This is a genomic window from Pseudomonas sp. B20, assembly GCF_020515755.1.
In the GTDB taxonomy this organism is placed as follows: domain Bacteria; phylum Pseudomonadota; class Gammaproteobacteria; order Pseudomonadales; family Pseudomonadaceae; genus Aquipseudomonas; species Aquipseudomonas syringae.
The window spans coordinates 1-57,671 of sequence record NZ_JAHPJG010000002.1; the positions used below are offsets into that span (position 1 = coordinate 1).

Consider the following 57,671-nt stretch of genomic DNA (forward strand, 5'->3'; position numbering starts at 1 on the left):
GCTCCCACGAGATGGGCGTATTGCGATGAACGCTTCGAGCATTGCAAAAAAGGCGCTATCCACGTCAGCAGATAGCGCCTTCCTTCTGAGCACCCATCACGCACTCAGCACGGCATCAACCCTTATTCAGCCAGGCTTTTGCTCACCACTTCATACACGTCCGCAGACAGTTTGCCGGAGGCGAGGATGCGTTCCAGCTCGGCTTTCATCAACGCCTGACGGGCGCTGTCGTATTTGCGCCAGCGGGTCAGTGGTGCCAATTGACGCGAAGCGATCTGCGGATTCAGCGCGTTCAGCTCGATGACCAGGTCCGCCAGGAAGCGATAGCCGGAGCCATCTGCCGCGTGGAAGTTGACCAGGTTCTGCCCGGCGAAAGCACCGATCAAGGCACGCACCTTGTTAGGGTTCTTGATGCTGAAGGCCGGGTGCTTCATCAGTTCCTGCACGCGCTGCAGGCCGCCCGGCAGGGTGCTTGCCGCCTGGACGCTGAACCACTGATCCATGACCAGTGCATTGCTCTTGAAGTTCTCGGCAAACACGGCGAGCGCCTTGTCGCGCTCGGCAGTGAACGGCGAATTGACCAGCACGGCCAGCGCAGTCAGGCGCTCGGTCATGTTGTCGCTGGTATCGAACTGATCAATGGTGGCTGCCAGCACCTCCGGCTTGCCGCTGAGCATCAGGTAAGACAGCGCGATGTTCTGCAGGGCACGACGGGCAAAGTGTGCGGCTTCGGCCACATAAGGCGTGACCTTCGACACTTCACGGTTGGCCTGATAGCGCGCCAGCAGCCCATCGAACAGCCCCTCTGCCAACTGCTGACGGGCAAAATCGCGAGCGGCGTGAATGGCATCGACATCGGCCACTTCGCTGATTTCTGCCAGATAAGCCTCGCCCGGCAACGAAAGCATTTCCGCGACCATCGCCTGATCCAGATGATCATCCGCCAGCACGGCGCCCAGTGCGGTAATCAGACGCTGATCCATGACCAGTGGCTGACCTTGCTGATGCTGGCCGATCAGTTCCTGCAATACCTGAACCGACAACTGCTGACCGGCATCCCAACGATTGAAACCATCGCTGTCGTGCTGCATCAGGAACATCAACTGGTCGCGGTCATACGGGAAGCTCAGCTTGACCGGCGCAGAGAAACCGCGCAGCAGCGAAGGCAGCGGCTTTTCGGCGACATCGACGAAGGTGAAGGTCTGCTCGGCGTCGATAACCGACAATACCCGCGTGGTGCCGGTCGCCGCCGTTTCGTTCGCCAGACGCAGGGCAATCTCGCTACCCTTGTTATCCAGCAGCCCCAGTTCGACGGGGATCACGAAGGGTTGCTTCTGGTCGCCAGGCTGGCCCGGTGTGGTCGGGCAGCTCTGGCGGAAGGTCAGACTGTAGGTCTTGGCCGCAGCGTCGTACGACTCGCTGACCGCCAGACGCGGCGTGCCCGCCTGGCTGTACCAGCGCTTGAACTGGGTCAGATCGACGCCATTGGCGTCTTCCATGGCCTTGATGAAGTCATCGCAGGTCACGGCCTGGCCGTCGTGGCGCGCGAAATACAGATCGCTGCCCTTGCGGAATCCTTCAGCCCCCAGCAGGGTGTGAAGCATGCCGACCACTTCCGAGCCCTTTTCGTACACGGTCAGGGTGTAGAAGTTGGAGATTTCGATAAAGCTGTCCGGGCGCACGGCGTGCGCCATCGGGCCTGCGTCTTCGGCGAACTGGTGGGTACGCAGGTAGGCAACGTCCTGAATACGCTTGACCGTGGCCGAGTTCATGTCGGCCGAGAAACCGGCGTCGCGGTACACGGTGAAGCCTTCCTTGAGCGACAGCTGGAACCAGTCACGGCAGGTCACGCGGTTGCCCGACCAGTTGTGGAAGTATTCGTGGGCGACGATCGCTTCGACACGCTGGTGTGCGGCGTCGGTCGCCGTCTCGGCGCGCGCCAGCACGGCGCTGGAGTTGAAGATGTTGAGGCCCTTGTTTTCCATCGCGCCCATGTTGAAGTCGTTGACCGCGACAATCATGAAGATGTCCAGGTCGTACTCGCGACCGTAGGTCTCTTCGTCCCAGCGCATGGACTTTTTCAGGCTGGTCATGGCGTGCTGGCACTTGTCGACGTTTTCTGGCTCGACGTAGATACGCAGGGTCACGTTCCGCTCATTCATGGTGGTGAATGTGTCTTCGATACACCACAGATCACCGGCCACCAGCGCAAACAGGTAGGCCGGTTTCATGAACGGATCTTCCCACGTCGCCCAGTGCCGGCCACCCTCTTCTTCGCCGCTGGCCACCGGGTTGCCGTTGGACAGCAGGATCGGGAAATCCTGCTTGGCGGCGCTGACGGTTGTGGTGAACTTGCTCATCACGTCAGGACGGTCGAGGTAATAGGTGATTTTGCGGAAGCCTTCGGCCTCGCACTGGGTGCAGAACATGCCGCTGGACTTGTACAGCCCTTCCAGTGCGGTGTTGGATTCCGGATGGATGCGCACGGTGCTGTCGACTGTAAAACTGTCAGCCTGTGGGTGCAGGGTCAGATGGTCGTCGGTCAGCTGATAATCCGCAGCGCTCAGCTCGACATCGCTCAGCTTGACCGAAACCAGTTCCAGATGCTGACCGTCGAGCACCAGCGGTGGCAGGCCTGCGCCACGCTCGGGGTTGCGGCGCATGACCAGCTGCGCGTGGACCAGCGAGTGGTCGTCGAACAGTTCGAAGGTCAGGTTCGTCTCATCAATGAGGTACTCGGGAGCCTGGTAATCCTTCAGGTAGATCATTTTCGGTTGTTCGGTGCGCATGCTGGAATCCTTCTACTGATGCACGGCCAGCTGATAGGCCGTGTACTTGCGAATATTGATCACGCCCGTGTCGAAAATCAGGTATTGGCCCTTGATCCCCAGCAGCGTGCCTTCAGCAATCGGGTTCTTGTCCAGATTGAAGCTGACAATCTTGGTCGGATACGCCTCGACCGGGTAACGAAACTCGACAGGCTCGGCGTCATGTAGCAATTGGATGGCCTGCAGCCCGAATCGTTCTTGCAATCCCAGCAGCCCTGCGCCGCAACTGTCGAACAGCTCCTGGCGAATGGCCTTGAGGTCGACAGGTTGAGCGTCGCCCTTGAGCAAGGCACGCCAGTTGGTGCGATCGGCCACCTGGCTGCGCAGCAGGTCTTCGACGAAGCCGGACTGTTGACGGGTTGCCACGCGCAGGATCGGCAGTGCCTGGCTTGCGCCCTGATCCAGCCAGCGGGTCGGCAACTGCGTTGAGCGGGTAATACCGACCTTCACGCCTGACGAATTGGCCAGGTAAACGATGTGATCGGTCATGCAGAACTGCTCGCCCCACGCCGGATCACGGCAAGTGCCTTGATCGTGATGGCATTTCTCCGGGCTCATGATGCACAGGTCGCACTGCGCCAGCTTGAGCATGCACGGGTAGCAGTAACCCTGGCTGTAGCTGGACTTGGTCTTGCGCCCGCAATGACTGCAATGAATGGCGCCGAGAAACTCCAGACGCAGCGTCTTGCCGATCAGCGGGTTGACCGCGATCTCGGTCTCACCGAGGCGAAAAGCGTATTGCACACACGACGTGTCATCCTGACGCGCCGACATTTTGTTGACTGCTCCGCGACCAATTTCGATCAATGAATAGCATCCGATTTGAACAGGATATTGGGCACTGGAGCCGATTTGGAGGCGCATTCCTGCGGCCCCATGTAGCCGGTGCGCTGGTCTTCCGGCAGGTTCTGCGCTTCCCAGGCGATCAGCGCCTGCAGGGACAGCTCACGTTGTTCCTGAGTGAGCTTGCGACCGTCGGACCATTTGCCGATTTCCACAGCCAGTTTCAGGCTCTCGTAGATATCCGGGGTGATGTTTTCGATCATTTCTATAAAAGACGACATGGCGCACTCCAGAAAATAGCGGGTAATTCTAGGCCTTGCGGCGCGCAATCGCACCACCCAGCAGCCCGGTGACACAACCGATGATCAGCCCGCCGACATGCGCACCGTTGGCGATTTCGCCGAAGCCGAGCATGCTCACCAGCCCGGACAGGCACAGCGCCAGCCAGACCAGCATCATTATCAACACGCCGCGCGGCAGACGGTAGACCGGGTTGGGTGCCAGCATCTGGAAAATCCAGCAATGCCCGAGCAGGCCATACAGCACCCCGGACAGTCCGCCAAACAGGCTTGGGCCGCTGAACAGGTATTGCACATAATTTGAAACCGCCGAAAACAGCAAGGTCAGCAACAGCAGCGACAGGCTGCCCTGACGAATTTCGATCCGCCGCCCCAGCTCCCAGAACCACATGCCGTTCATGGCCAGGTGCAGGATGCCGAAGTGGATCAGCATGGGCGAGATGATCCGCCACCACTGTCCGGACGCGAGGCTTTCGGACAACGGCAAAAACGTTGCGTACTCGCCATTGATGCGGAAATCCTGAAAGGTCAGCCAGCGGACGGCTTCGAGGTTATCGCCCAGCAGCGTCAGCCCCGCCACCAGCAAGGTGACCAGCAACACCAGGGCCGTCACCGGACTGCTGCGTAACTGCTCGATCAGGCCGGGTGGCTTGTAGGTGACGCTTCCGCTGTCTTGCGTCAGTTGCACGTGCTCGTCACCTTCGGGAAAGCGCGTGTACAACTCGCGTACTTCTTCGACCAGTCGCGGCGCGTCCGGCACCCACAGGACTTGCTCGCCAGCCTCTTCACTGACCCGGTGAGGAATCTGCAAGCGCAGCAACAGCCTGACAAAACCGCTCAGGTCGGTGGTCAGCGGCAAACGCAGGACAGCTACAGGACTCATTCTCAAACCTCGGGACGCTGCACGTCGACCCAGACGAATTTGTCCGGATCGATCTGTGTTTCCTGGTCCAGCCGATAGGCGACCAGTTTGCCGTAGAGCACGGCGCTGTAATCCAGGCAGGCCAGGTTCGGCCGGATAGGCGCAGGGATGCCGCTACGCCAGTAATGACCGACAAACAGCAGCGGCTCATTGATGCCATACCGCAGCAAGGCGTTTTTCTCCGACGTGGACAGCGGCGTCTTGGCGACCCCTTCGGGCAAGGCGTCCGGCTGAAAGACCACGTCGCCGTAGGTCTGCGGATCATCCTCCCAGAACTTGGTGCGGAAGAATTCGCGGGTCAGGCCATCACCGCCAGTCAGGGTCAGGCCATGCGGCAGGCGCATGTCGGTGCCACGCAGCAGACGGTTGAAGACATTACTGGCGAAACTGCCGGGCACTGCCGACGCCTGAACGAAATGCTTGTCGATACACCCCGTGCCATGCAGGCCCCGCAGCGGATCGATCAGGGTCGCATCCCAGCAGGCATGCACGACCCTGAAGCGACCGGCATCGAGGTACAGCGGTAGCTCGTAGAACCAGTTGACGAACTCGCTCCACTCATCTGCATACTGCTCGAACTGCGCCAGGGTCTCGCCGATCAACCGCGCATGACGCGGGGTGTGCTCACGCACGAACTGGTGACCGCTTTCGGACATGGCCGGTGTCACCCAGCCCAGCGCGTTGAACTCGTGGTTGCCCATGATGCACAACGCCTGACCGGCCTGAACCATGTCGCGGACGATGTGCAGCGATTCGCGAATACGCGGGCCGCGGTCGATGATGTCGCCGAGGAAAATGACGATGCGCTCGGGATGGCGCCACACGCCAGCCTGCAGACGGTAACCGAGAAGTTCCAGCAAGTGCTCGAGGGTATGGGCACACCCGTGCACGTCACCGATCAGATCATAGCCACGCGCCGGATCGAGCATTAATCGCCCCCGCCGCCGAGCTTGCTGCCCCAGCCGAGCTTGGTGCGGCAGACCTCGTAATAGTTGTGATCCAACGGATGGATCAGACGCAGTTTCTGCGGCTTCTTGCTGACCGTAATGGTGTCACCCGGCGCGCAGGTGAAATGATTCTGGCCGTCGCACGACACTTGCGGGTAAATGGTCATGTCCTTGGACACCACGATTTTCAGCTCGCTGTTGCCGTCGACCACGATGGGCCGCCCGGACAAGGTATGCGGGTACATCGGCACGATGACGATGGCGTCGAGCTTGGGGTGCATGATCGGCCCGCCTGCCGACAGCGCGTAGGCCGTCGAGCCGGTCGGCGTGGCGACGATCAGGCCGTCGGCCTTCTGACTGCACACGAACTGACCGTCGATGTAGATCTCGAACTCGATCATGCGCGTGGACTTGCCGGGGTGCAGCACCACGTCGTTGAGCGCATCGCCCTGACCGATGGCCTCGCCGTGGCGACGCACTTCGGCCTGGAGCAGGAAGCGGTTTTCCACCAGGTAATGCCCGTCGAGCACTTCGGCGCATTTGACCTCCAGCTCGTCGGGGCGGATGTCGGTCAGAAAGCCCAGGCTGCCACGGTTGATGCCCAGCACCGGAACGTTATGCCGGGCCAGTGCCCGCGCCGCGCCCAGCAGGCTGCCGTCGCCGCCGACCACAATGACCATGTCGCAGACCTCGCCGAGCATCTTGCGCGATGAGGTCTGCAGGCCATGACCGGGCAGGACCTCGGCGATCGTCTCTTCGAGAATGACGTGCAGGTGGCGGTCCAGCAGGAATCTCTTGAGTCGGCGAACGGTCTCGAGCACCTGAACACTGCCCAGGCGACCGATGATGCCGATATTGCGAAATTGCTCCATGAGGCTCCTGCTGCGGGTTCGAGACGACTTTAAAAACGTGATTATGGGCGAAAGGGCCTGATCGCAGCAAACCGGGGTTTAAAAAGGATTTCGCGGACCTTGCAACAGGGTACGGGCAGCGCGATAAAGTCCGATGCCCGCCTACCGTGTCAGGGCTCGGGTTTTATCGCATTCCATACTGATGCCGCCCGCCTGATGGCCGCCTATCTGCGCACCTCGCCAGAATGCCCGGTCCTTGCCGCCCCGCTTGGCCTGATACAAATTGATGTCGGCAGTCTTGAGCACTTCCGAGCTGTCCGCTGCCGCAGGGATGTCTGCCAGCCCGGCACTGCAGGTCAGCGGGCTGACAGCGAGGGCTTTTCTGATGCACTCCAGCAGGTTCAACACATAATCCCGAGCATCATCTTCGCTGCACATTGGCAGGATCACGCCGAACTCCTCTCCGCCCATTCGTCCGAAGGCGAGACTGCCCACGGTCTTTTGCAAGCAACCAGCCATCACGCGAAGTGCCTGATCACCGGCGTCGTGGCCGAATTGATCATTGATTGTTTTGAAGTCATCAATGTCGAGCATCAGAAAATAACCGGCCGAGTTATTCAGCACATGATTATCCAGTGCCTGCATCAGTGCCCGGCGATTCAATATAGCGGTCAGGTCATCGGTCAGCGACAGTTCGCGAAACTGATGTTCCAGACTCAATACCGTACGAAGTGTGCGCGTGTAAGTATGATTCATCACACTGCCCAGACTGACCGACGTGATAAAGAACAGCGTCATGAACAGAGTCGCGACACTGTCGGTATCGACCCCCTGCGCGGGAGAGAGAATACACCAGGCGAGTACCGCCACCAGCAGATAATCCCGGGTATACACCACTAACAATGTCGAACACAGGATAATCATCACGGCGACCGAGAGTGACCAGTTGATGTCCGTGCCGGTGCGCAAATGGCCCGCCCTTGAAAAGCACAGTGCCACAATGATCACGAATGCCATGCCCACACAGCGCCAGACCCGGAAGTCGGCTGCACGGTATTGCCAGGCGCACGCCCCCAGCAGGCCAAGGGTCAGCAGTATTTCCGGCAGACCGAATTGCAGATACGGCGTGAACGACAGAACAACCAGCCAGCAAACGATGGCAATACATTGCACGCGTGCAATGGCGGGTGAGAGCAGTTGTTTTATCCGGGTCTGCATGTCACCGTTCATAAAAAACTCCAGGCATCCGATTTGCCGAGTCGACTATCCGCCGCATGAAGACCACCTATAATTAAGCAGCCCAAGCGTCGACCGACTGATTGAATGACGTTCACCACAAGGTGACCACAATTGAGACAGACCGGCCAATGAACATGATTGAGCAGTGCCTGAATTGTTTGACGCAAACAATATACTGGATATGAATGACAGTTTGCACAAAGAGAAGGCCACTGATAGTTTTCGATAACCTTTCGTTATTCGATGAACATCCTGTCGCACGTCATACGTCATACGTTGTCTTCGAAGCAGAAACACCAGCGCGAATATGCCGTTTGCCGAACACCCTGTCTGTCAGCGGCGACTCAAGCTATCCTCAGCGCATGACTCTATTTCCCGGCCTGATCGATCTCCCCTGCCAATTGCGGCATTCCGAAGTGCGCGACCTTGCCTGGGTGATCCTCGCGCCACCCATGCTTGAAACTGCACCCTGGCCGCAGCGCCATCCACTGGCGGGCAGCGACTGGGTAAAAGCCCCACAGCAACTGGCGGATTTTCTCTGGCAACTGGACAGCGACAGCCGCCCGCTCGAAAACTGGCTGGCGCAGGCCAGCACGCGAAGACTGGGGCGCTATTACGAGCGGCTCTGGCAATTCGCCGTACAGCATGCGCCGGGGGTGGAAATAATCGCCGCCAACCTGCAGATCAAGCTTGGCAGCCAGACGCTGGGCGAGCTGGACATGCTGCTGCGTGATAATGAAGGCGTGCACCACGTCGAGCTGGCGATCAAGCTCTACCTGGGGCCGCAGGACGGTGATGGCAGCGATCCGGCGCACTGGCTGGGGCCTGGCTGTCAGGACCGGCTGGGCCGCAAGCTGACCCATCTGAGCCAGCATCAGTTGCCGATGTCGGCACGTCCGGAAAGCCGGGCGACGCTGGCAGCGCTGGGGGTCGAAACGTTCAGTGCGCGGTTGTGGCTGGGCGGCTACCTGTTGTATCCGTGGCCAGGCTCATGCCAATCCCCTGCCGGCGTTCATCCGCAGCATCTCAAGGGTCGCTGGCTGCATCAGCGTGACTGGAAGTCATTCCTGGCGCAGAGCCAACCGGGATGCTGGCAGCCCCTGCCTCGCCATGCCTGGCTGGCGCCGGCACTCTATAACGAGGCATGGAGCGATCAGCAGTTGCACGACTGGCTGAGTGAACTCGACCCGCTGGCCCCGGCGCAGCTATTGGTACGCCTCAGGGAAAATGCCGAGGGCCACTGGGAGGAAGCCGAGCGGCTGTTTCTGGTGTCGGACATGTGGCCGAACCTCGCCGATACCAGTCATCCGCTCAACTCAACCGCAATGCCAGCGCAGCCAGTGTGACCAGCAGGACAGGCACGGTCAGCACGATACCGACCTTGAAGTAGTAGCCCCAGCTGATAGTGATGCCCTTGCGCTCCAGGACATGCAGCCAGAGCAGCGTGGCCAGACTGCCGATGGGGGTGATTTTCGGGCCGAGGTCACTGCCGATCACGTTGGCGTAGACCATCGCTTCCTGGATGGCGCCGCTGGCATGACTTGCGTCGATGGACAGCAGCCCGATGAGTACCGTGGGCATGTTGTTCATGATCGAAGACAGGAACGCCGTCATCACACCGGTGCCCATCGCCGCGCCCCAGATGCCATAGCCGGCGAACCAGTCCAGCAGATTGGCCAGGTAATCGGTCAGCCCGGCGTTACGCAGGCCATAGACCACCAGGTACATGCCCAGCGAAAAGACCACGATGTGCCACGGTGCTTCTTTCATCACCTTGCGCGTCTTGATCGTATGCCCTTTGGCGGCGATGCCCAGCAGCAACACTGCGCACACCGACGAGATCGCACTGATCGGGATGCCCAGCGGCTCAAGGGCAAAACAGCCCACCAGCAGAATCACCAGCACTGCCCAACCGGCCAGAAACGTGGCGCGGTCATGGATGACCGTTTCCGGCTTGTCCAGCTGCTCGGGCTCGAACTCGGCGGGAATATCCCGACGGAAGTACCACATCAGCACGGCCAGGGTGGCGGCAACACTGGCCAGATTCACCGGCACCATGACCGCTGCGTAACGGTTGAAACCGATCTTGAAGTAATCCGCCGACACGATGTTCACAAGGTTCGATACCACCAGCGGCAGGCTGGCCGTATCGGCGATGAAACCGGCCGCCATGACGAACGCCAGCGTCGAGGCAGGCGAGAAGCGCAACGCCAGCATCATGGCAATGACTATCGGGGTGAGGATCAGCACGGCACCATCGTTGGCGAACAAGGCGGATACCAGCGCGCCGAACAGCACGAACAGGGCAAACAGACGGCGCCCGTTGCCCTTGCCCCAGCGCGCCACATGCAGCGCTGCCCAGGCGAAGAAACCGGCCTCATCGAGCAGCAGCGTGATGATGATCAGCGAAATGAACGTTGCCGTGGCATTCCAGATGATGCCCCACACCACAGCGATGTCACTGACGTGCACGACGCCTGTCAGCAGGGCCAGGATCGCCCCGAGTACGGCGCTCCAGCCTACGCCCAGCCCCTTGGGTTGCCAGATGACCAGCGTGATGGTGAACAGGAAAATCAGCGTCGCTATCAGCATTATTTGGTCCGAGGCAGAAGAATCGCGAGGAAGCCGAGCAGCGGCAGGTACGAGCACAGCGTGTAGACGAACAGGATGCCGTGGCTGTCAGCCAGATAGCCGAGCAAGGCAGCGCCGATGCCGCCGAAGCCGAACATCAGGCCGAAGAACAGCCCGGCGATCATGCCCACGTTGCCAGGCACCAGCTCCTGGGCGTAGACCACGATGGCGGAAAACGCCGAGGCCAGGACAAAGCCGATGATCACACTGAGTACGCTGGTCCAGAACAGATCGGCATAGGGCAGCGCCAGGGTGAACGGCGCAGCACCAAGAATCGAGAACCAGATCACCGCCTTGCGGCCAATGCGGTCACCGATCGGCCCGCCGAAAAAGGTCCCCGCCGCCACGGCGCCCAGAAACAGGAACAGGTGCAATTGCGAGCTGGCAACCGACAGGTCAAATTTCTCGATCAGGTAGAAGGTGAAATAGCTGGTCAGGCTGGTCATGTAGAAGAACTTGGAAAACACCAGAAACGCCAGCACTGCCAACGAGGCGATCACGCGCTTTCTGGACAGACCATGAGTGGCGGCCTGACCGGCCTTGAGCTTGAACAGGTTGAGGTGCGCGCGATACCAGCGGCTGATTGCATACAGCAGCCCCAGCGAGAACAACGCAAACAGGCCGATCCAGGCGACATTGCCCTGGCCGAACGGGATGATGATCGCCGCGGCCAGCAACGGTCCGAACGCAGTGCCTGTGTTGCCACCGACCTGAAAGGTCGATTGCGCGAGCCCGTAGCGACCACCGGAGGCCAGTCGCGCGATACGCGAGGCTTCCGGGTGGAACGTTGACGAGCCGATGCCGATCAACGCGGCGGCCAGCAGGATCAAGGGGAAGCTGCCGACCATCGACATCATCACGATGCCGATCAGCGTGCAGATCGATCCGACGGGCAGTACCAGCGGGTTGGGATGGCGGTCAGTGTAATAACCGACCCAGGGCTGCAGCAGCGAGGCTGTGATCTGAAATGTCAGGGTAATCAGGCCGATCTGGGTGAAGCTCAGGTCGTAGCTGGCCTTGAGCATGGGGTAGATCGACGGGAGGATGGCTTGGATCAGGTCGTTGACCAGGTGCGCGAGGGCAACGGCACCGATGATGCGCATCACCAGCGGGCTGGCTTGAGGGGTGGTCGAGGCCTTCGCCGTCGCGGGCGGAGCACTGGTCGCCATGGTATTTATCCGTAAAAGGGTTCGCGGTTCGCCCGGTACGGATGATTACAAGATGTGTCACGCGTACCGGGGCGCGCCAATGTGCCATTTTTCGGGGCGACTGTGCCACGTTTTGTTGCGTTTTTGCTGACGGGTCGGAAAGTGCTCTGCCGGGCATGGTTCTTTCCTGTGTCTGACTATAGTGCCGATGCTCCGCGCTCAGCGTTATACACACATCTGTTTTTGATTCTGGCCGAAGGCCGTGAGAGCGAACTTGTTCGCGAAAGCGCCGGCACATTCACTGAAAATACATCGTCTGAAATGACGCCTTCACGAACAAGCGAAGCCTCGCCCGGTCTGCTCCCATGCCCTGCGGGCAGGAGCCTGAAAGCGCCGTCCTCCCGGCTCTTCAGCACTTGTGTATAAAGATGAGCGCTGCGCGTGGTAATGCAGTTCGTGACGCTCTGCGTCACACAGCGTTCTGCGATGTGAGCGATGTTGTGGCCCTAGTCTTCAGGCAATTGACCCCACCACCGGCTCCTCGCCTGCAATAGGCACATCATGCAGCGAGATTTTCGAGGTTTCCGGCAGGGCCATGCCGCCGGCCATTGCCAGTGCTGCCACGGCGATGAGGTAGAACGCGGGCGACAGGTTGCTGCCGGTCATGCTGATCAGCCAGGTTGCCACCAGCGGCGCGGTGCCGCCGAACAGGGTGTAGGCCATGTTGTAGGTGATCGCCGAGGCGGTGTAGCGGGTACGGGTGGGAAAGGTTTCGGACAGCAGTGCAGCCGTTACCACACCGCATAGCACTGCACCCACGGCGAGCAGCATGACGCCGATGATAGAGGCGATGAACGAGCCGGAGCTGGCCATCAGGAATGACGGAATCACCACGACCATCAACAGAATGCAGGCCGTCGCCATGGTGACCCGGCGCCCTACCCGATCCGAATAGGCACCGGCCAGTGGGCAGAGGGCCGCGGCGAAGGCCAGCGCGATCAACGAGACCAGCAGCGCCGTTGCCCTGCTCAATCCACCGGCCACTTGCAGGTAGGTCGCGAAATAGGTGGTGAACATATAGAACGACAACGCCGTCAATGACACGAATGCGCCCAGACAGCACATCGCCGCCGCGTGATGGCGCAAGGTGTCCTTGAGTGGCGAGTGAGCAACGGCGTGCTCTTGAGCGACCGCCTGAAACGCCGGGGTCTCGTCGAGCTTCCAGCGCAGGTACAGCCCGACCAGCCCCAGCGGTGCAGCAATCAGAAACGGCAGACGCCAGCCCCAGTTACCCATGGCCTCGGTCGACAGAAACGACTCCAGCGCATAGGCCACCACTGCCGCGGCAGCGAACGCGGAGAACGTCGAGACCGGAACGAAACTGCCATACCAGGCACGCTGCGTGCGTGGTGCGTGCTCCATGAGGTAGGCGCAGGCGCCGGCATACTCCCCGCCAGCCGAGAAACCCTGGGCACAGCGAATGATGGTCAGCAGCACCGGCGCCATCACACCGATCGCGGCATAGGTCGGTAACAGGCCGATCAGCGTGGTGGCGCCGGCCATCAGCAGGATGGTCATCGCCAGGGTTTTCTTGCGCCCGATCCGGTCACCCAGCATGCCGAAGAAAATCCCGCCCAGCGGTCTGAATGCGAAGGCCACGGCGAACACGGCAAAGGTCTTCAGCAACGCCGCACTGCTGTCGCCGCTGGGGAAAAACTGCAGCGCGATCGTCGTCGCCAGAAAGCCATACACGGCAAAATCGAACCACTCGACGAAGTTGCCGATGGCCGCAGCAACGATGACTTTTTTCAGCGTGGCAGGATCGACTTGCTCTACGGTAGTAGTTGTCATGGCAGGCCTCGGCGTCTTGATCGGGAATGGATCGATTATCGAGACAGCGACCCGGATGCCCCTCTCCAGAAGTGTCATCCACGTAGTCAGGGCCGACGTCTCGCCATCGAACTGCGCAGAATTCATGCCAAAGGCTCTGCTACGTGGTTTACAGGCCCATCGCACGTCGCCCCTGAAGGCCCCCGGTGTGCACGAAGACCAGGCGCGTGCAGGGCGCGAAACGACCGGCCAGCACCTCATCCTGCAGGGCCAGCAACGCCTTGCCGGTGTACAGCGGCTCTAGAGGTACGCCGCTCTGCGCCTCGCTGGCGGCAATGAAGTCGAGCAGCGCCGCGTCGGTTCTGGCGAAAGCGCCGCGGCTGGCATCGAGCAGAACACAGCCAGGGGGCAGGCACGGTTTGACATCCGCGTGAGCGCCAGACGCCTCATTCAGCACCGCGATAATGTTTTGCGCGACCCCATGATCCTCGGGCACAGCCATCGCCCCATACACCGGACGAGCGCCCGCCTCGGCCAACAGCAAGCCGGCCAGTGTGGTTCCGGTGCCTGCCGCCAGCCACCATCCGTGGTAATCGTCCCAGCCCAGATGCGCGAGCTGCGCGTCGAGCATTGCCCGCAGCCGACCGCACCCCAACGCACCGGCAAGCCCGCCACCGCCTTCGGCAATCGGATAAAGACCTGGATAGCGGGCCTGCCACGGCAACCAGAAGCCCGTAGCATGCCGCTCGCGATAACCGGCGTAACCCAGCCAGTGCAGTTGCATGCCGAAAGCCTGCAGATCGAGCACCGTCGGCGTCTGCTGAGCATGACCGCGCAACAGGCCGACCGTCGGGAAACCGAAGCGTTTGCCTGTTGCGGCCAGAGCATGCAGATGATTGGAGTGAGCGCCGCCAAGGCTGATCAATCCCTCGGCACCCGAATCGACAGCCAGGCTCAGGTGCTCGCTGAGCTTGAACCATTTGTTGCCGCTGATCAGCGCGTCGATGAGGTCCAGGCGCAGAATCGCAACCTCGACCCCGGCTTTTTGCAGCCAGGGCAGGTTCAAGCGTTCCAGGGGAGCAGTGGTTGCCAGCCAAGGGCGTCGAGCATCATGCGCCGCAGTTTACAGCCAAGCCGTTTCCGGGTCTTCGCCGGTCAGCAGGCTGCGTTGCGAAACCCTTGATCAGGCGTTGTCTGTCACAGGGTGGCGGCCAGACGTGAGCCTTGGTCGATGGCCCGTTTGGCGTCCAGCTCTGCGGCAACATCCGCGCCGCCGATCAGGTGCACGCTTTGCCCGGCATTGAGCAGATCGTCATACAGTTCGCGTAACGGGTCCTGCCCGGCACAGATCACCACGTTATCCACCGCCAGCAGCTTTTCCTCGCCGTCTTCGCCGATGCGAATATGCAGCCCTGCATCGTCAATTTTCAGGTACTGCACGGCATTGAGCATCTGCACCTGTTTGTTCTTGAGCCCCGTGCGGTGAATCCAGCCGGTGGTCTTGCCCAGGCCGTCGCCGACCTTGGAGCTCTTGCGCTGCAAGAGAAACACCTGACGTGCCGGCGCGTGGACTTCGGGCTTGACCCCGGCGACACCGCCGCGGGCCTGCAAGGTCGTGTCGATGCCCCACTCTTTCCAGAAAGCCTCGCGATCCAGACTGGTGGCCACGCCCTGGTGCACGAGAAATTCCGACACATCGAAACCGATGCCACCTGCACCTATCACTGCCACGCGGCGCCCGACCGGCTTGCGCTGCAATATGACGTCCAGATAGCTCAACACCATGGGGTTATCGATGCCGGGGATGGCCGGCGTGCGTGGCGCGATGCCGGTCGCCAGAATCACCTCGTCAAAGCCTGCGCCCAGCAAGTCTGCGGCCTTTACCCGATTGCCGAGGCGCAACTGAACACCGGTCTCCTGCACTTTGTTGCGGAAGTAACGCAGGGTTTCGGCGAACTCCTCCTTGCCCGGCACGCGCTTGGCGATATTGAACTGGCCACCGATTTCGCTGGCCGAATCGAACAGCGTCACCTCATGCCCGCGCTGTGCGGCGACAGTTGCAGCGGCCAGACCGGCAGGACCGGCGCCCACCACGGCAATTTTCCTGACCTGCAGGGTGGGCAGGTAATTGAGCTCGGTCTCGTGGCAGGCACGCGGATTGACCAGACAGCTGGTCAGCTTGCCGCCGAAGGTATGGTCGAGGCAGGCCTGGTTGCAGCCGATGCAGGTGTTGATGCGTTCGGCATGGCCGGCAGCAGCCTTGTTAACGAACTCGGGATCGGCCAGAAACGGACGAGCCATCGAGACCATGTCTGCATCACCTTCGCTGAGAATGCGCTCGGCGACTTCCGGGGTATTGATGCGGTTGGTGGTAATCAGCGGGATGTTCACCGAGCCGCGCAGTTTGGCAGTGACCTTGCTGAACGCGGCGCGCGGCACCTTGGTGGCGATGGTCGGAATGCGCGCTTCATGCCAGCCGATGCCGGTGTTGATCAGCGTCGCACCGGCCTGTTCGACCGCCTTGGCCAGCTCGACGATTTCTTCCCAACTGCTGCCGCCTTCCACAAGGTCGAGCATCGACAGGCGAAAGATGATGATGAACTGCGCACCGACTGCCTCACGCACGCGCCTGACGATCTCGACCGCCAGACGCATGCGGTTTTCATAGCTGCCGCCCCAACGGTCGGTCCGGTGGTTGGTATGCGCGGCCAGGAACTGATTGATGAAGTAGCCTTCCGAGCCCATGATTTCGACACCGTCATAACCGGCGCTGCGGGCCAGTGTCGAACAGGTCACGAAATCGGCGATCTGCTTTTCGATGCCTTCTTCGTCCAGCTCTCGCGGCGTAAACGGGTTGATCGGCGCCTGAATGGCGCTCGGCGCGACCTGCTTGCGGCTGTAGGCGTAACGACCGGCGTGGAGAATCTGCAGGCAGATCTTGCCGCCAGCCTCGTGCACCGCACGCGTCACAATGCGATGGCGATCTGCTTCTTCGGCGTTGGTGAGTTTTGCCGCGCCATCATAGACACCGCCCTCTTCGTTGGGCGCGATGCCGCCGGTGACCATCAGCCCGACCCCGCCGCGGGCGCGCTCGGCAAAGTAGGTCGCCATGCGCTCGAAGCCGCCCGGCCGCTCTTCAAGACCGGTGTGCATCGAGCCCATCAGGGTGCGGTTGCGCAAGGTCGTGAAGCCCAAGTCCAGCGGGGCCAGCAGGTGCGGATAATGAGCAGCAGTCATGGCGAAGCTCCATCGAGTCAATCACGCAATAGCAAGGACCTCTGCGGGTCCTCTGGTTCATGGGCAACAGTAAAGACGCATCCCGCCACACACTCAATGACCGAAAGTGACAAGTTATTGATCCAAACGCGCAGTGGCACTTGGCAAGCGCCCGACGCCGCCCTACCCTAGTCGACAATTTCTCGATGGCCGTCATTCGATCTTTTTATGCGCAAATTCTTCGCCATCTGCCTGGTTCTGCTGAGCGTTGCCAGCCTCGTCAGCTACGCAATCTGGACCGATCAACGTCCGGCGGGTCACTACCTGTCCGATCTGCGCATTCGTCTGGCCATCAATGAAGGCCAGCCCGGTGAACGCGGCAACCTGCTGGGGATCGAGCCCGAACTGTTTCCGACTGATTACCAGAACACCGAGCGACTGCACCGCAAGCTCGCCGCTTATCTGCAACAGGCCCGTGACAAGGGGCTGATCAACCCACGCACGGTGGTGGTACTGCCGGAACATATCGGCACCTGGCTGTTCGCCAGTGGCGAGAAGGATCAGCTCTATCAGGCTGCCACGCTGGATGAAGCCATGGAGTGGCTGTCGTGGAGCAATCCGCTGCAATTCATCAAAGCGGTGCTGGGGGCCGAAGGCCGGGACCGTCTGGATGACGCCCACCTGCGGATCAAGGCCCGATCAATGGCGCGGGACTATCAGACACTGTTTGGCGGTCTGGCCAGAGAGTTCGGCGTCACACTGGTGGCCGGTTCAATTGTGCTGCCCGATCCCAGTGTTGAAGGCGGTCAGCTGAAAGTCGGTAGCGGCGCCCTGTATAACAGCAGCCTGACATTTGGCAGCGATGGCCTGCCACTGGGTCAGCCGCAACGTCAGTTGTACCCCGAGCGCTATCAGAAGCGTTATGTGCGCACGGCAAGCGATGCGCCGTTGAATGTGATCGACACCCCGGCCGGGCGTCTGGGTGTGCTGATTGGCAGCGACAGCTGGTACCCGGAGAATTACGCGCGCCTGAACCAGAGCGGTGCGCAACTGATTGCGGTGCCGGCCTTTGTGATCGGCAAGACAGCCTGGTCCGAAGCGTGGCGCAAGCCCCGGCATTCAGACATCGACGTACCGACCGACACGCCTAGCGAGGGCGAAGCCTGGCATCACCTGACATTGATCGGGCGTGCTCCGCAAAGCACTGCGCAGGCGGGGATCAGCGTGTTCATGCGCGGGCAGTTCTGGAATCAGGGCGTGGCCGGGCAAAGTTTTGCCAGCCACGCAGGACAAACGATCGCCGAGCCGCAGCCGGAAAATGCTGCCGCTGGCGGTGCGCGCCTGATCAACCTCTGGCTTTGACGATGCCGACCCTGACGCTGCGCCTCGGTGATCTGTCGGTGGGTTTCATCCAGAGCCTGACCGATGCGGTCAACAGTTTCGACAGGAACCCTGACGCGCTGCTGGAGCAATACGGTCTTGACCCGATTCGCCTGAGCCAGGCGCGGGCGCGGCTGTCGATCCCGCGCTACATGCGTCTGGGGCATGCAGCCATCCAGCTGACCGGCCAGCCCGGGCTGGGGTTGCGCATGGGCCAGCTCAGTCGTTTTGCGCAGGCAGGTCTGGCCGGTATCACTGCGGCCCAGGCACCCAACGTGCGCGAGGCGGCGCGCACGCTGATTCGCTTTGAACCCTTGTATGGCTCCAATTATCGCGGTCAGTCGAGCTTCCACGAGGACGCGGACGGTGCCTGGATGCGCTTCTATTCAATCAGCCCCTATAACGCTTACAACAGGTTTGTGGTGGACTCGATTTTAGCTGGCTGGCTGGCTCAGCTTTCGACGCTGGCAGGAACAGAACTGCGCGCACAGCGCGTCGAGATCGAATTCGAGGCGCCTGACTATGCCGCGCAATACGCCGTATTGAGTGATAACCCGGTGCTGTTTGGCGCGGCGACTAACCAACTGCGTCTGGACCAGACCAGCCTGGCATTGCGCAACCCGGACCATTGCCCAAGTACCTGGCGGCACCTGTTGCAGTTATGCGAAGGTGAACTGGAGCAACAGACCCGCACCCGCAGCCTGCGTGAACGCATCATTCAATTGCTGGGGCCGCTATTGAACGGCGGAAGTGAACCGGATCTGGAGGAAGTGGCGGCAAGGCTCAAACTGCCGACCTGGACGCTGCGTCGCAAGCTGGCCGAAGAAGGCACCTGCTTTCGCGCAGTGCTCAATGACACGCGGCGCGACCTGGCGATGACTTATATTCGCGACACTGAACTGGCGTTCGGGGAGATCGCCTACCTGCTGGGGTTCGCTTCTGCCGAAGCCTTTCAACGCGCCTTCAAACGCTGGAACGGGCAGACTCCGGGAGAGTTTCGCCGCAGCCAGCGTCAAAGCGCTTGAAGCCGTTCACAGCTCGGTAGCATCGTCGGCAGGCTCTACCGGGTCCAGTTCCGATGCACGGTATTCAAGTAGTTCTTCCTGGTATTCGTCCATTTCTTCGCCCTCTTGGCTGAGTGAGTGGGGTGATAATCAAAGCTGAAATAACTGACCGCAAGATCAACATTAAAGTGCCAATGTGAAATAAAAATGTTGATTCCTGTCAAACAGACGAAAAAGTCCGTGGCCGATTCAGTAGTCCTCTCACCTCTGTAGCGGACGGGCGCTATTGACTTGCATGCCAGTGTCGACCTAACCTCCTGCTCATGAACCTCATCAAGCACAACCTCGGCCAGATTATTATTACCGTCATTCCAGTCATGGCGGGTTAGCCGACGTTTGCAAAAAACCCGCCCTGGAGGCGGGTTTCTTCTGTCTCCCGGGCAACAATTGCCGAATCAGGAGTCAGACATGATCGCCATCCCTCGCTCTATCGCCCTTCTCGCCGCTCTGGACCTGATTATCGATCTGCCGCGCGCTTTCGCCGAGTACCCAGGCACGACGTATGAAGAGGCGATGCGATGAGCCAGGACCCGCACGCTCTGCTCAACTATTACGCGCGCAAAATCCTCACCTCCCGCGTCTACGACGTTGCCATCGAAACGCCGCTGCAAGGCGCTCGCCAGCTGTCCGAACGGCTGGGCAATCAGGTGCTGCTCAAGCGCGAAGATCTGCAGCCGGTGTTCTCGTTCAAGATTCGTGGCGCTTACAACAAGCTCGCGCAATTGCCCGCAGAGCAGACTGCACGGGGCGTGGTGACGGCATCGGCGGGTAATCATGCTCAGGGTCTGGCGCTGGCGGCACGTGAGCTGGGGATCAAGGCGACCATCGTCATGCCGCGCACCACGCCGGAGATCAAGGTCGAGGGCGTGCGCTCGCGGGGTGCCACCGTGGTGCTGCACGGCGATTCGTTCCCGGAAGCGCTGGCCTACTCGCTGAAGCTGGTCGACGAACAAGGTTTCGTCTACATCCATCCGTATGACGACCCCGACACCATCGCCGGGCAAGGCACGGTGGCGATGGAGATTCTTCGTCAGCAACCGGGCCAGCTGGATGCGATCTTTGTTCCGGTCGGCGGTGGCGGTCTGATTGCCGGCATCGCGGCGTATGTGAAATACCTGCGCCCGGAGATCAAGATCATCGGCGTCGAGCCGGACGACTCCAACTGCCTGCAGGCGGCGATGGCCGCCGGGGAGCGCGTGGTGCTGAGCCAGGTCGGGCTGTTTGCCGATGGCGTGGCGGTGGCGCAGATCGGCCATCACACCTTTGAAGTGTGCCGCCATTATGTCGATGAAGTGATCACCGTCAGCACCGACGAAATCTGCGCGGCGATCAAGGACATCTACGACGACACCCGTTCGATCACCGAGCCGTCCGGCGCGCTGGGCGTGGCCGGGATCAAGAAGTATGTCGAGCAGCGCGGCGTCAGCGGCCAGACGCTGGTGGCGATCGATTCAGGGGCCAACGTCAACTTCGACCGCTTACGGCACGTGGCCGAGCGCGCCGAACTGGGTGAGGGTCGCGAGGCGATCATTGCCGTGACCATCCCCGAGCAGCCGGGCAGCTTCAAGGCATTCTGCGAGGCCATCGGCAAGCGGCAGATCACCGAATTCAACTACCGCTATCACACCGATCGCGAGGCGCACATCTTCGTCGGCGTGCAGACCCATCCCGAGAACGACCCGCGCAGCGCCCTGATCGCCAGCCTGACCGGACAAGGCTTCCCGGTGCTGGACCTGACCGACAACGAACTGGCCAAACTGCACATCCGTCACATGGTTGGCGGGCATGCCGAGCGCGTCGACGATGAAGTGGTGCTGCGCTTCGAGTTCCCGGAACGACCGGGCGCACTGTTCAACTTCCTCAACCGCCTGGGCGGGCGCTGGACCATCTCCATGTTCCACTACCGCAACCATGGCGCAGCCGATGGCCGCGTGGTTGCTGGATTGGTAGTGCCGGAGGATGAGCGGCATCTGGTCGGCGCTGCGCTGGATGAGATTGGTTACCGGTACTGGGATGAAAGCGAGAACCCGGCGTACAGGCTGTTTCTGGGCTAAGGCCGTGGATATTTCTCGTTCCTCACGCTCCGCGTCACAAGAGGACGCAGAGCGTCCAGACCGGCATACCCACCGGAGCATGGGCACGATAGTGTTATCCCTGACGATTATCGTTCCTCACGCTCCAGCGTGGGAATGCAGTTCACGACGCTCCGCGCCACTCCTTACTGCGCCGGGGCGGGCTCGGCTGGCGTGGGCGCGGTGCTTTCTGCAGGTTCTGCGGCCGGTGTTTCGACCGTTTCTGCCTTGAATGAAGCAGGTTCGGACGGCGCAGGCACAGGTTCGCTTGCAGCAGGCGTGACCGGTTCGGCGGCATGCTCGGCCTTCGGCGTGTTTTCTGACGACGCAGGCGCCAATTTCGCAGGCTCGGCAGCCTTGGCGGGAGTCGCCGGGGCTGCGGGAACCGTGTCAGGCACACCGAGGTCGGCCTTGGGCTTCTCGACAATATGCGCAGCCTTTTTCACTTCGGGCGGCAGGAAGTTTTCCACCAGACCGAAAAAGCGCTCGTAGAACTTCGCTGACGAGACGGTCTCGCTGGCGACCTTGACCATCGAGTCGTCAGTCGAGCCTATCGGCATCGACACGGAGCCCAGCACGCCTACGCCGAGGCTGGCCGAGTTGTTGGTCTTCTTCAGCGCGTAACGGTCCTGCAGGGCGTTGGCGAACATGGTGGAATTGCCATCCTTCGCATCGGCGGCACACACCAGATTGAAGCTGATCTCGATATGCGTATCGCCGGTCTGCTGGAAGCTCTTGCGGCCGGCAATCATCTTCGGGTCGCTGCTGGTGATGATATAGCCCTGACTCAGCAAGGCACGCCGCCCTGCCTCGCAGTAAGCCATATCGGTCGCAGGGTAGCTTCGGGAGAAGGTCCCGGCGTCGTCGAAGTGTTCATGGTCATACACCGCCTGCTTGGGCGACGATGAGCAGCCGGCCGCCATCAGCACGGCGGAGATCCAGAAGGCGGTACGAACGTTCAGTAGCTTAAACATCGAAAATCCTGAGGAAGGAAAAGACTGCCAGCAAGACTGCGAACTGGGAAATGGCGGTAAGTCTGCAACAAGGCCGACGCTGGATCAACGTACAGTTCAAAAGGATTTGGATACAGTCCATGCTCAAGCGAACCAGATCTCCCCGCAGGCACACAAAAACGCAGACAACAAAAAAGCGACCCTAGGGCCGCTTTCTTGTTTGCTTCAAGGAGTTCAAGGGCCTTGAAGCGGTGTATGGCGCAGCGGACGGGACTCGAACCCGCGACCCCCGGCGTGACAGGCCGGTATTCTAACCGACTGAACTACCGCTGCGTATCGCTGTAAACCTGTTTGAAACAAACTTTCGGTAGTCTGCTTCCTGTACACGTGACTGAAAGACCCTTGGGCTTTTCAATCGCAGACCCGGCGAACCCGATCTGTACAAATATGGCGCAGCGGACGGGACTCGAACCCGCGACCCCCGGCGTGACAGGCCGGTATTCTAACCGACTGAACTACCGCTGCGCATTGTGGACTTGCGTCCGTATAAGCTTTGTAAAATCACTTTTGAAAGCCCTCGTACTTCAGCTTTCAAACTCAACGATGGTGGGTGATGACGGGATCGAACCGCCGACCCGCTGCTTGTAAGGCAGCTGCTCTCCCAGCTGAGCTAATCACCCTTTGCTTCGTTGAGGCCGCGAAATTTACGCACCTAACGAACCTAAGTCAATAGCCTGATTGAAGTTTTTTTAAAAACCACCTCAATCACAAAACCCCCACCACACACCAAAAGCACAAGCAATAGCTCAATTGAAGCTGGCCCGCACAAACTACTCGGCGTACACCATCTTGCGCGTCATGCCACCGTCGACCACGAACTCCTGCCCGGTGACGAAGCCGGCGTTTCTGGACAACAGCCAGGCAACCATCGCCGCAACATCCTCCACCGTCCCTACCCTGCCGGCCGGATGCTGAGCATGATCGGTCTCGGACAACGGCTCGGCTCTGCGCAACGAGGGGTCACGCGCGTCGATCCAGCCAGGGCTGACAGCGTTGACACGAATCTCCGGCCCCAGGCTGATCGCCAGCGCATGTGTCAGCGCCATCAGGCCACCTTTGCTGGCTGCATAAGCCTCGGTGTCGGCCTCCGACTGACGGGAGCGTGTGGAGGTCAGGTTGACGATGCTGCCGCAATGCGCACGCAGGTAAGGCGCGCAATGCTTGGCCAGCAGCATCGGACCGCCGAGGTTGACTGCCAGCACACGGTTCCAGTGCGACAGCTCAAGGCTTTCCAGCGTAGTGTTGTGCGGATCGGCGATCGCAGCGTTGCACACCAGCGCATCGAGACGACCGAACTGGCGAAGCACCTCGGCCACGCCCGCTGCGACCTGCTCTTCACTGGCAACGTCCATGGCAATGAACAGGGCATTTTCACCCAGCGCACCGGCCACTTTCGAACCACGCGCACGGTCCAGATCGGTCAGCACCACTTGCCAGCCTTCGGCAATCAGCCACGCTGCGATGCCGAGCCCGATACCCCGAGCGGCACCGGTCACCAGGGCGACACGACCATTGTGGACGCTGGCAAATTTCAACGCCCACTCCTCGCCCGGCTTGCCACTGGCCGGATTGCTGACCTCGCTACTCACAACGCCGCCAGACCACGGGCCAGGTCAGCCTGCAGATCAGCCACGTCTTCCAGCCCCACCGCAACCCGAATCAGGCTGTCGCGAATACCTGCGGCTTCACGCTCCTGAGGTGCCAGGCGACCGTGAGAGGTGGTACTCGGGTGAGTGATCGTGGTTTTGCTGTCACCCAGGTTGGCAGTGATCGAAATCAGTCGTGTGGCATCGATGAAGCGCCATGCACCATCCTTGCCACCCTTGACCTCGAAGCTCACCACCGCGCCAAAGCCCTTTTGCTGACGCTGGGCCAACTCGTGCTGCGGGTGACTCTTCAGCCCGGCGTAATGGACTTTTTCGATGCCGTCCTGCTGCTCGAGCCACTCGGCAAGCGCCTGAGCATTGGCACAGTGAGCGCGCATCCGCAGGTTCAGGGTTTCGAGGCCCTTGAGGAAGATCCACGCGTTGAACGGGCTGAGTGTCGGCCCGGCAGTACGCAGGAAACCGACCACTTCTTTCATCTGCTCGCTGCGCCCGGCAACCACGCCGCCCATGCAACGGCCCTGGCCGTCGATGAACTTGGTGGCCGAATGCACGACAATGTCAGCGCCCAGCAACAGCGGCTGCTGCAAGGCCGGCGTACAGAAACAGTTGTCGACGATCAGCATCGCGCCCTTGGCGTGGGCGATCTCGGCCAGCGCCGCGATGTCGACCAGTTCAGCCAGGGGATTGGACGGCGATTCGACGAAAAGCATTTTGGTGTTGGGCTTGATCGCCGCATCCCAGCCGCTCAGATCGGCGAGAGGAACGTAATCCACCTCGACACCAAAGCGCTTGAAGTACTTGTCGAACAGGCTGATGGTCGAGCCGAAAACGCTGCGTGACACCAGCACATGATCACCGGCGCTGCACAGGCTCATCACCACAGCCAGGGTTGCCGCCATGCCGGTCGCCGTAGCGACGGCCTGCTCGGCACCTTCCAGTGCGGCAATGCGCTCTTCGAACGAACGCACCGTCGGGTTGGTGTAACGCGAGTAGACGTTGCCCGGCACTTCACCGGAGAAACGCGCAGCCGCGTCGGCAGCTGTGCGAAATACGTAACTGGAGGTAAAGAACATGGGTTCGCCATGCTCTCCTTCCGGTGTGCGGTGATGCCCGGCACGTACGGCTAGGGTATCGAAACCTACGCCTTCAAGGTCGCTGTCCAGCCGACCTGCATCCCATTCCTGAGTCATGCCGCCCACTCCTTGCCCAATTAGTTGTTGTACAGATCGATGATCGCGCTCACTGCCTGAGTCTTGATCTTGGAGGCGTCATTACGCGCGCTCTCGATCCGGTTCAAATAATGCTCGTCGATGTCGCCGGTCACGTACTTGCCGTCGAAAACCGAGCAATCGAAGTTGTCGATCTTGATTTTCTTGCTGCCGCTGACCGCTTCGATCAGGTCATTCAGATCCTGATAGACCAGCCAGTCGGCACCGATGAGGTCGGCCACGTCCTGAGTGGTGCGGTTGTGGGCAATCAGTTCGTGAGCACTCGGCATGTCGATGCCGTAGACGTTGGGGTAGCGCACAGCCGGGGCTGCAGAACAGAAGTAGACATTCTTGGCACCGGCTTCGCGGGCCATCTGGATGATCTGCTTGCAGGTCGTGCCACGTACGATGGAGTCATCCACCAGCATCACGTTCTTGCCGCGGAACTCCAGCTCGATGGCGTTGAGCTTCTGGCGTACGGATTTCTTGCGCGCAGCCTGGCCCGGCATGATGAAGGTCCGGCCGATGTAACGGTTCTTGACGAAGCCTTCGCGGAACTTGACGCCCAGATGATTGGCCAGCTCCAGCGCCGCAGTACGGCTGGTGTCCGGAATCGGGATGACCACGTCGATATCGTGATCAGGACGCTCGCGCAGGATCTTGTCGGCCAGCTTCTCGCCCATGCGCAGGCGCGCCTTGTAGACCGAGATGCCGTCGATGATCGAATCCGGGCGCGCCAGATAGACGTGCTCGAAGATGCACGGTGCGTACTTGGGGTTGGCCGCGCACTGACGGGTGTGCAGCTTGCCGTCTTCAGTGATGTAGACCGCTTCGCCCGGCGCCAGGTCGCGAATCAGGGTAAAGCCCAGCACGTCCAGCGATACGCTTTCCGAGGCGATCATGTACTCGACGCCTTCGTCGGTGTGACGCTGGCCGAACACGATAGGACGAATGGCGTCCGGGTCACGGAAGCCGACGATGCCATAGCCGGTGATCATGGCCACGACCGCATAACCACCACGGCAGCGATTGTGCACGTCGGTCACTGCCGCGAAGATATCCTCTTCGGTCGGCTGCAACTTGCCACGCACGGCCAGCTCATGGGCGAACACGTTGAGCAGCACTTCCGAATCGGAATTGGTGTTCACATGGCGCAGGTCGGATTCGTAAATTTCCTTGGCCAACTGCTCGACGTTGGTGAGGTTGCCGTTGTGCGCCAGCGTGATGCCGTAAGGCGAGTTGACGTAGAACGGCTGAGCCTCGGCCGACGTCGAGCTGCCCGCGGTGGGGTAACGCACATGACCGATGCCCATATGCCCGACCAGACGCTGCATATGACGTTGATGAAACACATCGCGCACCAATCCGTTGTCCTTGCGCAGGAATAACCGGCCATCATGGCTGGTTACGATACCGGCAGCGTCCTGGCCGCGGTGCTGGAGGACGGTAAGCGCGTCATACAGCGCCTGATTGACGTTCGACTTGCCGACGATACCGACGATGCCACACATGCGACACAACCCCTACTTAGTGGAACTGGATTTACCGAGCACATCCTGCGGCATTGTAGACGGCAGGATCTGTTCCTTGAACGGCATGTCAGCGGGTACGCTGATGCCGCTGGCGAGCCACTTGCTGGACATCCCGAGAATCAGGTTTTTCGACCAGTCAGCGACCATGAGAAATTGCGGCACCAGCCTGGACTGCTGCCACCATTGATCCTGTTGCACCGGCCCCAGGCTCAACAGCCCTACCGCCACAACGACAAGCAGGCCTCCGCGCGCTGCGCCGAAGACCATGCCGAGAAAACGATCGGTCCCGGAAAGCCCGGTGACGCGAATCAGCTCGCCTATCAGAAAATTGACCATGGCGCCTACCAGCAGGGTGGCGACAAAAAGAATGGTACAGCTCGCGATCACGCGAGCCGAAGGTGTTTCTATGTAATTGACCAGATACTGCGACAGCCCTGCACCAAACATCCAGGCCACAACACCTGCAATGATCCACGTCGTCAACGACAGTGCTTCTTTTACGAAGCCGCGCTTCAGACTGATCAGGGCGGAGATGGCGACAATTCCGAGAATTGCCCAGTCAACCGGAGTAAATGGCACGTTGCAGCCTGCAGACGGATATGGCGGCGCATTTTAGCAGAGCGCCCGCCTGCCGGTAAGCAGCGATTACCGGCGCGAGGCATTTTCCTTTGTGCCAAGGGCACCAGGTGCCGAACGGTCAGCCGCGCTCGGGCTGAAAGCGCACCACAATGCCCTTGAGCTTTTGCTGTTTGTCGAGCTGATCGCGCAGGCGATCAGCCTCGGCGCGCTCGATGAGCGGGCCGACAAACACCCGGTTCACGCCATCAGCGGTGCGAATGTAGGCGTTGTAGCCCTGGGTGCGCAGCGTCTTTTGCAGATTGTCGGCATTCGCACGATTGGACATGCTCGCCAACTGCACCGACCAGCTGATCGACAGGCCGTTGGCGTCGACGCCAGCAGGTGCCGCAGGTTTGGCAGGCGCCGGTGCCGCTGCTGGTGCAGCAGCTGTCGCTGGCGCCGGAGCAGGTACCGGCTTGGCAGCAGGTTTGGAGGCCGGAGCAGCAGGTGTGGTCTGAGCGGTCGGCGCAGGCGCGATCGGCATGGCAGGCGGCTGGCTGCTGCTCATGTCATCATCACCCGGCACAGGCTCCTGAGGCAGAACCTGCGGCTCCGGAACAGGCACCGGATCGACCCGCACCTGCGCAGCTGCAGGCGCCTGAGGCGCGGCTGGCGCTTCGACCTGCACCTGACGTGTTTCATCTTCACGCGTGAAAAGCATGGGCAGGAAAATGACCGCCACGGCGATCAGCACCAGTGCTCCAACCATTCGCTGCTTGAATACGTTATCCAGCAAAGCCATTTGCAGCGTCCTCATCGGTGTACCGGGCCAACCATTCAAGGGCCTCGGCAACACAGTAAAATGAACCGAACAGCAGAATCTCGTCATCGGGCGTGGCATGCGCGCACTGAGCTTCCAGCGCCAACGCGATACTCTGATAGGACGTCACGCGGGCCCCAAGGTTCTGCAAGGCCGTCTGCAACTCCTCTGCCGGCCGGCTGCGCGAGGTCGGAAGCGGCGCAACGGCCCACTCTTCAATGACCGGCGCCAGGTGCGCGACCACACCGTCGAGATCCTTGTCGCTGAGCAGGCCAAATACCGCAAGACGCTTGCCGCCAACCGGCTGCCGCGCCAGGCGCTGCCCCAGAAACTGTGCCGCGTGGGGGTTATGGCCTACATCCAGCAGCAGGTTGAGCGACTTGCCGTGCCACTTGACGACCCTGCGATCGAGACGACCGGCGAGCCGGGTCTCGGCAAGTACCTTGCCTGTCGCATCCGGTTGCAATGGATACCCCAGCAGGGCGAAGGCCTGAAGCGCCAGCGCTGCATTCTGCATGGGCAGGTCGAGCAGCGGCAGACCGCGCAGCTCGATCTGTTCGCCGTGAGCGACACCGCGCCAGTCCCAGCTGTCGTCACCTATGGAAAGATCGAAATCCCGGCCACGCAACAACAACGGACAGCCCAGCTCGCGAGCTTTGGCCAGCAGCGGCTCAGGGGGCGCAGGGTCACCGCACAGCGCAGGACAGCCGGCGCGAAAGATCCCGGCTTTCTCGAAAGCGACCGACTCACGGGTGTCGCCCAGGTACTCGGCATGATCGACCCCGATACTGGTGACCAGCGCCAGGTCCGCATCCACGAGATTGACCGCGTCCAGACGACCGCCCAGACCGACTTCCAGCACCACCGCATCGAGCCGGGCCCGCTCGAACAGCCAGAACGCCGCCAGCGTGCCCATTTCGAAATAAGTCAGGGTGACGTCGCCGCGTGCCGCTTCGACCGCAGCGAAAGCATCGCACAGTTCCAGATCGGTTACCTCAACGCCCTGCACTTTCACGCGCTCGTTATAGCGAAGCAGATGCGGGGAGCTGTAGACACCGACCTTCAAGCCCTGAGCCTGCAACAAGGCGGCGACAAAGGCGCAGGTCGAGCCCTTGCCGTTGGTGCCCGTCACCGTGATCACCTGACGCGCCGGGCGTGTAAGCCCCAGTTGCAGCGCCACCTGTCGAGACCGGTCCAGGCCCATGTCGATGGCCGACGGATGCAGTTGCTCCAGATAGGCGAGCCAGTCGCTCAGGGACGTACAGGTCATATCGTCGCGGGTGCCGGCGGAACGACGATTGGCTCGATGACGGGTGCGACAAAGCGAGGGGTCGGCAGGTTCATCATCTGTGCCAGCAGGTTACCCAGGCGTGGACGAAGCTCACTGCGCGAGACGATCATGTCGATAGCACCGTGATCCAGCAGGAATTCGCTGCGCTGGAAGCCTTCAGGCAGCTTCTCGCGAACGGTTTGCTCGATGACCCGCGGACCGGCAAAACCGATCAGCGCCTTGGGCTCGGCGACGATAACGTCACCCAGCATGGCCAGGCTGGCGGAAACGCCACCGTAGACCGGGTCGGTCAACACCGAGATGAACGGCAGCCCTTCTTCGCGAAGGCGCGCCAGAACAGCCGAGGTCTTGGCCATCTGCATCAGCGAGATCAGCGCTTCCTGCATGCGCGCACCGCCGGAAGCGGCGAAGCAGACGAACGGGCAGCGATTTTCCAGCGCGTAGTTGGCGGCACGTACGAAACGCTCGCCGACAATGGCCCCCATCGAACCACCCATAAACGAGAATTCGAATGCCGAAGCCACCACCGGCATGCCCAGCAAGGTGCCGCTCATGGAAATCAGCGCGTCCTTCTCACCGGTCTGCTTCTGCGCAGCGGTCAGACGATCCTTGTACTTCTTGCCGTCGCGGAATTTCAGACGGTCGACCGGCTCAAGATCGGCACCCAGCTCTTCGCGCCCTTCGACGTCCAGAAAAATGTTCAGGCGTGCACGTGCGCCGATACGCATGTGATGGTTGCACTTGGGGCAGACGTCCAGGGTCTTTTCCAGCTCAGGGCGATACAGCACCGCCTCACAGGACGGGCATTTGTGCCAGAGGCCTTCGGGAACCGAGCTCTTCTTGACCTCGGAACGCATGATCGATGGGATCAGTTTGTCTACCAACCAGTTGCTCATGCTTTATATCTCCAGTACCGGTGTGGCTCGAACGACTGACAAATCAAACGCCAGTCGCATGCCCTCGGATAAATTCGTATATGGACGACGATGAAAGGATAGCGATCGACTCACGGCCGGACCTGCGCCCCCCTCACCCCGATTTTTCACAACGACGGCGTTGCTCAGTGGCACCACCGCTTACTCGATTCGACCCGCGTGCCTCTTGGCGCGGACAGGCTTATGGACGGCGGCCGATCAATAGCCGTCACATCAGGTGCCGTGCACCGCACTCATGAACGCCAGGATCTTCTCCCGATCCTTGATGCCCTTGCTCTTTTCAACGCCGCCACTGACATCCACGGCATAGGGCCGGACCTGAGCGATGGCCTGCGCCACATTGGCCGACGTCAGCCCGCCCGCCAGGATGACCGGCTTGTCCAGGTCGTCCGGAATCAATGCCCAATCGAACGTTTCTCCGGTACCGCCGGGCACACCTTCGACGTAGGTATCGAGCAGCACGCCGCGTGCATTGCGATAGGTCCGGCAGACCCCGGCAATGTCATCACCGGCCTTGACCCGCAGCGCCTTGATGTAAGGACGATGATACCCGTCGCACTCCTCGGGTGTTTCATCGCCATGAAACTGCAGCATGTCCAGCGCGACCGCATCCAGCGTCTCGTTGAGCTCGCAGCGACTGGCGTTGACGAACAGGCCCACCGTGGTGATGAACGGCGGCAGCGCAGCAATGATGGCACGCGCCTGCAATACCGTCACCGCACGCGGGCTTTTCGGATAGAACACCAGGCCTATCGCGTCGGCACCTGCCTCGGCGGCAGCCAGTGCATCCTCTATGCGGGTAATCCCGCAGATCTTGCTGCGAACGGCTGACATGTCGTGAGTAACCTCAGGCCTTTCGGAAAGTCCCGGATGTTAGCAAATGCGGCCAGGATCGTCAGCCGTCCAATTCCGCAAAGCCCGTAAGAAAATGAGGACCGATGTAGCGCTCGGGCAACGGGAATTCATCACGGTACTCGACGCCGACCAGGTACAACCCGTAGGGATGGGCCGTGACACCGCCGGTGCGCCGAATCCGGCTTTCCAGCACCTCGCGCGCCCACTCGACCGGACGCTCGCCGGTGCCGATGGTCATCAGCACCCCGGCGATATTGCGCACCATATGATGAAGAAAGGCATTGGCGCGCACATCGATCACGATCATCTTGCCGTGACGGGTCACGCGCAGATGGTGCAACTGCTTGACCGGCGATTTGGCCTGACACTGACCGGCGCGAAACGCGCTGAAATCGTGAGTACCTACCAGATATTCGGCAGCCTGCGCCATGCGCTCGACATCCAGCGGGCGGTGGTTCCAGGTAATTTCCTGGTTCAGGTGCGCCGGGCGGATCTGATCGTTGTAGATCACGTAACGATAACGCCGGGCAATGGCCTTGAAGCGCGCATGAAAGGTGGCCGGCATGACTCTGGCCCAGGTGACACTGACATCATGGGGCAGATTGATATTGGCGCCCATGACCCAGGCCTTCAGGGTGCGCTCGGCCTGGGTGTCGAAGTGCACCACCTGACCGCAGGCATGCACGCCCGCGTCCGTGCGACCGGCACACATCAGTGAAACCGGTGACGCGGCCACTTTTGACAGAGCGTCTTCAAGGGTTTCCTGCACGGTCAGCACGCCGGACGCCTGACGTTGCCAGCCGCAATAGCGCGAGCCCTTGTATTCAACGCCCAGCGCGATTCGGGAAAAGCCCTCGGCCGCCATCTCGGCGGCCGGGTTATCTATGTTCGCCAAAGTGGTACAGCCTGTCGGTTCGCGAAAAGTCGGCCATTATACGGCCGCAAAAAAAACACGCTACTCAAGCCGGACATCTGAAATGCAAACGGCCGCATAAGCGGCCGTGTGCAGGTTGCCGGGGTTGAATCAGGCCAGCCGAGAAAGCATCTCCCGCGCTTCACTTTTCTGACCGTCATCGCCCTCGGTGACGACCTCATCAAGAATATCCCGAGCGCCGTCCGCATCGCCCATGTCGATGTAGGCACGCGCCAGATCAAGCTTGGTCGCCGCTTCGTCAGTACCGGACATGAAGTCGAAGTCCGGCTCGTCATCCAGCGCGGCCGCATCCTCGGCGGTGAATCTCGGCTCATCGAGCGGCGGATGTTCGAGATTCTGCGAAAGACGCTCAAGCTCGGCATTGACGTCGTCGATTTCAGTCGCGAACGCCTGACTTGCCTGATCGGTTTCAATCTCGTCCGCCAGCGACAGGTCGAAATCCTCTGGAAGCTCCAGGTCATCACCGACCGGTGGTGCTGGCGAGGTTTCACCCAAATCCAGCGGATCTTCGCCAAGGCCGAGCAGGAAATCATCTTCGTTCTTGAGGGCCGGGTCTTCCTCGGACAAGTCCAGGTCGAAGTCGGCCAGGTCCTGCGGCGTTGTCGCTGCACGGGCCTCTTCCTGCTGCTGCATGACCGACTCGAAGCTCAGCTCTTCGTCATCCGCTACCGCCGATACCTTGGGCTCGTCGAGCATCAGGTCATCGAGATCGTTAACAGTAGAGACTTCAGGCACAGACGGTTCTTCGAACTCGTCCAGGCTCAAGTCAAAATCGTTATCGAACGGGTCTGCCTCTTCAACAGGCTCTGCGGCCAGCGGCGCGACTACTTCCGGCTCAGGTTCAGGTGTAGCAACAATTTCAGGCTCAGGCTCAGGCTCTGGCTCGGCCTCCTGCTCTGCCGCATCATCGGCCAGCAGCTCTTCAAGATATTTGGCATCGAGCTCTGCAACCAGCGCAGCTGTCGTGGCCGCTGCGGCGGCTGCAGCGACGGCAGGAGCAGCCGATGAGGTTTCAGAAGCCAGCGGCGCAGCAACAGGTGCCACCGGCTTCAGGGTCGAGTTAAGTTCTTCCCGCTGCTCGACCTCAGCTTCAAGCTTTCCCGCTGCCACCAGTTTACGTTCGTGGGCGGCATAGGCTTTGTTGTTACCCTGCTCGGCGTAGATTTCCATCAGTTTCAGACGGATATCGTCGCGCTTCGGGTCTTCGTTAACAGCTTCTTCCAGCAACTCGATCGCCTGATTCATACGACCGTAAGCGATATGGATCTCGGCCTGAACCAGCGGATCGGCAGGACGTTCACGACCGGCAGCGCCTGCTGCTGCGGCGCCTCCCATGCGCACATTGGGCGGCGGCACATCAAGCCCGTCGAAGCTGGCGGGGGGTGCATTCATGTCCATGTCCGAGACGAAATCCGACTCCTCGGCCAGCGCACGTGCCATGCGCTTGTGCTTCTCGGCCTCGGCCTTCGCCGCGCGACGACGCGCCAGGAACAACAGCAGCAAGGCCAGAATCAGCAATACCGCACCGCCGATCAGGCCAAGCAACACAGGGTTGTTGATGATTTTCTGCAGCGCGTCCTCGTCCTCTTCTGCTGCTGCAACCGGCTCCACCGCCAGCGGCTGCTCTGGCGCCGGGGTCGCAACTTCGGCAGCACCGGCAGGCAGCGCATCTTCAGGCGCGATCTCGCCAGCCGGTTTCACCGGAGCACCGTTGGCATCAACCAGCGAGGCAGGCACTGCCGCGTTGGCGGGTGTCGCCGCTTCCGGAGTGGCGGCAGGAGGCGGCACGGCTGCGCCAGCGGCCTGCATCTTGGCCAACTGACCGTTTTTCAACTCGACCAGACGCTGCAACTTGTCGAGCTGGCTTTGCAGGTCGTTCATGCGGCTTTTCAGCTCGGCATTGTCGCGACGCGTTGTATCCAGGGCTTCCTGAGCCACGGCCAGCTTGTTGCCAACATCGCTGTCGCCCGCCGCACCTTTCGCCGCAGGCTTGCCGCTTGCCGACACCAGACTGAGGTTGTCGGAGGTATCGACTTTGGAGGGCGCCGCGCCCGCACGGTCACGACGGGTAGCATCGACCTGACGTGTACCGGCTGGCAGACGGCGACCTTCACGCCAGGCGCTGTATTGCCGGGAAACTTCTGCCACTGCCTGTGATTGCGGCAGCGCGGTGGTCTGTTGCGGCGTCGGAAGGCGCAGCACCTGCCCTTTCTTCAGGCGGTTAATGTTGCCACCAATGAACGCATCCGGATTCAACGCCTGAATCGCCAGCATGGTTTGCTGGACAGTCCCGCCAGTACGCACCTTGGCAGCGATTTCCCACAAGGTGTCGTTATTGGCGGTGACGTACTGTGACTGCTTGTCGGCGGCTGGCGGCGGCACTGCGGCTGGGTTGGCAGCCGGTGCCGGTGCCTCGGCTGCCGGCGCTTCAGCCGACGGGGCTACCGTTGCCAGTTGCGCGGGCGCCGCGGGCGCTGCAGCGGGGGCCGGGGCAGCCGCCGCAGCGGCTGCCTCGGGAGAGAATTTCGGCGGATCGAGCAGAAGGCTGTATTCACGCAGCAACCGGCCATTGGGCCAGAGCACCTGAACCAGGAACTTCACATAAGGCTCGCGCACCGGCTTGCTGGATGTAATGCGCAGGACACTTTTACCGCTGGCATTGATAACCGGGGTAAAGGTGAGATCGTTGAGAAATGCCTGACGGGTTACACCCGCCTGCGCGAAGTCGGCCGTGGTGGCCAGGCTGGGCACAACTTGCGTTGCGTTGAGTCCCTGAGCCTCGGTCAACTCGATTTCCGCTACCAATGGCTGATTCAGGGTCGACTTGACCGACAATTCCCCGAGCCCCAGCGCCTGCGCCATACCCGATGACAGCGCTGATGCCGCAGCGATTGCTAATACCAGTTTACGAACCTGAACCATAGCCCATCCCTTGTTTAAAGATTCCCCGAGATCCGGGGAGGTAGTCCTGCATTTGGGTGTAAGGCGTATCGCCGCTAAAACAATTATTCAAATTGTTGCCAAGTATCTTTTACACATAGTCTTTTATCAACAATTCGCCAACCTGCACAGCGTTGAGCGCCGCGCCTTTACGCACATTATCCGAGGTCAGCCACAGATTGAGCTGCTCGGAATCGTCGGTTCCCGCCCTGACGCGTCCCACATAAACCACATCCTGACCCACCGCATCGCCCACCGGTGTAGGGTAATCACCCGCATCGACCAGCTCGATCCCCTCTGCAGACTCGAGTGCAGCATTGACCGCTGCCACGTCGACCGCCCCGGCCGTGCGCAGCGCGACAGTGAAGCTGTCACCAAAGAACACCGGTACCTGAATGCAAGTCGCAGACACTTTGAGCGATGGCAGCGCCAGCAGTTCGCGCAATTCTTCGACCAGACGCCTTTCCAGCGGCAGGTGCCCCGACGCGTCTGGTGTACCCACTTGCGCCAGCAGGTTGAACGCCATCTGGCGATCAAAAAACCGCGTTTCCAGCGGGCGGACATTCAACAGTTCGGTGGTCTGACGTGCCAGCTCGCTGACGCCTTCACGCCCCAGTGCCGATACCGCCAGACACGCCGTTACCGTCACCGACTGAATATCGATCAGGCCGCGCAACGGCGCCAGAGCCAGGGCAACCGCAGTGGCAGAAGCGCTGGGGCTGGCAACCAGACAAGGCGCGATACCACGGCTGTGCAAAAGCGTAGCATTTATTTCCGGCACGACATTCGGCGCCTGGGCTGAGGTAAATGCGCCCGACAAGTCGATGACCGTGCACCCCGCTGCTACCGCCTTTTCGGCGTGACTGCGACTGACCCCAGGCCCCGCTGCGAAAAACGCCATGCGCACCGTGCTGAAATCGAATTCGTCGACTTCGCGTACGCGCACATTCTTGCCTCGAAACGGCACCGAGTGGCCTGCGGACTCGATGCTGGCCAGCAGGTACAGATTGCCCACCGGAAAATTGCGCTCCTCCAGAACCTGCACAACGGTTTCGCCGACAGTACCGGTTGCGCCGACTACGGCGATATCAAAGGACTGGCTCATGCAAAAACCTCAGGAAAATCAGGGAGCGGCACTTTAACCGCCGCATTGCCGACAGGCAATTCAAGCCGGCAATCAGGTGTGTATTTCAAGGCTCGAGCCCTATCGGGAAAAACACGCCATGGCTCCAGACGCCCAGCCAGCGCTGTCCGTCTATATCGCGGGAAACGGCCAGCTCGACCAACTGATAGAAAACATTGCGGTGAATCAGCGCCTCCAGATTGCTTCGCACGTGAATGTACGGCGCCGGTTCCTGGGTATCAGGGTCGGTGACAACCCGCAAAGGGTGTTCCGGTCCCGCTTCGCTCTGATCCTCTACATTGGTCAGAAAGCGCAACACCTGGCCCTCGCCCTCCCCCAGCACCTCGAGGCTGACGGCGACAAAAGGCGCGTCATCAACCGTGATGCCGACCTTTTCGACGGGCGTGATCAGGAAATAGTCATCGCCATCGCGGCGCATGATGGTCGAGAACAACCGAACCATCGGTTTGCGGCCGATCGGCGTGCCCAGGTAATACCAGGTACCGTCGCGAGCGATACGCATATCGATATCGCCGCAGAAATCCGGATTCCACAAATGAACAGGCGGCAACCCTTTGGTTTTGGGGATCTGCGCGAACAGATCACCCGCCTTGTTTGAATCGGTCACTCCATTCTCCTGATGCGAGCTTTAGGCTCTAGCGTTCGACACCCAATAAGGTACGAGCGTAGTCCTCAAGAGGCGGACCCAGCAAATCCTCGGGGCTTTTGTCGTAAAGCGTCAGCAATCCGCCACGGCTGCGAATGCGTGCGCTGTCGATGAGGTAGCGGGTGCCGGTCTCGATCAGCATCAGCTGAATGACACCGCTGTCGACGCCCAGACGATCCACCGCTTCCTGATCAGCCCATTGATCGCCATTGCCGATGCGGTCATCAGCCTTGGCGAAACGCGCATAGAGCAAATAATGTGCGCCCGCAGCACGCGCCTCGACCATGGCTTCATCCAGCCCCAGCGGGCCGCGGGCGCGACGGACCATCGGGAAATACTCGATAAACCCCTTGAAGGCCTCTTCAGCCACCACGTTGGGGCGCGGATAGGCGTTGCCTGGCGGCACGAAGGCGCCCTGAGCGATGTAAATGAACGAGTCAGGCTGCACGCGCCAGTTGGCAGTACGACGGGTTTCGCTATGGTCGAGCAGACCTGCGTCGCTGAATTGCTCGCGAACACCTTCGCCCATGTCACTGACTTTCATGCAGCCACTCAACGCCAGAAGCGCGAGCAGCATAACCAGGCTACGCATTATCCCCTCCCAAATACCGGTGACGGAAAACCGGCGAATGGTCGTCGGATGCAGCTTCCGCGCCATCTCTGACACGGCCGGCGCCAAAGCCTTGAAGCTGATGCTCAGGGCCGGGCCGGCGTGTTATTCGGCGGCAGGATCTGGCGTGGGTTCGACGCTGACGTCGCCGTCGCGCTTGCGCTTGTTGCCCATGCGTACGCCGATGTCCATGAGGAAGTGGAAGAAGCCTTCCTGGTCTTCCAGCACGTTGCTCCAGAACGGCGAGTGATACAGCGCAACAGCGCCATGCACCAGCGCCCAGGCGGCGCAGTAATGGTAGTAAGGCGGGACATCTTCGAGCTTGCCTTCGCTGATGCGGCCTTTGATCAGCAGCGTCAGGTGTTCGAAGTTGGAAGCGCGAATCTTGTGCAGCTCTTCGACCAGCTCAGGCACCTGATTGCCCTTGACCACCTTCTCTTCCAGGCGGTCGAACAGGCGATAGCGCTGCGGGTCACGCATGCGGAATTCGAAGTAGGCGCGCGAGAGCGATTCCTTGTCCTTGTCGACATCGGCCGAATGCAGCAGCTCGTTCAGGTCCCGCTCGTAGTCGAGCATCAGGCGCAGGTAGATTTCCGCCTTGGACTTGAAGTGCTTGTAGATGGTGCCTTTGCCAATGCCGACGGCGTCCGCGATCATCTCGACAGTGACGCTGTCTTCGCCTTGCTCGAGAAACAGCTTTAGTGCGGTGTCGAGAATTTCCTGCTCACGGCGGCGAAATTCACGGACCTTACGAGGTTCTTTCTGCATAGAGAGGTCTGTCAGGATCGAAATCGAAGCCGGGTATTATGCCCAATCGGCGCTAAATTGCACGGTTCATCCATATTTGTCGACCCGCACGAATGATTCGGACGGGAAATCCGCACCGGTCATCCCGAGCGCTCGATCCCACTCCAGTGCGCTGGCAACCTAGTGCGCTGGCAACGCGGGAGCAGCGACGACAAACTCCAGATAACCCGTGATCACCACATACAACGTGAAGTAGGCAAAGATCAGCGCCGAGGCAATGTATGACCAGCGCAACACTCGTTCGCCCATGAAACGCCCACCCTGATGAGCCAGCGCACACAGCGAGATCGACCAGACCACGCCCGCAGCGACGAACCCGGCGAGAAAGGTCGAAGCGCTGACAAGATCAGAGCCTTGCCGGGCAATCAGCGCTCCGCCGACTGCGGCAAACCAGAGGATGGCGCTGGGTGAGGACATCGCCAGAAAGATCCCGCGCAGGAACAGCGCCAGGCTGGATTTTTCCGATTCAGCCGCCTGACTGTCGAGACCGGCGCTGACAGTGGTGGCACTCATGATCATCCTGAAGCAGAACCAGGCCAGCACCGCAGTGCCGCCAATCCAGAGCACGTAGCGCACGACTTCATATTGCAGCAGCACGGCCATGCCGAGCATCGCCAGGATTGCGTAGGCCAGATCACCGACGCAGGTTCCCAATCCTAGCCACAGCCCTCTGGAAAAACCGCGCTGCATGGACAGCGTGATCATGGCGATGTTTGCCAGACCAATGTCCAGACACAAGGACAGACTCAGCAGAAAACCGTTGGAAAACTCCACCCCACCACTCCACTACTGCAGCGCACCCGCATTTCGCCCGATACAAAGTGTTCATCGAGCACTCAAGGAGCGCTTTAGTATTCCAAAACTGTTTAAAAAACGATCAAAAGACACTGGACGCTACGCTGTCCTGAACAATACTTAAGCTGCTGCCGCGTCATCATTCCCCAAATGACTCGGCAGTAGAGGCGCCAAAGGACTAGCGCGCCTTTGTTTTACTCCTAATGGTCTTAACCCGGCTTCACCCCCCAGAATCCGGGTTTTTTTTGCCTGCGATTTGTCTACCCGTGAACGTGCGCATCCGTCAACGCTGAACGTGCGCCAGCGGAAACAGGCGAGCGAAATTGGCCGTAGTCTGCTCGGCAAAGCGCTCGTAGGACTCGCCTCGCAGCATTGCCAGAAACTCGGCAACCTCACGTACGTACTGGGGCAGATTCGGCTTGCCCCGATACGGGATGGGCGCGAGGTACGGGGAGTCGGTCTCGACCAGCAGACGATCGGCGGGCACCTGCCTTGCAACGTCGCGCAGGGCATCGGCGTTGCGAAACGTCACGATACCGGACAGCGAAATGTAGTAACCCAGGTCCAGCGCGGCCTTGGCCATCTCCCAGTCCTCGGTGAAACAGTGCAGGACACCGGCGTGGGGCAAGGCCGCTTCACGCAGCAGGCTGAGGGTATCGGCACGTGCGCCTCGAGTGTGGATGACCACTGGTTTTTCAGTGATTCTGGCCGCCTCGAGGTGAACCCGGAAAGACGCCTGTTGCAGCTCGGCTGCTTCAGGTTCGTAGTGGTAGTCCAGACCGGTCTCGCCAATCGCTACCACCCGCGGGTGATCCAGCTCCTTGAGCAACCAGTCCAGGGGCGGCATTTCGCCGGGCTTCACGTCCAGCGGATGAATGCCCACCGAGCAGTCGACATCCGCGTAGCGTTCGGCGAGTGCCTTGACCGCACCCGCATTGTCGGCGCTGACACCGATGCAGAGAAAATGCCCGACCCCTCTGCCGCGGGCGGCGTCGAGTGCGGCATCCAGAGAGCCGTCGTGCTGGGCAAGGTCAAGGCGATCGAGGTGACAATGGGAATCTACAAGCATGGGTTAAAACACAACTACATCGTATGGGTTGGACGATCGGACTTGAGAGCGCCGACCAGGTGAGTTTCGATCAGATTGCGGGCGGTGTTGTCGCCGTCATTGAACTGCACGCCGACGCCGGCAGTGCGATTGCCCTGCGCGCCTTTCGGCGTGATCCAGGCAACACGACCAGCCACCGGAACCTTCTCCGGTTCGTCCATCAGATTGAGAAGCATGAACACTTCATCGCCCAGCTTGTAGCTTTTGCTGGTCGGAATGAACAGCCCGCCGTTTCTGATGAACGGCATATAAGCAGCGTAAAGAACGGACTTGTCCTTGATGGTCAGGGACAGGATGCCATTACGTGGACCTGTGCTCGGCGGCAGATTCATGACAACACCTCAACGGTTCCGGATAACGCAGAGTCTACGCCTGTCCCGGCAGGCCTGCCCACTGCACCAACAACGCTTCAAGCAGCAAAACCCGATTGAGGTTGGCCTTGGACATGACTTTCTGGCGCTGCGCCAGAATCCAGTCCTGAATATCCAGCACTTTGGCGCGAGAAGACTTCTGCGCCAGGTATTGAATCACCTTGCGCATGTCACCCAGGCCAAGGCCCTCCTCGTCCTGCGTCATCTGATAGCGCAGGATCAGGTGCGACCAGTCACAGAACCAGTCGAACAGCAATAACAGCGGAATATCCTTCCAGCCCTCGGCCAGCTGGGTAGCCGACTGTTGTTGCTTGAGCAGCTTCTTGACGCCGTCGACCACCAGCGCGCGCTGTTCGCGAACACCCTGCGCGTGCAGCGCCACCGCAGCCAGCGGCGACCCGGCGGCCAGCGTCAGCAACTCGAAGCGCTCGTCCTGCGTGCAATCGGGCAATGCGCCGCTCAGCCAGTCGAGACTCATCTGTTCGCTGGGTAACGGGCAGGCCTGCTGTACACAGCGGCTCTTGACCGTTGGCAGCAAGCGGCTCGGTTGATGGCTGACCAACAACAGAACGGTATTGCCTGAAGGCTCTTCCAGACTTTTCAGCAAGGCATTGGCCGCGTTGGTATTCATCGCTTCCACCGGCTCGACAAGCACCACCTTGCGCCCGCCCATCTGGGCGGTCTGCACCACGAAACTGACCAGATCACGCACCTGATCGACCTTGATCGGCTTGTCCGCCTCTTCCGGCTCGAGCACGTAATTGTCGGGATGGCTGCCAGCCGCCAACAGCAGACAGGACTTGCAGTGCCCGCAGGCATCAAGCCCGTCAGGCGTCTTGCACAACAAGCTGGCCATCAGCCGTTCAGCCAGGGCGCGCTTACCGATACCTGCCGGCCCGTGCAGCAGATAGGCGTGAGCGTGCTGGGCGCGACCGGCCATCTGCTGCCAGAGCGAAGCCTGCCAGGGATAGGCTTCAGCCACGTTGCAGCTCCAGCAACTGAGGTAGCAAGGTGTCGAGGGAAGCCTGCACATCGGCCAGGGGCTGTGCAGCGTCTACCAGGCGATAGCGCGCAGGTTCAGCCTTGGCGCGCTCCAGATAGGTGCTGCGCACGGCGTCGAAGAAAGTCCGGCCTTCCTGCTCGAACCGATCCAGCCGACCGCGTGCAGCGGCGCGTGACAGGCCGATCTCAACCGGCAGGTCGAACACCAGCGTCAGGTCAGGGCGCAGGTCGCCTTGAACGAATTGCTCCAGCGCTGCAATACGCTCATGGGACAGGCCGCGACCGCCGCCCTGATAGGCGTAGGTGGCATCGGTAAACCGATCACAGAGCACCACCTCGCCACGCGCCAGCGCGGGACGAATGACTTCGGCCAGATGCTGGGCACGCGCGGCAAACACCAGCAGCAGTTCGGTGTCGGCGCTCATGGCCTCGTCGCTGGGCGCCAGCAACAGCTCGCGAATACGCTCGGCCAGCGGAGTACCACCCGGTTCGCGGGTCAGCAGTACCTGAACACCCTGCGCACGCAATTGCGCCGCCAGGTAGTCGCGGTTGGTGCTTTTGCCTGCACCTTCCGGGCCTTCAAGAGTGATAAACAAGCCAGTCACAGGTCATCCTTAATCGTCATCATTGCGCATTCGGCTCGGACTGCGGGGTGTCCGGAGCATCCGCGGGTACGGCTTCCGAAGAGGGAGAGTCAGCTGCCGGTGCCGGTGTGGCAGGTGCAGCAGGTGCCGGGCTGGAACGATAATCCGCGCGGCGCTTGAGCTGATAATCACGCACGGCCGCGTTATGGGCATCCAGATCGTCCGAGAACACATGGCTGCCGTCGCCCTTGGCCACGAAATACAGGCTGCTGCCGTCCACCGGATTGAGCGCAGCGTGAATCGCTTCGCGCCCCACCAGCGAAATGGGCGTCGGCGGCAGGCCGGCGATCATATAGGTGTTGTAGGGTGTGGCTTCCTTGAGGTTGGCGCGGGTCAGTTTGCCGTTGTAGCGCTCGCCCATGCCGTAGATCACGGTCGGGTCGGTCTGCAACTGCATGCCCAGCTTCAGGCGACGCACGAACACACCGGCTATCTGGCCGCGCTCCTGAGGCACGCCGGTCTCTTTCTCGACCAGCGACGCCATGATCAGCGCCTGATAAGAATTTGAGTAGGGAGCCTCTGACGAACGCGCATTCCATTCCTCGTCGAGTACTTCTTCCAGGCGGCTGTAGGCCTGCTTGAGCAATTCGGCATCGGTCATGCCGCGCACGTAGCGGTAAGTGTCCGGAAAGAAACGGCCCTCAGGAAACACGTCGGGGTGGCCGATTTTCGCCATCAGCTCGCTGTCGGACAGACCTGACAGCGTTTGATCGAGCTTGGCCTGTTTGGCCAGCGCAGCACGTACCTGGCGGAAATTCCAGCCTTCGACCAGCGTCAGGCTGTATTGCACGACTTCCTTGCGCTTCCAGACGTCGAACAGGCCCTTGACGTTCATGCCCGGCACCATACGGTATTCACCGCTGTGCAGCGCCTGTCCGGACAGGTTGAAACGCCAGTAAAGACGCAGCCAGAAAGCGTCCTTGATCACGCCATCGGCCTGCAATCGGTTGAGTACGCCGGTCGGCGTCGAACCGGCCGGTACGTCCAGCAGTTGCTCCTGAGCCACCTCAAGTGGCTGGTTCAGCGCCTGATACTGCTGCCAGAACGCAAAACCGAGCAGCAAACCTGCCAGGACAACCGCTGTTTCCAGCAACACCAATATTTTTCGGATCAAAATCAGATATCCAGAAGGGTGCGAGCAATACCTTGCAGTTTACGGGTCAGCGGCCCGACCGGCCAGTTCAACGCTGCAAAGCTGCAAACCGGCCATACGCCGTACACGCTATTGCATAGAAACACTTCGTCTGCCGATTCCAGGTCAGACATGTGCAGGTCACGGATATCGACAGCCACTCCCAGCTTTGGTGCCTGATCCAGCAACTCGGCACGCATCGCACCTGCAACCCCGCAGCGGCTGAGATCAGCAGTCAGCAGACGGCCCTGACTGACCAGAAACAGGTTGCTGTAAACACCCTCTATCAGTCGCCCGGACGTGTCACGCATCAAGCCCTCGGCGTGCTCACTGTCACTCCACTCGGAACGGGCCAGTACCTGCTCCAGACGATTGAGGTGCTTGAGTCCGGCCAGAAGCGGCTGTTCCGCCAGTCGCGTCTGGCAGGCAAACAGGCGCACGCCCTGCTCGGCATGCGCACCGGGATAGGCTGGCGCAGGGCCGCCCTGCAGGATTCGACGCGATTGGGCATTGGGGGCCGGAGCGTAGCCGCGCTGGCTGTCGCCACGGGTCAGGATGAGCTTCATGACCCCATCGCCAAGTGCTGCAGCGAAGCGGGTCATTTCTGCGCGAATCAGCGCGTGATCGGTTGCGATCGACAAGCGTGCGCAGCCGCTCTCGAGACGCTGCAGATGGCGCTCCAGGAGCAATGGCTGCCCGGCCTTGACGACGATGGTTTCAAACAGTCCATCGCCGTAGGCCAGCCCTCGGTCCTTGAGGGACAAGGCGTCTGCGGGGCAGCCATCGACCCAGTCGGGCATTACTCGGCGAACCGACGGAATACCAGCGAGCCGTTGGTGCCACCGAAGCCGAAGGAGTTCGACAGAACGACGTCGATCGGCATGCGGCGCGCTTCGTGAGGCACGAAGTCCAGATCGCAGCCTTCGCTTGGCTCATCCAGGTTGATGGTCGGCGGAGCCACCTGATCAACCATTGCCAGGACGCTGAAGATCGCTTCGACAGCACCGGCGGCGCCCAGCAGGTGGCCGGTCATCGACTTGGTCGAACTGACTGCCAGCTTGTAGGCGTGATCACCGAATACCGACTTGATCGCAGAAGCCTCGGCCAGATCGCCTGCAGGCGTCGACGTACCGTGTGCGTTGATGTACTGCACCTGATCGGGATTGACCTTGGCATCACGCAACGCATTGACGATGCAGCGTGCAGCACCGGCGCCGTCATCAGGTGGCGAGGTCATGTGATAAGCGTCGCCGCTCATGCCGAACCCGACCAGCTCTGCATAAATGGTCGCGCCACGCGCCTTGGCGTGCTCGAGCTCTTCGAGCACCATGGCACCGGCACCGTCGGACAGGACGAAGCCATCACGGCCCTTGTCCCAGGGGCGACTGGCGCGGGTCGGGTCATCGTTGCGGGTCGACAGTGCACGCGCTGCACCGAAGCCACCCAGACCGAGCCCACAGGCGGCCATTTCAGCGCCGCCGGCGATCATCACGTCCGCTTCGTCATAGGCGATGTTGCGAGCCGCCATGCCGATGCAGTGGGTTGCAGTCGTGCAAGCCGTCGCGATGGAGTAATTGGGTCCCTGTGCGCCCAGATGGATCGACAGGAAACCGGAAATCATATTGATGATCGAGCCAGGAACGAAGAACGGTGATATCCGCCCCGGACCTTGCTCGTGCAGCAGGCGACTGCTGTTTTCGATATTGGTCAGACCACCGATGCCCGAACCCATGGCAACGCCGATGCGCTCACGGTTTGCATCAGTGACTTCAAGGCCTGCATTACGCACGGCCTGAAAGCTGGCCGCGAGGCCATACTGAATAAAGAGATCGAGGCGGCGCGCTTCTTTGGGCGCGAGGTATTCTTCGACGTTGAAACCCTTGACCGAGCCGCCGAAGCGGGTGGTGAAGGCTGACAAGTCCGTGTGCTCGATAAGGCCAATGCCACTGCGGCCCGCCAGAATGCCTTGCCAACTGCTGGGCACGTCATTGCCCAGTGGCGAAAGCATGCCCATCCCGGTGACCACGACGCGTCTACGCGACACAGGACTCTCCTTCTCTCTTGTTTACGGAACAATCACAGCGTTTTTTAAAGAAAAAACCGCACGCCGGTTAAAGCAGTGCGGTTTTCCCGTGACAGCAGTCAGCGATTACAAATCTTAAGCCTGATGGCTAGTGACGTAGTCGATTGCTGCTTGAACGGTAGTGATCTTTTCCGCTTCTTCGTCAGGGATTTCGGTCTCGAATTCCTCTTCCAGAGCCATTACCAGCTCGACGGTGTCCAGGGAGTCAGCGCCCAGGTCCTCAACGAAAGAAGCAGTGTTGACAACCTCTTCTTGTTTGACGCCAAGTTGCTCTGCAACGATTTTCTTGACGCGCTCTTCGATGGTGCTCATACCTAGTTTTAACTCCTAGTGGAAATGTTCAGGCATCTGGCCAGTGGGTAAGTGTATAGAAGAGGTTTTGCGAATTTCAAGCTTAACGCTCTCCCCTTATGCCCAACCGTACCTTTGCCCATTCATAGATTGCAGCTTTATAACGGATTTTAGACAGCTCGTATGACATTTTTTTGAAACAGGTCGTCACATTAGCTCATGTACATGCCGCCGTTAACAGGGATTGTGGCCCCGGTAACGTAGCCTGCGCCTTCGGACGCAAGAAAAGCGACTACGTGCGCAATCTCTTCGGCTTGCCCCAAACGGCCCAGGGGTATCTGGGTAATCAGTGACTCACGCTGAGCCTCAGGCAGCTCACGCGTCATGTCGGTATCGATAAAACCCGGTGCCACCGAATTCACGGTGACCGCCCGCGAGCCCACTTCACGGGCCAGAGCCCGACTGAAGCCTTCCAGACCGGCCTTCGCGGAAGCATAGTTTACTTGACCGGCGTTGCCCATGGCACCCACAACCGAACCAATGCTGATAATACGCCCCCAACGCGCTTTGGTCATGCCACGCAGAACGCCCTTGGAAAGACGGAAAAGGCTGTTCAGATTGGTGTTGACGACGTCATACCATTCGTCATCTTTCATGCGCATCATCAGGTTATCACGGGTGATACCGGCGTTATTGACCAGAATCAACGGTGCGCCAACGCGTTCCTGAATGGTGGACAGAACCGAATTCACAGACTCGGCATCGCAGACATCCAGCATCAGGCCAAAGCCTTCGATGCCGTTTTCCTTGAACGTCGCGCTGATGCGCTCGGCACCGGACTCTGACGTCGCGGTCCCCACGACAACAGCACCGTTGCGTCCCAATTCCAGAGCAATGGCTTGACCAATGCCGCGACTTGCACCGGTTACCAGTGCCACTTTACCTTGAAGGCTCATGCAGGCTTCTCCTAATCAGGCCAGTGCCGCGCGCGCGGCGGCAAAGGCGTCCGGGGTATCAAGGTTGTAGGTCATCACGCCGTCGGCGCAACGCTTGTTCAGACCGGCCAGCACTTTGCCCGGACCGCACTCCACAAGCTGGGTCGCACCGCGACTGGCCAGGCATTGAATGGATTCGACCCAGCGTACCGGCTTGTACAACTGCTCCAGCAAATCACGCTTGAGCGTCGCCAGATCACTGACGGCACTGGCGCTGACGTTCTGTACCAGCGCAATTTCCGGCGCTTGCCATTCGATGGCTTCAACGGCCTCGGCGAAGCGCTCGGCGGCCGGGCGCATCAGTTCGCAGTGCGATGGCACGCTGACCGGCAATGGCAAAGCGCGCTTGGCGCCACGGGCCTTGCACAGCTCCATGGCACGCTTGACAGCCTCGGCGGAACCGGCAATCACCACCTGGCCCGGCGAGTTGAAATTCACGGCACTGACGACCTCACCCTGTGCCGCTTCGGCGCAGGCTGCGATAACGTCGGCATCATCGAGCCCCAGAATGGCGGCCATGCCACCCTGACCCGCTGGTACCGCTTCCTGCATCAACTGGCCGCGACGCTCGACAAGCTTCACGGCGTCGGCCAGGCTCAGGCTTTGCGCGGCTACCAGTGCACTGTATTCACCCAGACTGTGACCGGCGACGAACGCAGGAACCGCACCGCCCTCGGCCAGCCACACATGCCACAAGGCAACCGAAGCGGTCAAAATGGCCGGCTGGGTCTTGTCGGTCTGGTTGAGCAGCTCGGCAGGACCGTTCTGAGTCAATGCCCACAGGTCATAGCCGAGGGCTTCGGAAGCCTGCTCGAAAGTGTCGAGGATCAGCGGATGTTGCGCGCCTTGCTCGGCGAGCATACCGAGCGATTGCGATCCTTGACCCGGAAAGACGAATGCGAGGGATGCAGACATTTGACAAGCCTCTGAATTATTGTCGCCAAAATGGGCGTCCGGACAGGCCGAACGCGGGAATTCTAATGTATATGACTGATCGGTTGGATGACTGACCAGTCTGATGCGTCACATTTTCAGCTTCGGTCGTCCTGGAACATCGTTTCAAGCCGCCCCTTCAAACGCTGTGGCAGGTTTTCACGGGACTCGACGAGCGCTCGATGAATCGCACTCTGAAAGCCTGAAACACTGGCAGAGCCATGGCTTTTCACCACGACCCCCTGCAACCCGAGCAGGCTCGCGCCATTATGACGGGCGGGCGCCAGGTCGGTCTGCAAGCGCTTCAGCAAGGGCAACGCCAGCGCGCCGACCGCCCTGCTGAGCAGATTGCGCTGGAACAGCGTCTCGATTCTGGCAGCAATCATGGTCGCCAGCCCCTCACTCGACTTGAGCAATACATTGCCGACGAAACCATCACACACCACCACGTCAGCCTCTCCCCTGTACAACCCGTCGCCTTCGACATAGCCAATGTAGTTAAGCCCCGAGGCAGACTGCAAAAGACCGGCAGCACGCTTGACCTGCTGATTGCCCTTGATGTCTTCAGTGCCCACATTGAGCAAGGCCACTCTGGGCGTTGCGACACCGAGGATCTCGGCAAGCACCGAGCCCATCACTGCAAACTGATAAAGCGCCTCGGCGCTGCAATCGACGTTCGCCCCCAGGTCCAGCAGCTGGCAATGACCGGAGCGAGTGGGAATGGCTGCGATCATTGCCGGGCGATCAATCCCTGGCAAGGTTTTGAGCACGAACCGGGAAAGCGCCATCAGCGCCCCGGTATTGCCGGCACTGACACATGCCTGGGCCTGACCGCTGGCCACCAGCTCGAGAGCAACGCGCATGGAAGAGTCAGGCTTGCCACGCAACGCCTGAGACGGACGCTCGTCCATCGCAATCGCTTCACTGGCATGAATGACACGCAGGCGCGAACGATCCACGGCTTCATGAGCAGAGACGAGTTCTTCAATAAGGGAGGCTTGGCCGACAAGGACCAGGTGAAGCGAGGGAGTAGCTGTCAGGCACGCGAGGCTTGCCTGAACAATGTTGCGGGGACCGAAGTCCCCGCCCATTGCGTCGATCGCGATGATCGGAGCGGACAAGAAATTACTCGTCAGCGCCCTTGTCGATCACTTTACGACCACGGTATACGCCTTCTGGCGATACGTGGTGACGCAGGTGAATTTCACCAGTGGTCTTTTCTACCGACAGAGTGCTTGCCTCAAGAGCGTCGTGCGAACGACGCATGTCACGGGCAGAGCGGGATTTTTTGTTCTGCTGAACAGCCATAATTGATTAACTCCTAAACGTTTGGGTCACGCTTTAACTGCGCCAATACACTGAACGGGTTGGACCGCGTTACCTCGTCCACGCTCGGTTCGGGCTCATCGAGACCCGCCGGTTGCTGGCATTCTTCAGGATGATGAGCAGGCACAATGGGCAAGGCGAGCAATAGCTCCTCCTCGATCAATGCCAGCAGATCCAAAGGATCTTCGCCCAGTTCCAGCACGTCATAACCTTTCGGTAACGACTGGGTATTCGCACCCTCCTTCACCACAACGTAACTGCATTCGCTGTGGATCGGCAGGGTCACCAGCTCAAGACAACGCTGGCAAACCATCTTGACCGGGACGTCTATCGAACTGTGGATAACCACAGAACGGCGTTCGTCACGCTCAAAAACGAATTTCGCCTGCACCGTACCGACAGTGTCGGCAAGCGGGTCGCAGAGTCTCTTCAGATCGCCCAGCAGCACTTCACCCTGAAGGGTAGTGCCGCGATCGGACAATTTGCGCGGGTCAACGTGAGATGGAATCGGGTCATTCAACATAGGCGCAGCATTCTAGGGATGCCCCCCGGGCATGTCAAAGGAAATTCAGGCCTGTTCGTCACTCCGGCCACTCTTTAGAATCAACGCTCAGCCTACGGAGAACCGCATGCCATCCCTGCTCCTCGCTTCCAGCTCCTCATACCGCCGCGAACTGCTCGCCCGCCTGCGCCTGCCATTCACCTGCAGGTCTCCGGATATCGATGAAAGCCGGCGACCGAACGAGGCCGCATTCGACCTCGTACAGCGCCTTGCCCGAGAGAAAGCCCAAGCGCTCGCCGCCGAGCATCCACAGCACCTGATCATCGGCTCCGACCAGGTCGCCGTCCTTGACGAACAGGTCCTGGGCAAACCACACAGCTTCGAGCGCGCACTGGAACAGCTGACGGCAGCGAGCGGCAAAAGCGTGACCTTCCTGACCGGCCTGGCCCTGCTCAATAGCTCGACTGGCGAGTGCCAGGTCGACTGCGTGCCTTTTACTGTGCACATGCGCGAACTCGACCGGGCCAGCATCGAACGCTATCTGCATGCCGAACAGCCCTATGACTGCGCTGGCAGCTTCAAGGCAGAAGGCCTTGGCGTCAGCCTGTTTCGCAGCACCGAAGGCAGCGACGCGACCAGCCTGATCGGCCTGCCGCTGATACGCCTGGTGGACATGCTTATAAAGGAAGGCGTCCGCGTACCCTGACCCTTACATATAAAGAACCCGGCCATTGGCCGGGTTCTTTATGCCTACATCAAGCCATCAACGCAGGCTTGGGCCGTTGAAACCGACCAGCATGGCAATTCGCTCGGCGATACTGGTGCCCAGCTTTTTCGAAAAGCGATCGAAAGGCGACTCTTCGACGGTGTACTCGACGATGTCCTTTTCCTTGATCACATCCCGCGCAACATAACTTGCACTGCCCAGACCATCCACCAGACCCAGCGCAACAGCCTGCTCGCCGGTCCAGATCAGCCCGGAGAACAGTTCCGGGTGATCCTTGTCCTTCAGCCGGTCGCCACGACCCTGTTTGACACTGGCAATGAACTGGCGATGAGTCGTGTCCAGCACACCCTGCCAGAACTGCGTTTCATCAGCCTTCTGCGGCTGGAACGGGTCAAGGAAGGCCTTGTGCTCGCCGGAGGTATAGGTACGACGGTCAACACCGAGCTTGTCCATGGCACCGACAAAACCGAAACCTGCTGCCGTCACACCGATCGACCCCACCAGACTGGCCTTGTCGGCATAGATCTGATCAGCGGCACTGGCGATGTAATAAGCCCCCGAAGCACCAAGATCAGTAATAACCGCATACACCTTGATGTCAGGCTTCGCCGCGCGCAAACGCCGGATTTCGTCGTAGACATAGCCCGACTGCACCGGACTGCCGCCCGGGCTGTTGATACGCAGAATGACACCCTTGGTCTTTTCATCCTCGAAGGCCTTCTGCAGCGCAGTGACAATGTTCTCGGCACTGGCCGCTTCCTTGTCGGCAATCACACCCTGCACATCGATCAGCGCAGTGTGGCTGGAACGGCGCGAAGTACCGCCCTCGAAATCCAGCATCGGGACGATCACTGCAACAAACAGGAACGCGAACGCCAGCAGCTTGAAAAAGATCCCCCAGCGACGCGCCCGGCGCTGCTCCTGAACACTGGCCAGTAGCGTCTTTTCAAGAAGCTTCCAGCTTTTTGCCTCTTCCCTGCCATTGCTGCCCTCGTCCGCGCTTTGCGAAACGGGTGCCTTCCATTCGTCAGACATGTTCCAATCACTCCAACCCGAAAACTAGACGCTGCGCCCGTTCAACCAGGTGCGCAGCTCGGAAAAATGCTCGATAGCCAGCCGCGGTTCGAACTGACGCAGCGACTCCAGTGGCTGAGCGCCATAGCCCACCGCAACCGAATCCATACCCGCATTGCGAGCCATCAGCAGATCGAACGAAGCATCGCCAATCATCAGCGAACGCTGCGGCGCAACACCACAGTGCGCCATGATCTCGTACAACATCAGCGGATCAGGCTTGCTGGCGGTCTCGTCGGCCGCCCGGGTAGCATCGAAGTAATCCTGCCAGCCATTGGCCTTCAGCACACGATCAAGCCCGCGACGCGCCTTGCCGGTAGCGACCGCCAGACGATAGCCGTCCTCGCGAAACGCCTGTATCGATTCCACCACACCGTCGAACAGCGGCGACGGCACGTTATCCATCGCCATGTAACTGTCCGCGTAGTGCTGCCGAAAATCGATCAGTTGATTGCCGCTGATCTGCGGATACAGGGTTCGAATCGCCTCGGGCAACCCCAGGCCGATAATCCCCTTGATCGCCGTATCGTCGCGAACTTCGAGGTCGGTCTCGATGGCCGCTGTGCGCATGGACAGGACGATGCGCCCGACCGAGTCGGCCAATGTGCCGTCCCAGTCGAAAATCAACAGATCGTAATCACGGCGCACACAGACGCTCCACTGTTTTGGCCCACATGTCATCGACAGGCGCCTGCACATTAAGTTTGCTGCCATCGGGCATCGGCACCGTCAGCATGTAGGCGTGCAGAAACAGACGCTTGCCGCCCAGATCGCGAATTTCGCGACTGAAATTCTCGTCACCGTACTTGGTGTCACCTGCAATGGCATGACCCGCATGCAAGGTGTGCACACGAATCTGGTGAGTACGCCCGGTGACCGGCTTGGCTTCGACCATGGTGGCAAAGTCGCCGAAACGACGCAGCACCTTGAAAATCGTCAGGGCTTCCTTGCCCTCTTCATTCACTTCGACCATGCGCTCGCCGGAGCGCAGGTTGCTTTTCATCAGCGGTGCACGCACCTGCTTCAACGCCGCTGCCCAGTTACCGCGGACCAGCGCCATGTAGCGCTTGTCGACGCCGTCGCCGCGCAGGGCTTCGTGCAGATGACGCAGCATGCTGCGCTTCTTGGCGATCATCAGCAGACCGGACGTGTCGCGATCGAGACGGTGCACCAGCTCGAGCTCCTTGGCATCCGGGCGCAGCTGGCGGAACGCTTCGATCACGCCAAAGCTCAGGCCGCTGCCGCCATGCACGGCGATACCTGCCGGCTTGTTGAGCACGATAAGCGCCTTGTCTTCATAGACGATCGCAGCTTCGAGACGCTGCAACAGTGCCTGCGCGACCGGCACAGGCTCGTCGCGCTCAGGCACGCGCACAGGAGGAATGCGCACGATATCGCCTGCCTGCAACTTGTACTCCGGCTTGATCCGCCCCTTGTTCACACGCACTTCGCCTTTGCGCAAAATGCGGTAAATCAAGGTTTTGGGCACACCCTTGAGATAAGTGATCAGAAAGTTATCGATGCGTTGACCGGCAAGTTCCGGGGCAACCTCAACCAGCTGGACGCCGGGGGTTGGAGGGGCAATATTCGTCATGCCGCAAATGATAACAATTTTTTATGGATTTGAAGCACTTAATGATTGCTGCTATAGTCGCGAACGCCGCCAAAAGCGGCCGGACAGCGGACCAACGGTTGACAACCGGCCCTGACCAACGCAATTCACAAGGACGGGAGGCCGTCCTACGCAGTGTTCGGTGACAACGGAGCACGCTGAAAACGTAACAAGCGCAGGTGACATGAGGCCGGAAACACGCCTGACAGCAGAGCAGACAGCTCGCGGCCAGTGCGGACAGTTCATGGCCAGTTCACAAAGTGCAGTCGCTTTCAGACGCTACGAGCGAATGCTTCGGGAACAACGCCTCAAGCCATGATGCGCGACCTTCCCTATCGAAGGTCGCGGTAAATGCCAACCCGCTGCGGATTCTGCGCGCGGCAGCACCCGAATTATCAGGGATACGTGTAGGGTGGAGACGCACAACCATCGGACTGTGTAGCACAAGGCTTGTTCTAGACGCTTCATCTCGTCCGCTACCGATGGTCGATTCCTCCTCCTGACAAAGCTTTTGCTGAAAGGGGTGTCTTATGCCACCACAGCAAGCAGGAAACGTCGTCGCGACCCTCCGCCCCCTCTGGGCGAGGACCTCGCTAGACACTGGAGTGTCCAACCACTCCTGACGTGCCCTGACACCGACCGTGAGAAGTCGTGTGTGCCGAACGCCGTTTCCGGCAGCCCGGAAACCGACGGTACTACATGAAAAGAATGCTGATTAACGCAACTCAACCCGAAGAGTTGCGTGTTGCACTGGTAGACGGCCAGCGCCTCTACGACCTGGACATCGAGTCAGGTGCACGCGAGCAGAAGAAGGCCAACATCTATAAAGGCCGAATCACTCGCATCGAACCCAGCCTCGAGGCTGCCTTTGTCGATTTCGGCTCTGAGCGCCATGGCTTCCTGCCCCTCAAGGAAATCTCCCGCGAGTACTTCAAGAAAGCCCCTGAAGGCCGCGTCAACATCAAGGACGTCCTGAGCGAAGGCCAGGAAGTCATCGTTCAGGTCGAGAAAGAGGAACGTGGCAACAAGGGCGCAGCCCTGACCACTTTCATCAGCCTCGCAGGCCGCTATCTCGTTCTGATGCCGAACAACCCTCGTGCCGGCGGCATCTCGCGTCGTATCGAAGGCGAAGAGCGCAACGAACTGCGTGAAGCCCTCAACGGCCTGATCGCACCCGCCGACATGGGTCTGATCGTTCGTACTGCCGGCCTGGGCCGCAGCAGCGAAGAGATGCAGTGGGACCTCGATTACCTGCTGCAACTGTGGACCGCCATCAAGGAAGCGTCCCTCGATCGCTCCGCTCCTTTCCTGATCTACCAGGAAAGCAACGTCATCATCCGCGCCATCCGTGACTACCTGCGTCAGGATATCGGTGAAGTCCTGATCGACAGCATCGAAGCCCAGGAAGAAGCACTGACCTTCATCCGTCAGGTGATGCCGCAGTACGCCAGCAAGATCAAGCTGTACGAAGACAGCGTTCCGCTGTTCAACCGCTTCCAGATCGAAAGCCAGATCGAAACCGCCTTCCAGCGTGTTGTCGAACTGCCTTCCGGTGGCTCCATCGTCATCGATCCGACCGAAGCCCTGGTGTCCATCGACATCAACTCGGCGCGCGCTACCAAAGGCAGCGACATCGAAGAAACCGCCCTGCAGACCAACCTTGAAGCGGCTGAGGAAATCGCCCGTCAACTGCGTCTGCGTGACATCGGCGGCCTGATCGTCATCGACTTCATCGACATGACGCCGGCCAAGAACCAGCGCGCCGTGGAAGAAAAAGTCCGTGAAAGCCTGGAAGCCGACCGTGCCCGCGTGCAGATCGGTCGTATTTCGCGCTTCGGCCTGCTGGAAATGTCCCGTCAGCGCCTGCGTCCATCGCTGGGCGAAAGCAGCGGCATCGTCTGCCCTCGCTGCAACGGCACCGGCATCATCCGTGATGTTGAATCGCTGTCGCTGGCCATCCTGCGCCTGATCGAAGAAGAAGCCCTGAAAGACCGTACTGCCGAAGTTCGCGCTCAGGTGCCAATCCCGGTCGCGGCCTTCCTGCTCAACGAAAAACGCAACTCGATCACCAAGATCGAACTGCGCACCCGTGCCCGCATCATCATTCTGCCGAACGATCAGCTGGAAACGCCGCACTTCGAAGTTCAGCGTCTGCGTGATGACAGCCCTGAAGCGCACAGCAGCCAGACCAGCTACGAAATCGCTGCTGCCGCTGCCGAAGTGGAAGAAATTGCACCACTGGCCGCCGCAACCCGCACCCTGGTTCGTCAGGAAGCAGCCGTCAAGACTGCCCCGGCCCGTGCCAATGCGCCGGTCCCGGTAGAAGCCGCGGCCCCTGCACCAACGCCTGCACCGGCACCTGTCGCTCACGAGCCAAGCCTGTTCAAGGGTCTGGTGAAATCCCTGGTCAGCCTGTTCGCGACCAAGGAAGAGCCTGTCGCTCCGGTCGTGGTTGAAAAGCCTGTTGCAGAACAGCGTCCAGCCCGCAACGAAGAACGCCGCAACGGCCGCCAGCAGAGCCGTGGCCGCAACAATCGCCGCGACGAAGAGCGCAAGCCTCGTGAAGAACGCGCCCCCCGCGAAGAACGTGCAGAGCGCGCACCTCGCGAAGAGCGTGCTCCGCGTGAGGAACGTGCACCTCGTGAAGAGCGCACCGTTCGCGAACCGCGTGAAGCCCGCGAAGAGTCGGCACCGCGCGAAGAGCGTCCAGCCCGTACCACCCGCGAACGCAAGCCACGTGAAGCGCGCGAAGATCGTCCGGTTCGCGAACTGCGCGAGCCTCTGGATGCCGCCCCGGCGGTGAGCCTCGCTCGTGAGGAGCGTCCTGAACGCGCACCACGCGAAGAGCGCCAGCCGCGCGCACCTCGTGAAGAACGTCAACCACGCGCCGAACAGGCCGCGGCTGCAGTGAGCGAAGAAGAGGAAGTGTTGCTCAACGAAGAGCAGACCAACGACGAGAACCAGGAAGGCAACGACGGTAGCGAAGGCGACCGCCCTCGCCGCCGCTCGCGTGGCCAGCGTCGTCGCAGCAATCGTCGTGAGCGTCAGCGCGATGCCAATGGCAACGTGATCGAAGGCTCCGAAGAGAACGGCAACGAAGAAGAAGGCAGCGCCACCGACCTGTCGGCGGGTCTGGGCTTCACCGCTGCAGCTTCCGCTGCCAGCAGCGTGATCAGCGCGCCTGCCGAAGCCGACGCGCATCAGCAGGCCGAACGCGCCAACAGCAACGCAGCCGCTGCAGACGCCGAGCCGGTGCATCAGGCACCTGCTGCCGAAGCATCTGCGACTGAAGCGCCCGTGACTGAAACGCCAGTAGCTGAAACGCCAGCCACCGAAGCACCGGTTGCCGAAAAAGCACAGACCGTTGCCGAGCCGACTGTCGAAGCACCTGCCGTTGAAGCCCCTGTGGCAGACGATGCTCCTGTAGCACAGCCTGCTCCAGAGGTTGAAGTTCAGCCGGCAGCGGTCGAAGCACCTGCCATTGCTGCACAGTCCGAACTGTTCGAAGCACCTCACGCAGAACGCGTAGTGCCGTTCAAGCCGACGCCAGAGCCAGCACCACAGGCGCCGGTCGAAGCAGCGGCTCATGAGGAAGTGCCAGCCACTGAATCATCCGAACTGCCAACGCCTGCACCTGCTGCTGTCGTCGAGCCGGTAGCGCTGAAAGAGGAGCCTGCTCCTTACGTCGCGCCTCAGCCGGTCGTTGAAGAACAGGCACCTGCCCCACAAGAGCAGGCACCTGCGGCTGAAGAAGCAGCGCCTGCACCAGTGGTCAGCAGCACAGGCCGCGCACCGAACGATCCTCGTGAAGTTCGTCGCCGCAAGCGTGAAGAAGAAGCACGTCGTCAACAGGAAGCCGCTGCTGCCAGCGCTCCGGTCGTCGAGGCAGCACCTGCTGCCGCTGAAGCAGAATCGGCACAGCCTTCACAGGCAGCCGAGGAAAAGACCGAAGAAGCGGCAACTGAGCAACCAGCAGTTAAACCGCAACATGAAGCCGAGAAAGAAAACGAGCCTAAACCCCTCGTCTAATCCCGGCCCATGAAAAAGCCCCGCCTGTGCAAACAGGCGGGGCTTTTTCATGTCCGTTGATTGAGGACTGCACCGCGCTCATCTTCAATACGCGGCGCTTGATCTGATCTCTTCGCGAGCGAGCCCCCCCCACAAGAGACCCTTTCCAGGCTATCAGTAGAGGTTCGGCTCCATCTCCAGCTCGACACCAAAACGTTCGGCGATGTCGGTCTGGATACGGCGCGCCAGACTTAGCAACTGCAAGCCACTGGCCTGCCCATAGTTGACCAGCACCAGCGACTGGAGCTTGTGCACGCCAGCATCACCATCGCGATACCCCTTCCAGCCCGCCTGCTCGATCAGCCACCCGGCCGCCAGCTTCACCCGGCCATCGTCCTGCGGGTAGCCGACCACGCCTGGGTGCCGCTGTTTGATCGTCGCGTACAGTTCGGCAGCGATGATCGGGTTTTTGAAGAAACTGCCGGCATTGCCCAGCACCGCGGGGTCAGGCAGCTTTTCGCTGCGAATGGCGCAGATCGCACGGCTGACATCGAACGGCGTCGGCTGATCGATACCCTGCTCGTCGAGACGCTGACGAACCGGGCCATATTCGAGGTGCAGGCGAGCTACGCGACTGAGCTTGAAACGCACGCGCAGGATCAACCAGCGCGCGACCTGATGCTTGAACACGCTGTCGCGGTAGCCGAACGCACAGTCCTGCAGAGAAAACTCGCGCAATTCGCCGGTTTCACGATCCAGCGCAGTCAGGCTATGGAAGACATCCTTGATCTCGACGCCATAAGCACCGATGTTCTGCATGGGTGCCGCGCCAACGGTGCCTGGGATCAGACTGAGGTTTTCCAGCCCCGCCAGCCCCAGCTCCAGACAGGACTGCACGAACGGATGCCAGGGCTCGCCGGCCTCGGCTTCGACAATCGACTCGAGACAGTCCTCGTGC

The 57,671-nt window shown here is 60.5% G+C and carries 50 protein-coding genes, 3 tRNA genes and 1 pseudogene (1 of these 54 running past the window's edge); 6 read left to right on the plus strand and 48 right to left on the minus strand.

Features of this window, described 5'->3' with window-relative positions:
* Positions 1-122: 122 nt before the first annotated feature.
* The 7 genes from pepN to LIX91_RS02815 form a co-directional block, all read right to left on the minus strand.
* Positions 123-2,789: an aminopeptidase N gene (pepN, locus tag LIX91_RS02785; RefSeq protein WP_226487950.1), complete on the minus strand. Its 2,667-nt coding sequence runs from the start codon at positions 2,787-2,789 to the stop codon at positions 123-125.
* 12 nt (positions 2,790-2,801) lie between these two features.
* Positions 2,802-3,635 (minus strand): DUF2797 domain-containing protein, encoded by an 834-nt coding sequence (locus tag LIX91_RS02790; protein WP_024639083.1) that lies wholly within the window; start codon positions 3,633-3,635, stop codon positions 2,802-2,804.
* Positions 3,632-3,892, minus strand: a complete 261-nt coding sequence (locus LIX91_RS02795; protein ID WP_003368468.1) for a YeaC family protein — start codon at positions 3,890-3,892, stop codon at positions 3,632-3,634. Before LIX91_RS02795 ends, LIX91_RS02790 begins: the two co-directional genes overlap by 4 nt.
* Before the next feature lie 28 nt (positions 3,893-3,920).
* Complete coding sequence (locus LIX91_RS02800; protein WP_003415704.1) at positions 3,921-4,793, minus strand: rhomboid family intramembrane serine protease; 873 nt, start codon at positions 4,791-4,793, stop codon at positions 3,921-3,923.
* Between the two features lie 2 nt (positions 4,794-4,795).
* The gene (locus LIX91_RS02805; protein ID WP_100072732.1) at positions 4,796-5,761 is read right to left on the minus strand and encodes a metallophosphoesterase; all 966 of its coding nucleotides are present in this window, start codon (positions 5,759-5,761) and stop codon (positions 4,796-4,798) included.
* A complete protein-coding gene (locus LIX91_RS02810) occupies positions 5,761-6,651 on the minus strand; it encodes an NAD(+) kinase (RefSeq protein WP_003409651.1) in 891 nt (296 codons plus the stop codon). The genes LIX91_RS02805 and LIX91_RS02810 overlap by 1 nt, the downstream gene beginning before the upstream one ends.
* 141 nt (positions 6,652-6,792) lie before the next feature.
* The gene (locus tag LIX91_RS02815; protein WP_003409649.1) at positions 6,793-7,860 is read right to left on the minus strand and encodes a GGDEF domain-containing protein; all 1,068 of its coding nucleotides are present in this window, start codon (positions 7,858-7,860) and stop codon (positions 6,793-6,795) included.
* Positions 7,861-8,231: 371 nt separating this feature from the next.
* Between LIX91_RS02815 and LIX91_RS02820 the strand changes: the two genes are divergently transcribed.
* Entirely contained in the window at positions 8,232-9,215 is a 984-nt protein-coding gene (locus LIX91_RS02820) for a DUF1853 family protein (RefSeq protein ID WP_100072746.1), read from the plus strand.
* Here the strand turns inward: LIX91_RS02820 and LIX91_RS02825 are convergent.
* The 5 genes and pseudogenes from LIX91_RS02825 to LIX91_RS02845 all read right to left on the minus strand — a co-directional run bounded on the left by LIX91_RS02825 (position 9,181) and on the right by LIX91_RS02845 (position 16,715).
* The gene (locus LIX91_RS02825) at positions 9,181-10,461 is read right to left on the minus strand and encodes an arsenic transporter (protein ID WP_003415699.1); all 1,281 of its coding nucleotides are present in this window, start codon (positions 10,459-10,461) and stop codon (positions 9,181-9,183) included. The genes LIX91_RS02820 and LIX91_RS02825 overlap by 35 nt on opposite strands.
* Positions 10,461-11,669 (minus strand): MFS transporter, encoded by a 1,209-nt coding sequence (locus LIX91_RS02830; RefSeq protein WP_226487951.1) that lies wholly within the window; start codon positions 11,667-11,669, stop codon positions 10,461-10,463. Before LIX91_RS02830 ends, LIX91_RS02825 begins: the two co-directional genes overlap by 1 nt.
* Before the next feature lie 492 nt (positions 11,670-12,161).
* The gene (locus LIX91_RS02835; protein WP_103697461.1) at positions 12,162-13,499 is read right to left on the minus strand and encodes an MFS transporter; all 1,338 of its coding nucleotides are present in this window, start codon (positions 13,497-13,499) and stop codon (positions 12,162-12,164) included.
* A 148-nt stretch (positions 13,500-13,647) separates the two neighbouring features.
* A pseudogene (locus LIX91_RS02840) lies at positions 13,648-14,591 on the minus strand (1-aminocyclopropane-1-carboxylate deaminase/D-cysteine desulfhydrase).
* Between the two features lie 84 nt (positions 14,592-14,675).
* The gene (locus LIX91_RS02845) at positions 14,676-16,715 is read right to left on the minus strand and encodes an NADPH-dependent 2,4-dienoyl-CoA reductase (RefSeq protein ID WP_103697459.1); all 2,040 of its coding nucleotides are present in this window, start codon (positions 16,713-16,715) and stop codon (positions 14,676-14,678) included.
* Positions 16,716-16,922: 207 nt separating this feature from the next.
* Here LIX91_RS02845 and LIX91_RS02850 point away from each other — a divergent pair, with 207 nt between their 5' ends.
* The 3 genes from LIX91_RS02850 to ilvA all read left to right on the plus strand — a co-directional run bounded on the left by LIX91_RS02850 (position 16,923) and on the right by ilvA (position 21,192).
* Entirely contained in the window at positions 16,923-18,056 is a 1,134-nt protein-coding gene (locus LIX91_RS02850; RefSeq protein ID WP_226487952.1) for a carbon-nitrogen hydrolase family protein, read from the plus strand.
* 2 nt (positions 18,057-18,058) lie between these two features.
* On the plus strand, positions 18,059-19,099 hold the full coding sequence (locus LIX91_RS02855) for an AraC family transcriptional regulator (protein WP_003409635.1): 1,041 nt from the start codon (positions 18,059-18,061) through the stop codon (positions 19,097-19,099).
* 557 nt (positions 19,100-19,656) lie between these two features.
* Positions 19,657-21,192 carry a threonine ammonia-lyase, biosynthetic gene (ilvA, locus tag LIX91_RS02860; protein WP_004418578.1) on the plus strand — a complete coding sequence of 512 codons (1,536 nt, stop codon included), beginning with the start codon at positions 19,657-19,659 and terminating at the stop codon, positions 21,190-21,192.
* A 164-nt stretch (positions 21,193-21,356) separates the two neighbouring features.
* Here the strand turns inward: ilvA and LIX91_RS02865 are convergent, their stop codons facing one another.
* The 32 genes from LIX91_RS02865 to LIX91_RS03020 form a co-directional block, all read right to left on the minus strand.
* The gene (locus LIX91_RS02865) at positions 21,357-22,184 is read right to left on the minus strand and encodes a DUF2242 domain-containing protein (protein WP_003415692.1); all 828 of its coding nucleotides are present in this window, start codon (positions 22,182-22,184) and stop codon (positions 21,357-21,359) included.
* Positions 22,185-22,419: 235 nt separating this feature from the next.
* Positions 22,420-22,496, minus strand: a tRNA-Asp gene (locus tag LIX91_RS02870).
* A gap of 115 nt (positions 22,497-22,611) precedes the next feature.
* Positions 22,612-22,688, minus strand: a tRNA-Asp gene (locus LIX91_RS02875).
* A gap of 79 nt (positions 22,689-22,767) precedes the next feature.
* Positions 22,768-22,843 (minus strand) — tRNA-Val (locus tag LIX91_RS02880).
* A gap of 150 nt (positions 22,844-22,993) precedes the next feature.
* A complete protein-coding gene (locus LIX91_RS02885) occupies positions 22,994-23,758 on the minus strand; it encodes an SDR family oxidoreductase (protein WP_153221455.1) in 765 nt (254 codons plus the stop codon).
* A gap of 50 nt (positions 23,759-23,808) precedes the next feature.
* Positions 23,809-25,020, minus strand: a complete 1,212-nt coding sequence (locus tag LIX91_RS02890) for an O-succinylhomoserine sulfhydrylase (RefSeq protein ID WP_003318486.1) — start codon at positions 25,018-25,020, stop codon at positions 23,809-23,811.
* 20 nt (positions 25,021-25,040) lie between these two features.
* Positions 25,041-26,549 (minus strand): amidophosphoribosyltransferase, encoded by a 1,509-nt coding sequence (purF, locus tag LIX91_RS02895; RefSeq protein ID WP_003347797.1) that lies wholly within the window; start codon positions 26,547-26,549, stop codon positions 25,041-25,043.
* A gap of 12 nt (positions 26,550-26,561) precedes the next feature.
* A complete protein-coding gene (locus tag LIX91_RS02900) occupies positions 26,562-27,149 on the minus strand; it encodes a CvpA family protein (RefSeq protein ID WP_003318487.1) in 588 nt (195 codons plus the stop codon).
* 118 nt (positions 27,150-27,267) lie between these two features.
* The gene (locus LIX91_RS02905) at positions 27,268-27,930 is read right to left on the minus strand and encodes an SPOR domain-containing protein (RefSeq protein WP_003415690.1); all 663 of its coding nucleotides are present in this window, start codon (positions 27,928-27,930) and stop codon (positions 27,268-27,270) included.
* Entirely contained in the window at positions 27,914-29,218 is a 1,305-nt protein-coding gene (folC, locus tag LIX91_RS02910; RefSeq protein ID WP_226487953.1) for a bifunctional tetrahydrofolate synthase/dihydrofolate synthase, read from the minus strand. Before folC ends, LIX91_RS02905 begins: the two co-directional genes overlap by 17 nt.
* Entirely contained in the window at positions 29,215-30,135 is a 921-nt protein-coding gene (gene accD, locus LIX91_RS02915) for an acetyl-CoA carboxylase, carboxyltransferase subunit beta (protein WP_003318491.1), read from the minus strand. The genes folC and accD overlap by 4 nt, the downstream gene beginning before the upstream one ends.
* Before the next feature lie 252 nt (positions 30,136-30,387).
* Complete coding sequence (locus LIX91_RS02920; RefSeq protein ID WP_003390839.1) at positions 30,388-31,008, minus strand: phosphoribosylanthranilate isomerase; 621 nt, start codon at positions 31,006-31,008, stop codon at positions 30,388-30,390.
* A gap of 61 nt (positions 31,009-31,069) precedes the next feature.
* Positions 31,070-31,894 carry a tRNA pseudouridine(38-40) synthase TruA gene (gene truA, locus LIX91_RS02925; protein ID WP_003390841.1) on the minus strand — a complete coding sequence of 275 codons (825 nt, stop codon included), beginning with the start codon at positions 31,892-31,894 and terminating at the stop codon, positions 31,070-31,072.
* Positions 31,895-32,053: 159 nt separating this feature from the next.
* Positions 32,054-34,885, minus strand: coding sequence for a FimV/HubP family polar landmark protein (locus LIX91_RS02930; protein WP_226487954.1), 2,832 nt, complete (start codon positions 34,883-34,885; stop codon positions 32,054-32,056).
* Between the two features lie 109 nt (positions 34,886-34,994).
* Complete coding sequence (locus tag LIX91_RS02935) at positions 34,995-36,008, minus strand: aspartate-semialdehyde dehydrogenase (protein ID WP_103696873.1); 1,014 nt, start codon at positions 36,006-36,008, stop codon at positions 34,995-34,997.
* Between the two features lie 85 nt (positions 36,009-36,093).
* The gene (locus tag LIX91_RS02940) at positions 36,094-36,654 is read right to left on the minus strand and encodes a DUF1285 domain-containing protein (protein ID WP_003415685.1); all 561 of its coding nucleotides are present in this window, start codon (positions 36,652-36,654) and stop codon (positions 36,094-36,096) included.
* A gap of 28 nt (positions 36,655-36,682) precedes the next feature.
* Positions 36,683-37,285, minus strand: coding sequence for a DUF4823 domain-containing protein (locus tag LIX91_RS02945; protein WP_003318496.1), 603 nt, complete (start codon positions 37,283-37,285; stop codon positions 36,683-36,685).
* 123 nt (positions 37,286-37,408) lie between these two features.
* Positions 37,409-38,071 (minus strand): TetR/AcrR family transcriptional regulator, encoded by a 663-nt coding sequence (locus LIX91_RS02950; protein WP_003415684.1) that lies wholly within the window; start codon positions 38,069-38,071, stop codon positions 37,409-37,411.
* 159 nt (positions 38,072-38,230) lie between these two features.
* Complete coding sequence (locus LIX91_RS02955; protein WP_058444105.1) at positions 38,231-38,884, minus strand: LysE family translocator; 654 nt, start codon at positions 38,882-38,884, stop codon at positions 38,231-38,233.
* Positions 38,885-39,188: 304 nt separating this feature from the next.
* Positions 39,189-39,974 carry a TatD family hydrolase gene (locus tag LIX91_RS02960; protein WP_003318499.1) on the minus strand — a complete coding sequence of 262 codons (786 nt, stop codon included), beginning with the start codon at positions 39,972-39,974 and terminating at the stop codon, positions 39,189-39,191.
* Between the two features lie 14 nt (positions 39,975-39,988).
* Entirely contained in the window at positions 39,989-40,345 is a 357-nt protein-coding gene (locus tag LIX91_RS02965) for a PilZ domain-containing protein (protein ID WP_003318502.1), read from the minus strand.
* 34 nt (positions 40,346-40,379) lie between these two features.
* Positions 40,380-41,366 carry a DNA polymerase III subunit delta' gene (locus LIX91_RS02970; RefSeq protein WP_213569383.1) on the minus strand — a complete coding sequence of 329 codons (987 nt, stop codon included), beginning with the start codon at positions 41,364-41,366 and terminating at the stop codon, positions 40,380-40,382.
* Positions 41,359-41,991, minus strand: a complete 633-nt coding sequence (gene tmk, locus LIX91_RS02975; protein ID WP_201419717.1) for a dTMP kinase — start codon at positions 41,989-41,991, stop codon at positions 41,359-41,361. The genes LIX91_RS02970 and tmk overlap by 8 nt, the downstream gene beginning before the upstream one ends.
* 19 nt (positions 41,992-42,010) lie before the next feature.
* Complete coding sequence (gene mltG / locus LIX91_RS02980) at positions 42,011-43,144, minus strand: endolytic transglycosylase MltG (RefSeq protein WP_226487955.1); 1,134 nt, start codon at positions 43,142-43,144, stop codon at positions 42,011-42,013.
* Between the two features lie 2 nt (positions 43,145-43,146).
* On the minus strand, positions 43,147-43,962 hold the full coding sequence (pabC, locus tag LIX91_RS02985) for an aminodeoxychorismate lyase (protein WP_003415679.1): 816 nt from the start codon (positions 43,960-43,962) through the stop codon (positions 43,147-43,149).
* Positions 43,962-45,206 (minus strand): beta-ketoacyl-ACP synthase II, encoded by a 1,245-nt coding sequence (gene fabF, locus LIX91_RS02990; RefSeq protein ID WP_003390862.1) that lies wholly within the window; start codon positions 45,204-45,206, stop codon positions 43,962-43,964. Before fabF ends, pabC begins: the two co-directional genes overlap by 1 nt.
* 114 nt (positions 45,207-45,320) lie before the next feature.
* Positions 45,321-45,557, minus strand: a complete 237-nt coding sequence (gene acpP / locus LIX91_RS02995) for an acyl carrier protein (RefSeq protein ID WP_003227051.1) — start codon at positions 45,555-45,557, stop codon at positions 45,321-45,323.
* 191 nt (positions 45,558-45,748) lie between these two features.
* Complete coding sequence (fabG, locus tag LIX91_RS03000; RefSeq protein WP_003318510.1) at positions 45,749-46,492, minus strand: 3-oxoacyl-ACP reductase FabG; 744 nt, start codon at positions 46,490-46,492, stop codon at positions 45,749-45,751.
* 15 nt (positions 46,493-46,507) lie between these two features.
* On the minus strand, positions 46,508-47,446 hold the full coding sequence (gene fabD, locus LIX91_RS03005) for an ACP S-malonyltransferase (RefSeq protein WP_004418598.1): 939 nt from the start codon (positions 47,444-47,446) through the stop codon (positions 46,508-46,510).
* A 116-nt stretch (positions 47,447-47,562) separates the two neighbouring features.
* A complete protein-coding gene (gene plsX / locus LIX91_RS03010; protein WP_032702702.1) occupies positions 47,563-48,585 on the minus strand; it encodes a phosphate acyltransferase PlsX in 1,023 nt (340 codons plus the stop codon).
* A 4-nt stretch (positions 48,586-48,589) separates the two neighbouring features.
* On the minus strand, positions 48,590-48,772 hold the full coding sequence (gene rpmF, locus LIX91_RS03015) for a 50S ribosomal protein L32 (protein ID WP_002552688.1): 183 nt from the start codon (positions 48,770-48,772) through the stop codon (positions 48,590-48,592).
* A gap of 13 nt (positions 48,773-48,785) precedes the next feature.
* Positions 48,786-49,313: a YceD family protein gene (locus LIX91_RS03020; RefSeq protein WP_003390869.1), complete on the minus strand. Its 528-nt coding sequence runs from the start codon at positions 49,311-49,313 to the stop codon at positions 48,786-48,788.
* Positions 49,314-49,419: 106 nt separating this feature from the next.
* Between LIX91_RS03020 and LIX91_RS03025 the strand changes: the two genes are divergently transcribed.
* The gene (locus LIX91_RS03025) at positions 49,420-49,998 is read left to right on the plus strand and encodes a Maf family protein (protein WP_226487956.1); all 579 of its coding nucleotides are present in this window, start codon (positions 49,420-49,422) and stop codon (positions 49,996-49,998) included.
* A 57-nt stretch (positions 49,999-50,055) separates the two neighbouring features.
* On the opposite strand, the gene sppA is transcribed toward LIX91_RS03025, so the two are convergent.
* The 3 genes from sppA to rluC are packed head-to-tail and all read right to left on the minus strand — an operon-like array spanning position 50,056 to position 52,687.
* Positions 50,056-51,054, minus strand: a complete 999-nt coding sequence (gene sppA, locus LIX91_RS03030) for a signal peptide peptidase SppA (protein WP_003415674.1) — start codon at positions 51,052-51,054, stop codon at positions 50,056-50,058.
* Positions 51,055-51,078: 24 nt separating this feature from the next.
* Positions 51,079-51,741: an HAD-IA family hydrolase gene (locus LIX91_RS03035; RefSeq protein ID WP_003415673.1), complete on the minus strand. Its 663-nt coding sequence runs from the start codon at positions 51,739-51,741 to the stop codon at positions 51,079-51,081.
* Positions 51,731-52,687 (minus strand): 23S rRNA pseudouridine(955/2504/2580) synthase RluC, encoded by a 957-nt coding sequence (rluC, locus tag LIX91_RS03040; protein ID WP_003415672.1) that lies wholly within the window; start codon positions 52,685-52,687, stop codon positions 51,731-51,733. Before rluC ends, LIX91_RS03035 begins: the two co-directional genes overlap by 11 nt.
* A gap of 726 nt (positions 52,688-53,413) precedes the next feature.
* On the opposite strand from rluC, the gene rne reads away from it, so the two are divergent.
* Positions 53,414-56,734: a ribonuclease E gene (gene rne, locus LIX91_RS03045; RefSeq protein WP_226487957.1), complete on the plus strand. Its 3,321-nt coding sequence runs from the start codon at positions 53,414-53,416 to the stop codon at positions 56,732-56,734.
* Positions 56,735-56,887: 153 nt separating this feature from the next.
* Here rne and murB read toward each other — a convergent pair whose 3' ends face one another.
* A protein-coding gene (gene murB / locus LIX91_RS03050) for a UDP-N-acetylmuramate dehydrogenase (protein ID WP_046270564.1) crosses the window boundary here: on the minus strand, positions 56,888-57,671 show its 3' portion. It continues 236 nt past the right edge of the window; 784 of the gene's 1,020 nt are visible here — the last part of the coding sequence; its start codon lies off the right edge, out of view; its stop codon occupies positions 56,888-56,890.

What these genes read in the sequence shown, in the direction of transcription:
- pepN (WP_226487950.1), bottom strand. Translation starts at nt 2,789, where the DNA reads ATGCGCACCGAACAACCGAAAATGATCTACCTGAAGGATTACCAGGCT.
- LIX91_RS02795 (WP_003368468.1), bottom strand. Translation starts at nt 3,892, where the DNA reads ATGTCGTCTTTTATAGAAATGATCGAAAACATCACCCCGGATATCTAC.
- LIX91_RS02800 (WP_003415704.1), bottom strand. Translation starts at nt 4,793, where the DNA reads ATGAGTCCTGTAGCTGTCCTGCGTTTGCCGCTGACCACCGACCTGAGC.
- LIX91_RS02805 (WP_100072732.1), bottom strand. Translation starts at nt 5,761, where the DNA reads ATGCTCGATCCGGCGCGTGGCTATGATCTGATCGGTGACGTGCACGGG.
- LIX91_RS02810 (WP_003409651.1), bottom strand. Translation starts at nt 6,651, where the DNA reads ATGGAGCAATTTCGCAATATCGGCATCATCGGTCGCCTGGGCAGTGTT.
- LIX91_RS02815 (WP_003409649.1), bottom strand. Translation starts at nt 7,860, where the DNA reads ATGAACGGTGACATGCAGACCCGGATAAAACAACTGCTCTCACCCGCC.
- LIX91_RS02820 (WP_100072746.1), top strand. Translation starts at nt 8,232, where the DNA reads ATGACTCTATTTCCCGGCCTGATCGATCTCCCCTGCCAATTGCGGCAT.
- LIX91_RS02825 (WP_003415699.1), bottom strand. Translation starts at nt 10,461, where the DNA reads ATGCTGATAGCGACGCTGATTTTCCTGTTCACCATCACGCTGGTCATC.
- LIX91_RS02830 (WP_226487951.1), bottom strand. Translation starts at nt 11,669, where the DNA reads ATGGCGACCAGTGCTCCGCCCGCGACGGCGAAGGCCTCGACCACCCCT.
- LIX91_RS02835 (WP_103697461.1), bottom strand. Translation starts at nt 13,499, where the DNA reads ATGACAACTACTACCGTAGAGCAAGTCGATCCTGCCACGCTGAAAAAA.
- LIX91_RS02845 (WP_103697459.1), bottom strand. Translation starts at nt 16,715, where the DNA reads ATGACTGCTGCTCATTATCCGCACCTGCTGGCCCCGCTGGACTTGGGC.
- LIX91_RS02850 (WP_226487952.1), top strand. Translation starts at nt 16,923, where the DNA reads ATGCGCAAATTCTTCGCCATCTGCCTGGTTCTGCTGAGCGTTGCCAGC.
- LIX91_RS02855 (WP_003409635.1), top strand. Translation starts at nt 18,059, where the DNA reads ATGCCGACCCTGACGCTGCGCCTCGGTGATCTGTCGGTGGGTTTCATC.
- ilvA (WP_004418578.1), top strand. Translation starts at nt 19,657, where the DNA reads ATGAGCCAGGACCCGCACGCTCTGCTCAACTATTACGCGCGCAAAATC.
- LIX91_RS02865 (WP_003415692.1), bottom strand. Translation starts at nt 22,184, where the DNA reads ATGTTTAAGCTACTGAACGTTCGTACCGCCTTCTGGATCTCCGCCGTG.
- LIX91_RS02890 (WP_003318486.1), bottom strand. Translation starts at nt 25,020, where the DNA reads ATGACTCAGGAATGGGATGCAGGTCGGCTGGACAGCGACCTTGAAGGC.
- purF (WP_003347797.1), bottom strand. Translation starts at nt 26,549, where the DNA reads ATGTGTGGCATCGTCGGTATCGTCGGCAAGTCGAACGTCAATCAGGCG.
- LIX91_RS02905 (WP_003415690.1), bottom strand. Translation starts at nt 27,930, where the DNA reads ATGGCTTTGCTGGATAACGTATTCAAGCAGCGAATGGTTGGAGCACTG.
- folC (WP_226487953.1), bottom strand. Translation starts at nt 29,218, where the DNA reads ATGACCTGTACGTCCCTGAGCGACTGGCTCGCCTATCTGGAGCAACTG.
- accD (WP_003318491.1), bottom strand. Translation starts at nt 30,135, where the DNA reads ATGAGCAACTGGTTGGTAGACAAACTGATCCCATCGATCATGCGTTCC.
- LIX91_RS02920 (WP_003390839.1), bottom strand. Translation starts at nt 31,008, where the DNA reads ATGTCAGCCGTTCGCAGCAAGATCTGCGGGATTACCCGCATAGAGGAT.
- truA (WP_003390841.1), bottom strand. Translation starts at nt 31,894, where the DNA reads ATGGCGGCCGAGGGCTTTTCCCGAATCGCGCTGGGCGTTGAATACAAG.
- LIX91_RS02930 (WP_226487954.1), bottom strand. Translation starts at nt 34,885, where the DNA reads ATGGTTCAGGTTCGTAAACTGGTATTAGCAATCGCTGCGGCATCAGCG.
- LIX91_RS02935 (WP_103696873.1), bottom strand. Translation starts at nt 36,008, where the DNA reads ATGAGCCAGTCCTTTGATATCGCCGTAGTCGGCGCAACCGGTACTGTC.
- LIX91_RS02945 (WP_003318496.1), bottom strand. Translation starts at nt 37,285, where the DNA reads ATGCGTAGCCTGGTTATGCTGCTCGCGCTTCTGGCGTTGAGTGGCTGC.
- LIX91_RS02950 (WP_003415684.1), bottom strand. Translation starts at nt 38,071, where the DNA reads ATGCAGAAAGAACCTCGTAAGGTCCGTGAATTTCGCCGCCGTGAGCAG.
- LIX91_RS02960 (WP_003318499.1), bottom strand. Translation starts at nt 39,974, where the DNA reads ATGCTTGTAGATTCCCATTGTCACCTCGATCGCCTTGACCTTGCCCAG.
- LIX91_RS02965 (WP_003318502.1), bottom strand. Translation starts at nt 40,345, where the DNA reads ATGAATCTGCCGCCGAGCACAGGTCCACGTAATGGCATCCTGTCCCTG.
- pabC (WP_003415679.1), bottom strand. Translation starts at nt 43,962, where the DNA reads ATGCCCGACTGGGTCGATGGCTGCCCCGCAGACGCCTTGTCCCTCAAG.
- acpP (WP_003227051.1), bottom strand. Translation starts at nt 45,557, where the DNA reads ATGAGCACCATCGAAGAGCGCGTCAAGAAAATCGTTGCAGAGCAACTT.
- fabG (WP_003318510.1), bottom strand. Translation starts at nt 46,492, where the DNA reads ATGAGCCTTCAAGGTAAAGTGGCACTGGTAACCGGTGCAAGTCGCGGC.
- fabD (WP_004418598.1), bottom strand. Translation starts at nt 47,446, where the DNA reads ATGTCTGCATCCCTCGCATTCGTCTTTCCGGGTCAAGGATCGCAATCG.
- rpmF (WP_002552688.1), bottom strand. Translation starts at nt 48,772, where the DNA reads ATGGCTGTTCAGCAGAACAAAAAATCCCGCTCTGCCCGTGACATGCGT.
- LIX91_RS03020 (WP_003390869.1), bottom strand. Translation starts at nt 49,313, where the DNA reads ATGTTGAATGACCCGATTCCATCTCACGTTGACCCGCGCAAATTGTCC.
- LIX91_RS03025 (WP_226487956.1), top strand. Translation starts at nt 49,420, where the DNA reads ATGCCATCCCTGCTCCTCGCTTCCAGCTCCTCATACCGCCGCGAACTG.
- sppA (WP_003415674.1), bottom strand. Translation starts at nt 51,054, where the DNA reads ATGTCTGACGAATGGAAGGCACCCGTTTCGCAAAGCGCGGACGAGGGC.
- rluC (WP_003415672.1), bottom strand. Translation starts at nt 52,687, where the DNA reads ATGACGAATATTGCCCCTCCAACCCCCGGCGTCCAGCTGGTTGAGGTT.
- rne (WP_226487957.1), top strand. Translation starts at nt 53,414, where the DNA reads ATGCTGATTAACGCAACTCAACCCGAAGAGTTGCGTGTTGCACTGGTA.